The 57,671-nt window shown below is 46.8% G+C and carries 46 protein-coding genes (2 of these 46 cut by a window edge); 31 read left to right on the plus strand and 15 right to left on the minus strand.

Annotation, left to right across the window (positions count from 1 at the left end; genetic code table 11):
- From QT990_RS12375 to QT990_RS12395, 5 genes are all read left to right on the plus strand, one after another.
- Positions 1-1,044, plus strand: partial view of a WD40 repeat domain-containing protein gene (locus QT990_RS12375; protein WP_333465293.1) — the 3' portion only. The gene continues 147 nt to the left of window position 1, outside the view; the window shows 1,044 of its 1,191 coding nt (coding positions 148-1,191); its start codon lies off the left edge, out of view; it ends in the stop codon at positions 1,042-1,044.
- Positions 1,045-1,393: 349 nt separating this feature from the next.
- Entirely contained in the window at positions 1,394-2,995 is a 1,602-nt protein-coding gene (locus QT990_RS12380; RefSeq protein WP_333140331.1) for a penicillin-insensitive murein endopeptidase, read from the plus strand.
- Between the two features lie 440 nt (positions 2,996-3,435).
- Positions 3,436-5,022 carry an aminotransferase class I/II-fold pyridoxal phosphate-dependent enzyme gene (locus tag QT990_RS12385; protein ID WP_333140333.1) on the plus strand — a complete coding sequence of 529 codons (1,587 nt, stop codon included), beginning with the start codon at positions 3,436-3,438 and terminating at the stop codon, positions 5,020-5,022.
- 99 nt (positions 5,023-5,121) lie between these two features.
- Complete coding sequence (cbiT, locus tag QT990_RS12390; RefSeq protein ID WP_333140335.1) at positions 5,122-5,715, plus strand: precorrin-6Y C5,15-methyltransferase subunit CbiT; 594 nt, start codon at positions 5,122-5,124, stop codon at positions 5,713-5,715.
- A 400-nt stretch (positions 5,716-6,115) separates the two neighbouring features.
- Entirely contained in the window at positions 6,116-7,033 is a 918-nt protein-coding gene (locus tag QT990_RS12395; protein WP_333140337.1) for a phosphatidate cytidylyltransferase, read from the plus strand.
- 114 nt (positions 7,034-7,147) lie between these two features.
- Here QT990_RS12395 and QT990_RS12400 read toward each other — a convergent pair whose 3' ends face one another.
- On the minus strand, positions 7,148-7,939 hold the full coding sequence (locus QT990_RS12400) for a DUF2993 domain-containing protein (RefSeq protein WP_333140339.1): 792 nt from the start codon (positions 7,937-7,939) through the stop codon (positions 7,148-7,150).
- Between the two features lie 617 nt (positions 7,940-8,556).
- Between QT990_RS12400 and QT990_RS12405 the strand changes: the two genes are divergently transcribed.
- Positions 8,557-9,351 carry a pseudouridine synthase gene (locus QT990_RS12405; RefSeq protein WP_333140430.1) on the plus strand — a complete coding sequence of 265 codons (795 nt, stop codon included), beginning with the start codon at positions 8,557-8,559 and terminating at the stop codon, positions 9,349-9,351.
- Positions 9,348-10,229: a RodZ domain-containing protein gene (locus QT990_RS12410; RefSeq protein WP_333140341.1), complete on the plus strand. Its 882-nt coding sequence runs from the start codon at positions 9,348-9,350 to the stop codon at positions 10,227-10,229. The genes QT990_RS12405 and QT990_RS12410 overlap by 4 nt, the downstream gene beginning before the upstream one ends.
- Positions 10,230-10,756: 527 nt before the next feature.
- Here the strand turns inward: QT990_RS12410 and malQ are convergent.
- The 4 genes from malQ to QT990_RS12430 form a co-directional block, all read right to left on the minus strand.
- Complete coding sequence (gene malQ / locus QT990_RS12415) at positions 10,757-12,265, minus strand: 4-alpha-glucanotransferase (protein WP_333140343.1); 1,509 nt, start codon at positions 12,263-12,265, stop codon at positions 10,757-10,759.
- Positions 12,266-12,728: 463 nt separating this feature from the next.
- Positions 12,729-12,854 carry a photosystem II protein Y gene (locus QT990_RS12420; protein WP_333140345.1) on the minus strand — a complete coding sequence of 42 codons (126 nt, stop codon included), beginning with the start codon at positions 12,852-12,854 and terminating at the stop codon, positions 12,729-12,731.
- Between the two features lie 175 nt (positions 12,855-13,029).
- Positions 13,030-13,788: a MinD/ParA family protein gene (locus QT990_RS12425; protein WP_333140347.1), complete on the minus strand. Its 759-nt coding sequence runs from the start codon at positions 13,786-13,788 to the stop codon at positions 13,030-13,032.
- 74 nt (positions 13,789-13,862) lie between these two features.
- Complete coding sequence (locus QT990_RS12430) at positions 13,863-15,653, minus strand: CHASE2 domain-containing protein (RefSeq protein ID WP_333140349.1); 1,791 nt, start codon at positions 15,651-15,653, stop codon at positions 13,863-13,865.
- Positions 15,654-15,988: 335 nt separating this feature from the next.
- Between QT990_RS12430 and QT990_RS12435 the strand changes: the two genes are divergently transcribed.
- From QT990_RS12435 to QT990_RS12475, 9 genes are all read left to right on the plus strand, one after another.
- Entirely contained in the window at positions 15,989-16,729 is a 741-nt protein-coding gene (locus tag QT990_RS12435) for a DUF928 domain-containing protein (protein WP_333140351.1), read from the plus strand.
- A 285-nt stretch (positions 16,730-17,014) separates the two neighbouring features.
- Positions 17,015-17,752, plus strand: a complete 738-nt coding sequence (locus tag QT990_RS12440) for a DUF928 domain-containing protein (protein WP_333140353.1) — start codon at positions 17,015-17,017, stop codon at positions 17,750-17,752.
- Positions 17,753-18,193: 441 nt separating this feature from the next.
- Positions 18,194-18,988, plus strand: coding sequence for an HAD family hydrolase (locus tag QT990_RS12445; protein WP_333140432.1), 795 nt, complete (start codon positions 18,194-18,196; stop codon positions 18,986-18,988).
- Positions 18,989-19,399: 411 nt separating this feature from the next.
- The gene (locus QT990_RS12450) at positions 19,400-20,617 is read left to right on the plus strand and encodes a DNA double-strand break repair nuclease NurA (RefSeq protein ID WP_333140355.1); all 1,218 of its coding nucleotides are present in this window, start codon (positions 19,400-19,402) and stop codon (positions 20,615-20,617) included.
- 144 nt (positions 20,618-20,761) lie between these two features.
- Positions 20,762-20,980 (plus strand): hypothetical protein, encoded by a 219-nt coding sequence (locus QT990_RS12455; protein ID WP_333105450.1) that lies wholly within the window; start codon positions 20,762-20,764, stop codon positions 20,978-20,980.
- A 369-nt stretch (positions 20,981-21,349) separates the two neighbouring features.
- On the plus strand, positions 21,350-21,493 hold the full coding sequence (locus tag QT990_RS12460) for a hypothetical protein (RefSeq protein ID WP_333300549.1): 144 nt from the start codon (positions 21,350-21,352) through the stop codon (positions 21,491-21,493).
- A gap of 362 nt (positions 21,494-21,855) precedes the next feature.
- Positions 21,856-22,593 carry a PEP-CTERM sorting domain-containing protein gene (locus QT990_RS12465; RefSeq protein ID WP_333140359.1) on the plus strand — a complete coding sequence of 246 codons (738 nt, stop codon included), beginning with the start codon at positions 21,856-21,858 and terminating at the stop codon, positions 22,591-22,593.
- 123 nt (positions 22,594-22,716) lie between these two features.
- A complete protein-coding gene (locus QT990_RS12470) occupies positions 22,717-23,208 on the plus strand; it encodes a hypothetical protein (protein ID WP_333305195.1) in 492 nt (163 codons plus the stop codon).
- Between the two features lie 109 nt (positions 23,209-23,317).
- A complete protein-coding gene (locus tag QT990_RS12475; RefSeq protein ID WP_333465294.1) occupies positions 23,318-29,635 on the plus strand; it encodes an SdrD B-like domain-containing protein in 6,318 nt (2,105 codons plus the stop codon).
- 434 nt (positions 29,636-30,069) lie between these two features.
- Here QT990_RS12475 and QT990_RS12480 read toward each other — a convergent pair whose 3' ends face one another.
- Positions 30,070-32,121, minus strand: a complete 2,052-nt coding sequence (locus QT990_RS12480) for an ABC transporter ATP-binding protein (protein ID WP_333140365.1) — start codon at positions 32,119-32,121, stop codon at positions 30,070-30,072.
- A 210-nt stretch (positions 32,122-32,331) separates the two neighbouring features.
- Between QT990_RS12480 and QT990_RS12485 the strand changes: the two genes are divergently transcribed.
- Complete coding sequence (locus QT990_RS12485) at positions 32,332-32,853, plus strand: GNAT family N-acetyltransferase (protein ID WP_333140366.1); 522 nt, start codon at positions 32,332-32,334, stop codon at positions 32,851-32,853.
- 70 nt (positions 32,854-32,923) lie between these two features.
- Here QT990_RS12485 and QT990_RS12490 read toward each other — a convergent pair whose 3' ends face one another.
- Positions 32,924-34,246, minus strand: coding sequence for a tetratricopeptide repeat protein (locus tag QT990_RS12490; RefSeq protein WP_333300497.1), 1,323 nt, complete (start codon positions 34,244-34,246; stop codon positions 32,924-32,926).
- A 33-nt stretch (positions 34,247-34,279) separates the two neighbouring features.
- Between QT990_RS12490 and QT990_RS12495 the strand changes: the two genes are divergently transcribed.
- From QT990_RS12495 to hisC, 4 genes are all read left to right on the plus strand, one after another.
- Positions 34,280-35,539 carry an esterase-like activity of phytase family protein gene (locus tag QT990_RS12495; protein WP_333140370.1) on the plus strand — a complete coding sequence of 420 codons (1,260 nt, stop codon included), beginning with the start codon at positions 34,280-34,282 and terminating at the stop codon, positions 35,537-35,539.
- Positions 35,540-35,844: 305 nt separating this feature from the next.
- Positions 35,845-36,699: an alpha/beta hydrolase gene (locus tag QT990_RS12500; RefSeq protein WP_333140374.1), complete on the plus strand. Its 855-nt coding sequence runs from the start codon at positions 35,845-35,847 to the stop codon at positions 36,697-36,699.
- Positions 36,696-37,409 carry a glycerophosphodiester phosphodiesterase family protein gene (locus QT990_RS12505; protein ID WP_333140376.1) on the plus strand — a complete coding sequence of 238 codons (714 nt, stop codon included), beginning with the start codon at positions 36,696-36,698 and terminating at the stop codon, positions 37,407-37,409. The genes QT990_RS12500 and QT990_RS12505 overlap by 4 nt, the downstream gene beginning before the upstream one ends.
- 127 nt (positions 37,410-37,536) lie before the next feature.
- Positions 37,537-38,583 carry a histidinol-phosphate transaminase gene (gene hisC, locus QT990_RS12510; protein WP_333140377.1) on the plus strand — a complete coding sequence of 349 codons (1,047 nt, stop codon included), beginning with the start codon at positions 37,537-37,539 and terminating at the stop codon, positions 38,581-38,583.
- Between the two features lie 90 nt (positions 38,584-38,673).
- Here hisC and QT990_RS12515 read toward each other — a convergent pair whose 3' ends face one another.
- The 7 genes from QT990_RS12515 to QT990_RS12545 form a co-directional block, all read right to left on the minus strand.
- Positions 38,674-39,141 carry a type II toxin-antitoxin system VapC family toxin gene (locus QT990_RS12515; protein WP_333140379.1) on the minus strand — a complete coding sequence of 156 codons (468 nt, stop codon included), beginning with the start codon at positions 39,139-39,141 and terminating at the stop codon, positions 38,674-38,676.
- Positions 39,135-39,452, minus strand: a complete 318-nt coding sequence (locus QT990_RS12520; RefSeq protein ID WP_333140381.1) for an antitoxin family protein — start codon at positions 39,450-39,452, stop codon at positions 39,135-39,137. The genes QT990_RS12515 and QT990_RS12520 overlap by 7 nt, the downstream gene beginning before the upstream one ends.
- A gap of 46 nt (positions 39,453-39,498) precedes the next feature.
- A complete protein-coding gene (locus QT990_RS12525) occupies positions 39,499-40,299 on the minus strand; it encodes a class I SAM-dependent methyltransferase (RefSeq protein WP_333140383.1) in 801 nt (266 codons plus the stop codon).
- Between the two features lie 143 nt (positions 40,300-40,442).
- On the minus strand, positions 40,443-42,083 hold the full coding sequence (locus QT990_RS12530) for a 2-isopropylmalate synthase (protein WP_333140385.1): 1,641 nt from the start codon (positions 42,081-42,083) through the stop codon (positions 40,443-40,445).
- Positions 42,084-42,285: 202 nt separating this feature from the next.
- A complete protein-coding gene (locus tag QT990_RS12535) occupies positions 42,286-42,807 on the minus strand; it encodes a LabA-like NYN domain-containing protein (RefSeq protein ID WP_006633075.1) in 522 nt (173 codons plus the stop codon).
- Positions 42,808-43,145: 338 nt separating this feature from the next.
- On the minus strand, positions 43,146-43,796 hold the full coding sequence (locus tag QT990_RS12540; RefSeq protein ID WP_333105463.1) for a response regulator transcription factor: 651 nt from the start codon (positions 43,794-43,796) through the stop codon (positions 43,146-43,148).
- A gap of 649 nt (positions 43,797-44,445) precedes the next feature.
- Entirely contained in the window at positions 44,446-44,871 is a 426-nt protein-coding gene (locus QT990_RS12545) for a ferredoxin (protein WP_333140387.1), read from the minus strand.
- 423 nt (positions 44,872-45,294) lie between these two features.
- Between QT990_RS12545 and groES the strand changes: the two genes are divergently transcribed.
- The 9 genes from groES to QT990_RS12590 all read left to right on the plus strand — a co-directional run bounded on the left by groES (position 45,295) and on the right by QT990_RS12590 (position 53,229).
- Positions 45,295-45,606, plus strand: a complete 312-nt coding sequence (groES, locus tag QT990_RS12550) for a co-chaperone GroES (protein WP_006633072.1) — start codon at positions 45,295-45,297, stop codon at positions 45,604-45,606.
- A 138-nt stretch (positions 45,607-45,744) separates the two neighbouring features.
- Positions 45,745-47,385 (plus strand): chaperonin GroEL, encoded by a 1,641-nt coding sequence (groL, locus tag QT990_RS12555; RefSeq protein WP_333046934.1) that lies wholly within the window; start codon positions 45,745-45,747, stop codon positions 47,383-47,385.
- A gap of 212 nt (positions 47,386-47,597) precedes the next feature.
- Positions 47,598-47,963 (plus strand): Tse2 family ADP-ribosyltransferase toxin, encoded by a 366-nt coding sequence (locus QT990_RS12560; protein WP_333140390.1) that lies wholly within the window; start codon positions 47,598-47,600, stop codon positions 47,961-47,963.
- Positions 47,964-48,130: 167 nt separating this feature from the next.
- Positions 48,131-48,505, plus strand: a complete 375-nt coding sequence (locus QT990_RS12565) for a hypothetical protein (protein WP_333140392.1) — start codon at positions 48,131-48,133, stop codon at positions 48,503-48,505.
- 332 nt (positions 48,506-48,837) lie between these two features.
- The gene (locus QT990_RS12570; RefSeq protein WP_333140394.1) at positions 48,838-49,500 is read left to right on the plus strand and encodes a glutathione S-transferase family protein; all 663 of its coding nucleotides are present in this window, start codon (positions 48,838-48,840) and stop codon (positions 49,498-49,500) included.
- A 74-nt stretch (positions 49,501-49,574) separates the two neighbouring features.
- The gene (locus QT990_RS12575) at positions 49,575-49,928 is read left to right on the plus strand and encodes a hypothetical protein (protein WP_333140397.1); all 354 of its coding nucleotides are present in this window, start codon (positions 49,575-49,577) and stop codon (positions 49,926-49,928) included.
- A 504-nt stretch (positions 49,929-50,432) separates the two neighbouring features.
- Positions 50,433-50,696: a hypothetical protein gene (locus tag QT990_RS12580; protein WP_333300502.1), complete on the plus strand. Its 264-nt coding sequence runs from the start codon at positions 50,433-50,435 to the stop codon at positions 50,694-50,696.
- Between the two features lie 341 nt (positions 50,697-51,037).
- Positions 51,038-51,229, plus strand: coding sequence for a hypothetical protein (locus QT990_RS12585; RefSeq protein ID WP_333140401.1), 192 nt, complete (start codon positions 51,038-51,040; stop codon positions 51,227-51,229).
- Between the two features lie 1,118 nt (positions 51,230-52,347).
- Positions 52,348-53,229, plus strand: a complete 882-nt coding sequence (locus QT990_RS12590) for a lysophospholipid acyltransferase family protein (RefSeq protein ID WP_333140403.1) — start codon at positions 52,348-52,350, stop codon at positions 53,227-53,229.
- Between the two features lie 388 nt (positions 53,230-53,617).
- Here the strand turns inward: QT990_RS12590 and QT990_RS12595 are convergent, their stop codons facing one another.
- Positions 53,618-55,003 carry a 2-polyprenyl-6-methoxyphenol hydroxylase-like oxidoreductase gene (locus QT990_RS12595; RefSeq protein ID WP_333140405.1) on the minus strand — a complete coding sequence of 462 codons (1,386 nt, stop codon included), beginning with the start codon at positions 55,001-55,003 and terminating at the stop codon, positions 53,618-53,620.
- A 317-nt stretch (positions 55,004-55,320) separates the two neighbouring features.
- On the opposite strand from QT990_RS12595, the gene QT990_RS12600 reads away from it, so the two are divergent.
- On the plus strand, positions 55,321-57,671 hold the 5' portion of the coding sequence (locus QT990_RS12600; RefSeq protein ID WP_333465295.1) for an MFS transporter. Its footprint extends 748 nt past the window's final position; the window shows 2,351 of its 3,099 coding nt (coding positions 1-2,351); the start codon lies at positions 55,321-55,323; its stop codon lies beyond the right edge, outside the window.

Raw genomic sequence — 57,671 nt, forward strand, 5'->3', positions numbered from 1 at the left:
AGTATTGATGCAAATTTACTTTTTAATCAAAAAACCAGATTGGGGTATTACAGAATTATTCAAGTTCAGGATGTGGCACAGATCCAGCAGATAGATCCCTCGGCAGAGCAACAGCGTTCTGTTTGGAGTGTCGCTTTTAGTCCCGATGGTAAAACCCTCGCTGCTGGGACTTTCGACCAAAGTATCAAATTTTGGGATGTGGCTAAGGGCACAGTTATTAAAACTTTCAGAGGCGCTCAAAAAGGAGCTTTGAGTATTGCTTTTAGTTCGGATGGCAAAACCCTCGCTTCTGCAAGTTTCGACAACACGATCGAACTCTGGGATGTGGCTACTGGTAAATCTATTGACAGGTTAACGGGTCATAAAAATTGGGTTTTGAAGATTGCTTTTAGTCCTGATGGTAAAACCCTTGCTTCTGCCAGTAGCGACAAAACTATCAAACTCTGGGATGTGGCTACTGGTAAACTCATTCACACCTTGATCGGTCATCAGAGTTGGGTTGAGAGTTTTACCTTTAGTCCCGATGGTAAAACTCTGGCTTCTGGAAGTAGCGACAAAACTATTAAACTTTGGGATGTGGTTACGGGTAAACTGATTCGCGCTTTGACAGATGGCAAGAATTGTGTTTTGAGTATTGCTTTTAGTCCTAATGGTAAAACTCTGGCTGTTGGCAGTTTTGACAACAAAATCATACTGTGGGATTTGGCTGCGGGTCAAATTTTTGCAAGCTTGAGGGGTCATCACCAAGGGGTTTTGAGTATCGCCTTCACTCCTGATGGCAAAACTCTGGCTTCTGGGAGTTTTGACAACACGATCGGACTCTGGGATGTGGCGACGGGTAAACGGATTCAAACTTTGATCGGCCATCAGGACTGGGTTGAGAGTGTCGCCTTTAGCCCTGACGGTAAAATGCTGGCTTCTGGAAGCTGGGATCGGACGATCGCACTCTGGGATGTTGCGGAGGGTAAGCCTGTTCGCACTTTGGCCGATCGCAATTATCAGCCTGTGGGGAAAATCGCTGGTTTTTGGGCGATCGAACTATAGCAATTCTCAAGGATGCGTGAAATGGGTCAATCGATTTTAGATTTTAGATTTTAGATTTTAGAGGCGACCCCACGGATAAATGCGGGGGCTTGAGGATTCTCGATTTTCGATTTTGGATTGATTCCACGGATAAATCACGTGGCGGGTACCATCAAGAAATTCCTGGTCAGGTATTTGGACGATCGACAAAGCTGAATTTAGTTTTCGGGGATATAGTGGTTGCGATCGGCTGTTACTCAGGAGTCATTATGTTAACCATTCCGTTACCTTGCCATTGGCATTGGCGAATATCGCCTTCCTAAAAAGCGATCTTGCAACAGAAAAACACACTCTAAAAAGGAAATTAACAATGGTATTAGAAATCAATCGCAACTTACGCTCTAAAACTTTGCAACATAACCATACCCACTGCACGGCACATATTGGTTTTACAGCAGAAGAAATCGAGCAATTCAGTTGGGGAACACGAGGTTTTTTTGAACAAATGCCTGCCAATGGAGATGGCTATGAATGTTACGGAGACAATTGCTATGGTCGTCCCGAAGTGATTCAGGCTCTCAAATATGTGTGTAATGAGTGGGTAAAAAAATATCCTAGACCCCGCATTGGCATCGGAGACATCAGTACAGCAGAAGGGCCAACTCCAGGCCATAGCTCTCATGACAAGGGACTCGATGTTGATATTGCTCTTGTTGCTAACACTGATGAAGAAATTCCTCTCACCTATTACGATAGTAAATACTCTCGCCAACGCACTCAAGAATTGGTAGATTTATTCTACAATAATCCAATTTTGCGTATTAAAACAATTTTGTTCAACGATCCACAAATTACAGGGGTAGAATTTTGGGATGGACATGACGATCACCTTCATGTGAGTTTCCTTTCCCCTGGAATTGATTCAGCCCCCTATAGCAGCGACGAAGACGGGGATTTGCGTCTGGTGATACCTCCGATGCAGGGAGAACGAGTCAGCAAACTTCAAGAAGATTTAGCCAACGTTGGCATTTCAGTTACAACAGATGGTATCTTTGGCACCGAAACTGATGCCGCCCTCCGAAAATTTCAGGCTGAACAAGGCTTGCAGGTTGATGGAATTGCGGGATTTGTAACGCAAACTAAACTGACACAATTAATTTCTGCACAGTCTCGTGCTGTTTCCAGCCAACCATCCGGCCTGAAACTCCAAGACGTGATTGACCAAAAGCAATCGATTCCTTTTGATGATATTGACTCTGGAGTGTTAGTGGAAGATCAACTATTCTGTGCAGAAATTCAAACCATCTTACGCGCTAATCATCTTTTAGAGGTTGTTGATGGGATTTACGGCACTCAAACGCAAGAAGCCTTAAGAAGTTTTAAAGCCAGCCGTAAACTTGATGGCGGGGATGTGTTAGGGGCAACAACCGCTAAAGCTTTACTCGATGCCAAGCAGGGTGCTGGAAAGTTACCTGATTGGAAAGGCGGTGATAAAGAAGCAGCGGTGCAGGCAATTATCAAAGAAGCTCATCGCCAAGGAATTACTTCTAAAGCTCAAATTGCTTACATTCTCGCAACTGTTGAACATGAAACTGCAGATAGTTTCCAACCCGTAAAGGAATCGTATTATTTGGGCGAACCTGAAGGGGAGAACCACCGCAAAACTCTGCGCTATTATCCGTTTTACGGACGGGGGTACGTGCAACTGACCTGGGATTACAATTATCGGAAATATTCGGATTTGCTATCGCTAGACTTAGTTAACAATCCCGATCTAGTGATTCACCCTGATATTGCACTCTTTATCTTGGTGCACGGTATGAAGTGGGGTGTGTTTGCGGGTATCAAGCTGGATGACTGTATTTCTGGCAACGACGTGGACTTTATTAAAGCACGTCAAATCGTTAATTGGACTGACCAGGCAGAGCTGATTGCACAATATGCAATGAATTGGCAAGCTCAATTAGGATAGAATTTTGGGCGATCGCGACTCAATAATCTACCTTGAATTAAAGCTTAACTTTGATAGCTTTTGGGTCAATCGGTTAAAGCGTCTTGGTAGTTTGTGACAGTAGTGCGCGATCGTCCAAAACTTCCTCACAACAGTAAGCTGAAAAATAGCCGTAGACTGTGGTATAATTTTGTCCTTTAACTGAAACTACAGCCCTAGACAAACCATAAGTAAAGCAGTAGCCAGGATTTTCAACTGTTTGGGTTTCATACTTAAGCAGTCGATGTTAAGTCATTTTAGAGAAGTTTGAAATTGAGACGGTGTTGCTTGTGGGCGATTGCAAGGAAAAAGGAAGAAGTCGATACAATCGCGGAATTGCCCGCAAGGGTTTCAGCAATTAATAACCTCCAGTGAAACCTCGGCGGTTGCTATAATTCCAAATAATCAAATCAGGATTAAGCGTGTCACCAGCAAACTCTCAACAACAAACGCCTCTATTAGATGCCTTGCGCGATCGCACAAATCACCCCCACGCCCCATTCTACGCCCCCGGACACAAAGGCGGACAAGGAATCTCTCAACCCCTAATTGACTTATTCGGTGCGGCAGTATTTCGATCGGATTTGCCGGAATTGCCGGAGTTAGACAATCTCTTTAACCCAGAAGGTGCAATTGCCGAAGCTCAATACTTAGCCGCCGCAGCATTTGGAGCCCAATCAACTCGGTTTTTGGCTAACGGTTCGACTTGCGGAATTATCGCCGCCATCTTAGCGACTTGCGGCCCCGGCGATAAAATTATCCTACCTCGAAATATCCACTCATCGGCAATTTCTGGTTTAATTTTATCCGGTGCAATTCCCATTTTTGTCAATCCAGAGTACAACCCGGATTGGGATATTGCCAACAGCATCACCCCAGAAGCCACAGCCTCCGCATTAGAACAACATCCCGACGCCAAAGCAGTAATGATAGTTTACCCAACCTATCACGGCGTCTGCGGAGATTTGCGGGCGATCGCCCAAATTACCCATCAATACAACATACCGTTATTAGTAGACGAAGCCCACGGCGCGCACTTTAACTTTCATCCAAACTTGCCCGAACCAGCAGTATCAGCAGGTGCCGATTTAACAGTACAATCCATCCACAAAACCCTCGGTGCAATGACACAAGCATCGATGCTGCACATCAAGGGCGATCGCATAGATATCCAAAAATTAAATAGAGCATTGCAGTTAGTACAATCTACCAGTCCGAGTTACTTATTATTAGCATCCCTAGACGCAGCCCGCCAACAAATGGCACTCCACGGCGAACAGTTAATGACCCAAACTTTACTGCTAGCCGAAAAAGCGCGATCGCGCATCAATCTAATTCCTGGCTTATCAGTTTTAGAACCTTTAAATACACCGGGTTTTGCAGCATTAGACCGCACCAGGCTAACAGTAAAAGTATCAGATTTAGGAATCACAGGATTTGCTGCAGATGAAATTCTGCACTCTCAACTCGGCGTCACCGCAGAACTTCCCATGCCCCAACATCTAACATTTATTATCAGCTTGGGAAATACAGAATCAGATATTGACAATTTAGTTAAAGCTTTAACTCTTTTAGAAGTCACATCTAACACGATAGTCAATAAGCCTTTTAGGGGCGGGCAAGATGCCCAACCCCTACTCCCCACAAGAAACTTGATGTGTTGTGGAACGGGCATCTTGCCCGTTCTTGAGCATCCTGCAATATCTCAGTTAGAAAGAAGAAGTCAGAAAGAAGACGAGATTCTCTCCCCCCCCCGATTTTCCCCTCCCCCACTGTCCCCGCGCGAGGCATTCTTTTCCTCAACCGAAACACTACCTGCAGACAAAGCAGTCGATCGCCTGTGCGCCGAACTCATCTGTCCCTATCCCCCAGGAATACCAGTCCTGATGCCCGGTGAAATCATTACCCCAGCAGCCGTTGACTACCTGCAACAAATCCTTGCCGCCGGCGGCAAAATCACAGGTTGTAGCGATAGAAACCTCCAAACTCTCAAGGTTGTGCGACAGTAAATATTAAGGCTTGGGGGAAATTGGGAGAATTTCTACTTCTTCGGCGAGTTCCAACTGCCGTCTTGCTTCAATCAAAAATCAAAAATCAAAAATATAACTATGCTTTGGCCCTACGTCACTCCAGGCATCCCGGATGACTTATTTGAACGTTTACCGGGAATTCCCATGAGTAAGCGAGAAGTCCGACTGCTGTTAATCTCCCACCTGCGGCTGCAAGCAGATTCAGTCGTGTGGGACATCGGTGCAGGTACTGGTACGATCGCCGTAGAAACAGGTTTGCTGTGTCCCAAAGGTCGCATTATCGCCGTCGAAAGGGACGAAGAAGTAGCAAGCTTGATTCGCAGAAATTGCGATCGATTCGAGCTCGACAACGTAGAAGTCATAGAAGGCAGTGCCCCGGAATGCCTGGAAAACCTGCCCCAACCCCCCCACCGAGTCTGCATCGAAGGAGGTCGCCCCATTAAAGCCATTCTCCAAGAAGTCTGGCGGTACTTGCAACCCCACGGTAGAGTTGTCGCCACCGCTGGCAATTTAGAGAATCTTTACGCCCTTTCCGAAGGGTTCGCCGAGTTGCAAGTCCGCAACATTGAAGTAGTCCAGTCCGCCGTCAACCGCTTGGAGACTCGCGGCCTCAGTCAAACCTTTGCCGCCGTCAATCCCATATTTATTCTCAGCGGCGAAAAGCTGGATTAGAAGTTAGTTGACAGTTGACAGTTGACAGTTGACAGTTGACAGTTGACAGTTGACAGTTGACAGTTGACAGTTGACAGTTGACAGTTAACTTTAACCTGGTTCCTCGGCAGATCCTGGGAATACATACCCAATGCCCTGTTTGGCCAATGCCCTATGCCCATTCCTAAATGTAATTCTTAACCTTTTTTACGTTCAATTAACCTTCATACTTAAGAATAGGGGCCACCATAGCTGGATTGACCGCCTGACTTGAGATATTGGATGACCGATGGGGGATGGGGGTTAGTTGTGCAAGGGATCAACTCGTGCTCTAGAAAAATCCAAAATCTCAAATCCAAAATCCAAAATCCAAAATCCAAAATCGAATGATCCACCGCCGTCTGCAAGAGAAATTCATTTTATGCCTTGGTCTCGTATCCTGAGTGGAATAGTTGCGATCGCCCTTGCTTTGGGAATGATTATTATGGGCGGATGGTACTTCACCGTCGGCTTTGGAGTCATCGTCTACCTAGGGCAATTGGAATATTTTCAATTAGCCAGGGCTAAAGGTATTGCACCCGCTGCCAAAACTACCTTAGCCGTCAGTCAAGGGCTATTAATTACTGCCGCCCTAGCACCGGAACTCGTAGATGCCATGTTCCCCTTAGCGGGAACATTAATTTGTTTCTACCTGTTATTCCAACCTAAATTATCGACGATCGCCGATATTGCCTCCTCAGTTTTAGGATTGTTCTACGGCGGTTATTTGCCCAGCTATTGGGTACGGCTGCGAGTCGGCCTCGACCCAGGCAATCTTGCTACAACCCAACTTTCGCAAGCAGTAGCAAGCAATTTGCCCGTTAACATTTCCTCGCCGCCGTCTTGGACAACTTCCAGCCACATATCTTTAGGATTGACTTCGCTGCTGCTGGCTTTCCTCTGCATCTGGGCCGCTGACATTGGGGCTTATTTTGTCGGCAAATTCTTCGGGCGCACTAGCCTATCCCACATCAGCCCCAAAAAAACCGTTGAAGGTGCCGTATTTGGAGTTTGCGGCAGCATCGCCGTGGCCGTCGCTGGGTCTGGGTATTTACACTGGCCGGGGTGGCCGTATACTGGGGCTGCTTTTGGTCTGTTGATTGGGGTTGCTAGCCTGTTGGGAGATTTAACTGAGTCGATGATGAAGCGAGACGCCGGCGTTAAGGATTCGGGACAGTTGATCCCCGGTCACGGCGGCATTCTCGATCGCACCGACAGTTATGTTTTTACCGCGCCGTTAGTCTACTATTTTGTCACTTTACTGTTGCCCGCGATCGACTCTTTTTTAATTAATCGGTAATTGGGAATTGGGAATTGGGAATTGGGAATTGGGAATTGGGAATTGGGAATTGGGCATTGGGTATGTATTCCCAGGCTCTACCGAAGAACCAGGTTAAAGCCAACTGTCAACTAACTAAGGCAAAACTCTAATTCCTCCCCGACAAACAATCTCCCCCGGACTCAAAATCAATTCTTCTATCTCAACTTCCGGCCCAAAATCAATTTTAAAACCATTGAAATCACTGCTTTTTAATTCTCCATTGAGTTCGATTTCTGGTGATTCAAACATCAATTCGCGACCGCTGGCTATCCGCAAACCAGTCCGCAATACCAAAGGAATTTGCCTACCGCCAGCGCGCAAAATTGCCGCCGAAAGCGTCAACAAACCCGCCTCAATTACAATCTGCGAATTTTGCAACTTCAGCGACTTTTCCCTATCTGTTAGTGGCAGCATAGGCAGCAAAAATTCGCTCAAAGCATCAGCCAGCAAAGGCGCTTTCAGCGACGCATTCAAATCCGCTTGGCTGACCCTCAAAACGCCTGCCACGGGAACGGATTCCATCAGACGCAGGGGTTTGCCTTTGAGAGCTTGACCGAGGTTGATGCGAATGCCACAGCCCTCTATGGCAACTTCAGTTAGGTGTAGTCCTTTATACACAGCACCCCGAGCGGCAGCCGTGACTTTGGGGATCGCACCGCTGAAGATTTGTCGATCGCTCCCCTCAATTTTCACCTTCAACTCGTCCACCTGCTGAACTTGCGATCGCAGCCACAACTGTACCGCCGGAGACAGCACCGCGCTCGCGATCCGGCTGCCTTGACTCGGCGAAGGTCTCCCCGGCTCAAGGTCGAGATTAACAGTCCCACCAGAGCCAGCAGCCCCATCTCTATTGTCAAATTGAAGAGAGTTTCGATCGACAGTCATAAACGATTTCAGAATATAAACCTTAATATTCAAGCACAGAAATTTAACTAGAGCTTGTGCATCCGGCCTCAAAAACCCGGTTTATTCATATATCTATCGCCGTCAACCTCTGATTTTCCTTAGAAACCGGGTTGATGAACACAAGTCCCATTAACTCCAAAATCAAGCAGAAATCTGGCATCAGCCACGCCAGAAGCAGAAAAATTCTCACCTTTCTCCCCTTGGGATCTTTGGGGAGTTCACGAGTTGTGCGATCCCGATGAAAAATTCGCGATCGAGCGTATAAATTTAACCAGGAGTACGGGATTTATGGTAGTGTTGGTTTATGGTCGGGTCAGACCCACACCTTTCAAACCAGCCGCAAACCAACGGTGCAAACCTGTGCCTGCCGCGAGTCTTTTCGTCGTAGTTTTTGCACAGCATTCAGGGTAATGCCATCAGGACAATCTGCACCGGGCACAAGGACAATCTGTGCCAGGCTGGGCGTCCTCTAATAATTGGTCAGCATTATAATTTATTCCCAACCAGGAATTGAGCATTGCTAGTACGGTTAATCAATTAACCGTGTCGTGTTTCCTCCCCACCGCTGGTTCGTTGGGGATTTCCACACTCCCGTCATGTCTGATGAAAGGCTGCAAAAAATCCTCGCCCAGTGGGGCATTGCCTCTCGTCGTCTTGCAGAACAGATGATTGTAGCTGGACGAGTCCGAGTTAATGGCAATATTGTTCGCTTAGGAGAAAAAGCGAATCCCGATCGCGATCTTATCCAAGTCGATGGAGTCCCAGTGAAACCAACGGATCGACCCGCACAGGTATATCTGTTGCTCAACAAACCGGCCGGCGTAGTTTCTACTTGCAGCGATCCAAGGGCCCGATCGAAAGTTCTCGACTTGCTGCCACCACAACTGCGATCCGGTCAAGGCATCCACCCCGTAGGACGCTTAGATGCAGATTCCACCGGCGCCCTCTTGCTCACCAATGATGGTAAGCTGACATTTTGTTTGACCCATCCGCGTCACTCGATCGCCAAAACTTATCAGGTTTGGGTGAGCGGCGATCCCCCGGAACCCATACTACAAACGTGGCGTCAGGGCATCATCTTGTCCGGCAGAAAAACTTTGCCCGCGAAAGTTAAAGTTCTCGATCGCGCGCAAGACCAAACTCTGTTAGAAGTCATTCTATCAGAAGGCAGAAACCGACAGATTCGGCGAACAGCCGAGATCTTGGGATATCCCGTGGTGCGCCTGCACCGCACAGCCATTGGCCCGATTCAATTGCAGCGGCCTGGTTCGCCAATATTGCCACCAGGCTGCTGCCGACCCCTAGAAGATGCGGAAATTATTTATTTATGGAATCTAGTCAACCTAACATCAATAAGCGTGCCAGTAAATTCCCAGGAGCACAGCATATGACAAAGAATTTATTGTTTTTATTCTTCAAAACAACTAAGCAGAAACTGCACTCCCAAGAGCCAGAAACAGCTCAGAAGAAGCTAGCGGAAATTGGAACTCAACTCCGTCAGTACCGCGAACAGCAGTCGATTTGTTTGGACAAAGTAGCCGTGGTAACAATGATTCGGCGGAATCTGCTACAAGCAATCGAGGACGGTCAACTCGACCAACTTCCCGAGCCCGTCTACACTCAGGGTTTGATCAAGCGCTACGCTGAAGCAATGGGTTTGGACGGAACTCAGTTTGCCGACTTTTTCCCGATCGAACCGCCACCCCGATCGAGAACCAAGCTATCCTGGCAAGATGGGCCTCAGTTGCGGCCGATGCACCTCTACCTCTTTTACACATTTCTAATTATCTGTTCGGTCAATGTCTTATCTCAGTTGATGAGCGGTTCTATTACCGCAAAAAACGGTGCGGGAGCCGAAGAACTAGCGCTTGGTCAGCAAGAACAAGCTCGCGCCGCTGCTGAGGCATCAAGAGCCTCACAAAATCAGAAACCGGATAGTTACGAGGCTGTCGAAGCAGTAAGAACCGGTCAAAATTCAAATAAATCTGCCAATAAACCAGTGATGGTTAACGTCACTTTTAAAGCAGAATCGTGGATGCAAGTTGAAGTCGATGGTAAAACAGAGTTTGAGGGAACTTTGCCGACCGGGACTGTTCGCACCTGGGGGGCTCAAAAGCAATTGGTCGTCGTAGCAGGTAACGCCGGCGGGGTAATGGTTGCTGTTAATAACGGACAAGCCGAACCACTCGGAGATCCTGGAGTCGCCAAAGAAGTTGTTTTTAAAGCAAGCGAACTCAAGCCTTCAGCACCGCCCAAGAATGAAGGTTGAGTGTTAATTGGTAATTGTTAATGGGTAATAGGTAATAGGTAATAGCGGGCAGTCCACAGAGTTTAATTATAATGTCCGTCTTGATGCACTCCTTACCAATTACCAATTACCCATTCTATCAAACCCGGTAGCATCGGAATAGTCAAATCCAGTCAACAGTCAATCGATTTTAGATTTTAGATTTTAGATTTTAGAATTGAAGCATTGACTTGCGCGAGATAAATACGTTCGGCAAGTTTCATGGGATACAGGTTTTTTATTTCTGGACGGATGAATCCGGGGGCTTGTAGCCTGGATGCTTTCGGTTAACAATCACGGATGGTGCAAGCGTAATTGATATCATTCATCTGCGTTAATCTGTGTTTATCTGCCTGTATCTGCGGTCAAAAAAAGAGAATTTCTGAACCGCAGATGACAAGGGATTGACGCTGATTCACGCAGATCAAGAGTATAGAGATAGGAATAATTCCGATGCTAACAGATTGGATATTACCCATTAACAATTACCAATTACCCCTTCGCGATAATCAATGTTTATTAGGAGCGCGGCCGGAGATGTAAGTCATGGTTTTGAGCCGATCGCGCACTTCCCAATTCAAAGCTTCGGGTCGATACCGCCATCCCCAATTTCCCTCTGGTTTCCCCGGAAAATTCATCCGCGCGTCAGTATCTAAACCCAACAAATCTTGAAACGGCACAATTGCCATATTAGCAATAGAAATCCAGCCCATGCGGATTAAAGACCAGTGAATTCCTTGGGGATCGATGCAGCCCAAATAACGCAAAACCTCATCTCTTTCGTAGTTTTGCAGTTGATTGAACCAGCCGACAGTCGTGTCGTTGTCGTGGGTGCCGGTGTAAACTACGCAGTTGCGATCGTAGTTAAAAGGCAAAAAAGGATCGCCCGGACCACCGGCAAAAGCAAACTGCAAAATCTTCATTCCTGGAAACTCGTATCGATCGCGCAAAGCTTCCACTTCTGGAGTAATTACCCCTAAATCCTCAGCGATAATCGGCAAGTTGCCAAACTTCTCGTTAATTAGATCCAACAAAGCTGTTCCCGGCGCTTTAATCCACTCTCCCTCGATCGCAGTTTCTTGTCCGCGCTTCACCGCCCAGTAAGCGTCAAATCCTCGAAAGTGGTCGATCCGAGTTACGTCTACATAAGCGAAAATCGCTTCAAAACGCTGCACCCACCACTCAAAATTATTTGCTTGCAAATTCTCCCAATTGTATACCGGGTTGCCCCACAATTGACCTGTATTGCTGAAGTAATCAGGCGGGACTCCCGCCATTAAAGCTGGTTCTCCGGTGGCTTCATCCAAGCAAAATATTTCTGGATGAGACCATACATCCGCGCTGTCGTGAGCTACATAAATCGGTATATCGCCAATAATTTTAATGTCCCGCAGGTTAGCATAGCGTTTCAACTCCGTCCACTGGCGAAAAAACTCAAACTGGACGTATTTGTAGTAATAAATCTCAGCATTTAGCTGCTGGCGCCATTTCTCTAGCGACTCTGGCTCTCTACGGGCAATTTCTGGTTCCCAATTGTTCCAGCTAACACCGCCAAAGTGATCTTTTAGTGCCATAAATAAGGCGTAATCTTCCAGCCAATTCTCTTTGCTTTCGCAAAAACCTGAGAATTCTTTTTGCTGGATCGGGGATGCTTTGGCTTTGAAGTTTTCGCAAGCTTTTTTTAGCAAAGGCACTTTCAGGGCGATCGCCCGCTCGAAGTCTACATAATCGAGCGGAAATTCTGGTAAATTAGCGAAGTCTTCATCGGCGAGCCATTGAGCGTCACGCAGCATTTCTGGGTTGATCAGCAGCGGATTTCCCGCCATTGCTGAATAGCAGGAATAAGGAGAATTGCCGTATCCTGTCGGCCCCAGCGGCAATACCTGCCAGTATTGCTGGTCGCTCTCTACTAAAAAGTCAATAAAGCGATATGCTTCTATTCCCATGTCTCCAATGCCAAATCGACTGGGAAAGGACGTGGGGTGGACTAGCATGCCGCTCGATCGGGGAAAAAGCATAATCTATCTCAAGATATAGGAATTTAACATTGACAATTTGACCGATATTCCCTACAAGTTAAACTTCGTAGTTTTTAGGGCGATTCTTAGGGCAAATACTTTTGTGATTGTCTCATATTTTCTGCGATAACGTGCTTACCAAATATTTTTAGGGCACTCTACTCATAAATCCTGAGTAAAGTTCAAAACATCAAAATCAGAAATTACACGATCGCCCTGCTTTTGCAACTAGGTTTTTTTACCCAGGCTCGTTTGCTGCAACCAAGTATTTTGCTTGAGCGTACCCGGTTTCTGCCTAATCTTTAAACGTAACTTTTCTTTGGTTTTTGCCCCCTCTCTCTGCAGTCGTAAATTGCCCACCAAGAATCAGCCATCACTTAAGCAGATCCCATGCACAAATCAGCCGGCTGTTTTGTATCTCAAAAAACAGCCGGCTGCGAAATTACTGGTGATAATGCTTAGTTCATGCTTGCTTGTTCAACATTTTCTGTACTTGTTTGAGAGCTATAGCACCGACGTTGTAAGCAGCCCAGCCGCCCGCCAACAATACGGGCATCAATACTATTAGTATGCGGAAGTCAAATTCCATGAGTTCTCCTCCTAAAGTTTTTTAACAAATTCTCATAATCTATTTGTATCTCATTTTGTCGCCATTCTCCTGACTCTTTAACCAAATATTCGGGATACGCAGGAGGACATGGCTCCGCAGGAATGGAGAGCGAAAGCGAAACTCCTGGGCGGGCGATCGGCATTCGCTGCAGCAATTATCCCACAATCTGTTTGGCAATCCCTTCCACAACCTTAGTTAGAGGGTCGTTAGGGAAGTGCAGCGCAAACACTCCCTTGCTGGCGAGCAGCATCATCTGGTCGCTGTGGGGCAGTACCCCTGCCACTGGAATGTTGTAAATACTCTCTACTTGTTGCTTCAAATCCTCGAAATCTAGGGATTCAGGGGCTTTATTGATCGTCATCAAAATCTTGGGAACTTCTAATTTGCGGGCCACATCTACCGTGACAGCCGTTCCCTGAAAATCTTGCTGATCCGGACGCAGAATCAGCAGCAGGATGTCGGAAATGGTGATGCTGAGGAGGGTTTCTTCGTTGAGCCCCGGGTGCGTGTCTATAAATAGGTAGTCTAAGTTCAAAACCTCGATCAGTTCTTGAAAGCCGTCGGTAAGCAGTCCCACGTCGTAGCCTTCCCGCAAAACTCGCGCTATCTCCCCTGCTTTAATGCTCGAAGGAATCAGGTAGAGGTTGCCGTTACTGGCTAATTTTGGCAGCAGCGAACTCACATTGTAGGCCGTATCCGCGATCGGACAGCGGCCCCACAGGTAATCGTTCAGGCAGCGATCCATGTTGCTCTCGCTGAAACCGAACAGCACGTGAATCCCCGGTGATTGAATGTCTGTGTCCACAATGGCGACCCGATTTCCGCTGCGAGCGATAATAGATGCCAGGTTTGCTGTCGTGTTCGATTTGCCAGTTCCGCCCCGGTAAGAGTGGACAGAGATGATTTTGGACATGATCTGCGTATTAGGGTAAGAAACTGCGAGAACCCATTATGATGCAATTCTCGATGATGCAGTAGAGTTGTCGGTCATTCTTCCTTCCCCCCCAAATCCTCCTTATCTGTGAAAGTATCAATTTTTTCCTCTTTTATCATCTTTTGGGCGCCCCTGCGCTGCCGCATCTGTTTGGCTTTGGTTTGCAAATCGCTGAACTCGTCATCAGGTTTAGTTTCGGCGGAACTAGCACCACCACCGCTACCTATCGGGACACCCGTTGGAGAGGCGCTTTCCGATTCAGTCACGGCGGCGCGCTGCTTCTGGTGTTGGGATTTTTCCTGCAACTGAGCTAGATATTCGTCTGTCTGACTTTCGACATTGGGAAGCTCTGGGGTAATGGCAATTATTTCTTGGGGTTCGGAAGGTGTTTTTTCAGAGGTTTCTTGTTTGCTAATCCTCAGTTTATCTTTCTTTTGCTGCAATTCTTTAAAGAAATCAGATTCTGTGATTTCTGCGACTTGCTGTTCTTTTTTGGCTTGGTCTATTTCGATTTTGAAGACTTGTTTTACTCGATCGCTAATTGCTTTCCCGTATCCGGCTTTATTAAATCTGTCTGCTGATACTATGCTACCGCCAGTTACGATTAATGCTAAGGCTGGCGCTGCCACAGGCACCCACCCTCCCAACAGAAAAATCCCAAAGCCGATCGCGCAGCACCCGCACAGCAGTGCTCCGAATGTCACTGTCAACTTCGCTGGGTGAGCCATCCGCGATGCCAAGGTTCCTCCCACAATTGACCATCCCGAAATCCACAGGATTTCTGCCCATTCCGGCCAAAACCAAAACATCGGTCTGTTGTCTAAAACTGTACTCAAAATTTGGCTGACCACTTGTGCGTGTGCCACGATACCAGGCATGAATTGGTTGCTTTGCTGTCGCCCACTGTAAGGAGTATAAAACAAATCTTTAACGGTTTCTGTGGTGTAACCGATGAGAACTATTTTATCTTTAACTAAATTTGGGTCAACTTTCCCTTCTAAAACATCCGTAATTCTGACTTGGTTTGCGACTTGCCGCCTGGAACGATAGTTAATTAATATTTGATATCCCCTGACATCGGCATTTTTGTATCCTCCGTCATTGCTTGCTAGTTGTTTTAATTGGGTTTTTCCCAGCCATAAAGATTGATCGGGTGCCAGTTTGGGAGAGATTTTTTGCCCTTGCAGGTAGCGGAGGGCTAGCTGGAGGTTGAAGGAAGCTAAAACTTGAGAATTGTCATTGCAAAGATGTTTTTGGGCCGAGGAGTTGCCCTCAATTGTCGGCGGTTTCATAAATAATAAAGCCCTGCGGAGTATGCCACCCGGATCGACTCCGAAATCTGCAAATCCCACGCGGTTTTGTGGCAGCCCCGGCGCAGGCGGAGAACCGGGATTGTCCGGGCTTCCGTCGGTGACTAAACATACCCCGATAATTCGATCGCTTTTTTGTAAAAGTTTAGTTAATTCCTCGCGCCCGTCTCCTAAAGGTACGTCTCGCAGTACATCTAAACCGATGACTGCAGGCTGCATTTTGTCGAGTTTTTGTAAGATTTCAGCTATTGTGCGATCGGATATTGGCCACTGATTCAGTTTCTGAATGTCTGCTTCGGTAATCCCCACAACTAGCAAACGCGAGTCTGGCTGTTCATCGGGACGCCACCTCACCATTTGGTCGTAAGCGCTTAATTCTACTGGTTCGACTATTCCTAGCTGTCTGGCCCCCATCAAGGATAATGTTACTGCCGCGCTGGCAATTAATACAGACTTAGCCAATGCTAGTGATAGTTTATACCTTTGACTCAATTGAGTCGCTGCCGATCGAATTTTGTTAGATATTTTACTCATTATCCCAGCATAAAAGTTTGACTCGTTTCTGGAACAGCAGTTGTTTCACATTTCCCCCTGCTGGAGACTTCCTCCATCTTAGAACACTCGGAAACTCCGACCGCTTTGTTACAAAAATTTACAGTACGTGGCGAGCAACTGTATCCAATGATACTTGCGACCTAGGCAACCTGATTTTTCGGACGGACAATCCACTTGCCGATAGAATTAATAAATGTTATTGATGATATGTAAAGGTTTAAATTGTGTATCTGCGCCCTCGACTAGCATCTCAAAAATATTTGTCGCCATCAGCGAATGCCTGTGTTTGCAATTATACTGAAAGGTACAACAAAATGAAACGTTTTCTACATCGGGCTACACTTGCGGTCGCCGTATCTGCGATCGCAGCTACCGTACCCACTTCACTTGCACCGATGCGCGCACAATCCCAGCCGCTTCTGCTGAGTCAAAATGTTAATTTCCAGCCTCCAGACGTAACAGCCCCCGCCAACCGACAAGGAGGGGCACATCGCGGCAACAAGCTTTGTCCAGCGGGTTTATCTATTACTCCTTTAGTGCCTCCAACTAATATCGGTTTAACCCTAACAGATTCTCCCACAATTTTTGTCTATATTCCTAACACAGCGCCCGAAATAGAGTTTACTTTGCTCAACGAAAAGGAAGACAAAGTAGTCTACGAAAAAACCTTTAAACTTGACAAATCCGGGATTGTAGGAGTTAGTATTCCTGCTACAGTGGACAACAACAAATCCCTTGAAGTGGGCAAGCGATACGTATGGTCATTTTCGATGGTTTGCGACCCCCAAGATCGATCGGCAGATTTAGTTGTTAAAGGCTTCGTGCAGCGAATTGAACCGCAGGCAACACTCAAGAGCGATTTGGCAAATCCCGACCCCATGACTAGGCTTAACGTTTATGCTCAAAATGGGATTTGGTACGAAACTCTCGCTACTTTAGCCCAAATGCGGCGCCAGACACCGGGGGATGTGAAGCTGACAGCCAAGTGGACGCAATTGTTGGAGTCCCAAGGACTGGAATCTGTTGCAACTCAACCGCTGGTTGGGCCTCTTTAAATCTCGCTATTTCTTGAAGTTTGGTCGGTCTGCCGATGGCGATGTGAAAATTGACCACGAATTTCTTCATGTGGTACCCGCCACGTGATTTATCCGTGGAATGAATCCAAAATCGAAAATCTAAAATCACTTATTGCCCCCGCATTTATCCGGGGGGTCGCCTCTAAAATCTAAAATCGAAAATCGAAAATCGATTGACCCATTTACTCGATCGCGCCCGGAGCTAAAACTCCGGGTTAACATTAGAAATGCGCTCTATAAATATTTTTACAAGTGGGTGGAAAAATGAAACGTTTTATACATTTTACTTCACTGGTGATGACTGTATTGGCGATCGCCGTTACTCTCCCCAGTTTGCTTACACCGATGCAGGCTGTGCCTGCACCCATTCTGCTGAGTCAGAATGTTAATTTCAAACCCCCAGATGTCACAGCCCCCGACAATCGGCAAGGGGGGACGCATCGAGGCGATGCTTGTCCCAAGGATTTATCTATTATTCCTTTAATACCTAAAAGCAATGATGGTTTAACGCTAGCAGAGTCGCCAACATTCTTTGCCTACGTTTCTCACTCTTCGACTCAAGTCGAGTTTACTTTGCAAGCTGACGATGGAAAAGGAACCGAGGTTTACAAAACTACTTTCAAAGTTGACAAACCCGGGATAGTTGAGGTCGGTATTCCTGCTATCGGCGATCGCCAAAAATCTCTTGAGATTGGCCAGCGATATCAGTGGTCGTTTTCGGTGGCTTGCAATGACGATCCGTCGGGGAATTATTTTGTTAAAGGAATCGTGCAGCGAATTGAACCGCAGGAAACTCTCAAGAAGGATTTGGCAAATCCCGACCCTATGGCTAAGGTGATTGCTTATGCTAAAAATGGGATTTGGTACGACACTCTTGCTACTCTAGCCGAAATGCGGCGCCTCGCACCCGATGATTCGGAACCCAGGGCCGAGTGGACGCATTTGTTGCAGTCCCAAGGACTAGAATCGATTGCTACTCAACCGCTAGTTCAGTCTTTTTAATAACGACTGTTCACCAATCATTGCTGAGTGTTTGCATAGTCAATTCTTCAATTCTTCAATCGAGTGACAGAAAGCAGCCAGGGTACAAGCCCCCGTCTTTATCCTGGCACAACCAAAAAATAGTATCCGATAACCAGTCCCAGGAGTCATCAGTGATATCAAATCCGTTAGCATCGGAATAGTAAATTCGAGTTCACTGTTGACTGTTCACTGTTGACTGTTGACTGTTCACTGTTGACTGTTCACTGTTGACTGTTGACTGTTGACTGTTGACTGTTGACTGTTCACTGTTCACTGTTGACTGTTGACTGTTGACTGTTCACTGTTCACTGTCAACATCATTCCGCTGTAACCGGAAATGATATGATATCGTTTTGTTCAATTCTCAAATTCTCCAATTCTTCAATCCAAAATCTAAAATCTAAAATCTAAAATCGATTGATGGCTAATAACTTTCCGACAATTCTAGCTCTTGATTTTGACGGTGTGATTTGTGACGGACTAATCGAATATTTCCAAACCGCTTGGCGTACCTACTGTCAAATCTGGAAACCCGTCGAAACAGTGCCCGATCCAGATTTAGCTTTGAGTTTTTACCGAGTGCGGCCCGCCATCGAAACTGGTTGGGAAATGCCGCTGCTGATCCGCGCACTGCTGACAGGAATTTCCCCAGAGCAAATTTTGCTAGAGTGGCCCAATATAGTACCCTATTTGTTGACCGAAAATAATTTAAAAGCGCAGTCTGTCGGCGCTATGTTAGACGGATTGCGCGATAATTGGATTGCTGAGGATTTATCTGGGTGGCTGTCTTTGCACCGCTTTTATCCAGGGGTTGCCGATCGCTTGCACTCGTTGCAGGAGAGTTCGGTGAAAGTGGCGATCGTCACTACAAAGGAAGGCCGTTTTGTGCGGGAACTTTTGCAGCTAGCAGGCGTACAAATGCCGCAGGAGTTAATTTTTGGTAAGGAATACAACAAGCCGAAACACCAAATTTTGCGGGAATTTATGGCTGCGTCTGGCAAAGATTCGACTATTTGGTTTGTGGAAGACCGGTTAAAAACCTTGCTGTCGGTGAAGCAGCAGCCGGATTTATCTCAGGTGAGGTTATTTTTGGCTGATTGGGGTTACAATACTTTGCCAGAACGGGAATCTGTGGCTCAAAATCCACCCGTTCAATTGCTTTCTCTGTCCCAGTTTGCCGGAGATTTTGCCGATTGGCTGCCGAGCGACTGTTGATGTTAGATTTGTGGACAGGTGGATTTTTTTTTCGCTTTTCAGAGTCAAAAAAAACAACAAAAATTTACATCTTTTTTGTTGACTTTTGCGGCGTAGACATGGTATTTTAATATAATGGGATGGTGGCAAAAATATTATTTTTGCCACCATCCCATTATAAGATAAATATAACAGAAATTCCTCAAAAAAGCAAGGATCTCGACAAAAAAAAATGTGTTTTTTTTTAGACTATTGCAGGTACTCTTGACCTCAAAAACCGGGTTTTTTTACTATTTCTGCGGGCTGCTACGAAGTATTTTAGTTGATCAAACCGCGTGTATGACAAAAAACCAAGCTTCGGCACCAAAAAATTGAAAAGTGTTTTGATAATTTCTCAGCTTGAAAGCTTTCTGATATTGAGACTTAAAACCCATGCTCGATTTAACTAAAGCAGCCAAGGCAATGCAGGGAATGAGCCAACATTTGAATGTGGAAGCGGCTGCCGCTCGCCAACGTTTGGAAGTGGCTCAGAATTTGCTGGTAAAGGCTGCTGCGGAACAGGAAAAATTGGTGGAATTGCAAGAGAGTTGGCGCGATCGCACTTTATTCAATGCTGCCACGCCGATCGAGCCCTTAGACGATCGCACCTACATCACCGCACCCCCCGCCGCCCACACAGTCTTTGCCACAGACGGATCGCAAATTTCCCCCAACCATCACGAAATAGCCTACTGCTACCTGCTAAACGTCGGCACAGTCATGCTGCACTACGGGCAAAGCCGCCACCCAGTTTTAGACAGCGTACCCGAAGTTTTCTACAAACCCGAAGACTTGTACGGTTCGCGACAGTGGGGAATTAGAACCGAAGAATGGATGGGATACCGGCGGGCAGTTTCCGAAGCAATTGCCTTAGCAGAAATGGGCTGCAATTGGGCCCAAGTTAACGACAATAAATTGCCCGCGCCAGCTTTAGCAATGGTAGACGGTTCCCTGATTTATTGGTTTTTGGAACAGTTACCCAGCGAAGCGCGCGATCAAATTTTGCTGCCAATTTTAGAATCTTGGGACAAGTTGCGTTTAGCAGGAATTCCGCTGTTAGGATACTTAAGTGCTTCTCGCAGCACCGAAAGCTTATCTTTTTTACGGTTTGAAGCTTGCACCCACGAAGTCCCAGACTGCATGACAAATTGCCCGAACGTCGGATTTGCCGCCACAATTTCTTTCGCCGAAAAAGCACCTTGTCAAGAATTTGAACCCTTGCGGGATGCCATATTGTGGGCAACAATCCTGTCACCGGGACAAAGAAGCCCTTTGTGGAAATCCCAAGCTCGAATTTTAGATTTGTATGGTCTTAATTCCGTCTATTTCTGTTACGTTCACGTTGGCACAGAAATTGCTAGAATAGAAGTACCGGAATGGGTAGCACAAGATAAAGCACAGCTAGATTTAGCATTAGGAATGATGCTGGCTCAAGTACACAAAGGCGGTGGGTATCCGGTGACGCTAGCAGAAGCTCACAATCAAGCGGTAGTCACGGGGGGCGATCGAACTCGCTTTTTCGCTTTGTTAGAGCAGCAAATGATTAAAGCCGGCTTAAAAAATGTCGGAATTTCTTATAAGGAAACACGGAAGCGCGGCAGTATTGCTTAAAGTAATAAGTAGAGTAATCTGGGACGCAGAAACCGGGTTTTTACAGAAATACTGCATTTAAGCCTTTAACACAGATAAAAAACCCGGTTTCTTTGGTATTGATGCGTAAGTTATGTAGAGTTAAAATCAAGTTAAAAATGTTATATGCCAATAGAAATAATTATCTTAATTGCTTCGTTACTTGTATCTTGGCTAGTCTTTAATTGGGCTTTTAAAGTATTGAAAGCCAGCATCGGGACAGCGATTGGTTTAGCAGCAATTGTGCTGACGATGCAGTTATTGTTTGGCATCGGCCCAAATCAGCTTTTCCAACATATAATTCACTTGCCGGAAACCCTGGGAAAAATGATTTCGGGCAAGTGAGGCGATTTTAGATTTTAGATTTTAGATTTTAGATGCGAGGACAAATTTAAAATCTAAAATCGATAGTGTTCGGTTTCATTCCTCAACCCAACTTAGAGGGTATTCACTATCAGACTTGATATAATAAGCTGCTACCCATAGGCGAGAGTGGGAGAGGGTCCGATGGGGATCGGGGAAAAATCATTGAGGGGGTGACAACGCCTCTGGAATCTTGATGGTAAAAGCATTGAAGCCCCTGAACCTCAAAAAAGATAGCGGATTATTGACAGGCTTATCTTACTCATAAGATCCTCCGAGAGATCCTTGAACCTGATTCAAATGATCTCGCCATTCTCTTTTATTCACTCACGCCCGCGAAGATATTTTCGCTTGGTCACTCAACTCAAAACCTTGACGCAGCTTTGCTTTCAACCTGCTTGTCACCCCGTCAACCCCAACGCCCCGCCGGAGGAACTATGGGAACCCGAAGGTGCAAGCTACTACAACGGCGAACTCATCCTGCAACCGAGATAGGGGTGGACTTTGGAACAACAGTTAGAACTTTTGGATACCCACCCACTGTTTACTGGTCAATGTCCCCGCTGCGAAATGACTTATCCCAAATAGGAAACGCCACCTGTTCATCGGGATTGTTCGGAGTGTGGATGGATGGATGGATGATTCGGTTTGAGGCGATGGTCGCAGCGGTTCTGTTTTGATAATGGCGATCGTTACTTGCTCTTTAGAGCATTGATTCAGCTAACTTTCTAGTTAAGATTGAATAAGTTAAATAAAGAATTATGGTTTTTTCAGTAAGCTAGCTAGTATTTAGGTAATTTGATTACTAAATGGGCTTTTTAGTCAAGTTGTTTAGTACAAAAGGAAATGTAGTTTGTATGAAGAATCTATACCGCAAAGTTGCCGTTGCCTCTGTTTGCACCGCTCTAGGTTTTGTTCTGGGAACAAGCGAAGAAGTTAAAGCAGCTACATTTACCTTGACACCTACTATCCAATTTGGAGCGACCGCAAGTATGTATCAGATGGGTGTGTATGAGGACGTTAGGCTTATCCCTGGGGATGAGTACGTGTCATACGGGCCGGGTAGTATAACAACCAGGTTAGCTGAATTTAATATTAGCAACTTTTTTCTTGCTCCTAACACAATTATTCGTAGTGCTATCTTTCAGGATAAGATATCCAGTTTCCAAGGAGGCCGTCCTGGTACTCTGGGCATCTTTGGCTATTTAGGAAACGGAACAGCCGAAGCATCAGATCTTTTGGGGGATGAAGTATTGTTAACTTCTGTAGATATATCATCCTCATCTCCGGGTGATACTCTTAACTTTGACGTAACTCCGTTTGTAAATCAGCGAGTTAGCAATGGCGATACTTTTGCTGGGTTTGCCATCAGTCTCTTGAACGTTGGTGGGGTCGCTCTGGGAGGTACTGATGCTCTTGGTCGTTCCAGTCTAGTAATTGAAACCGCCGACGTTGCCGAGCCTGTGCCTGAACCGACCACAATCTTTGGTTCAGCTATAGCCCTGGGCTTGGGAGGATGGCTGAAACGAAAGAAATCAAATCCGCAGCATAAAACAACGCCGATGCGGTTAATCTACCGTTTGACAAGAGTTTAAATCTCAACTTATCAGTTGCGGGCAACAGCTTGCTCGAAAACCCACTTGGAAGTGCAGCCGACTAATCCCCCAACAAACACCCAAAACGCGCCTTGAGGCCACACACTTAACACCGCTTGCCTCATGCGGCCAGGATTGCCAGAGGGAGCATCTCACCTTTGCAGCCCTCCGCTAGAAATTGGAGTTTTGAGGCAGGAGGCAGGAGGCAGGAGGCAGGAGGCAGGAGGCAGGAGGCAGAAGGAAAGAAGAAGAAGGAAGGAGCCAGAAGAAGGAAGGAGCCAGAAGAAGTATTTTTACAAATATGAGATGCTCCCTTGCCAGAAGCGAAACAGGATTGCAGCGATCGCGGCTAGTAAGACTATTTTGCCAACAGTTGCTTCACCGATCGTCCAACCCCGGTACATTCCCCAACAACAAGCGATCGTCAATTCAATAAACAGCACCAAGTTCAAAAGGCTGATGATGGTGCTGTTGATGTTCTACAAAAAAGTTAGTGAATCCATCCAGGGGTCACAAACTCAAAAACTCTGGGGCGCGGTGGTTAAGTGCGACAATTGGGGTTTTAGGAGGGCAAGCGTTGGGCGATCGCCAGCAATGCCAGTTGCGCCATGCTGATCCGATCTATAAGTGCCTGTTAATTGACGTTATATATATCTGCTAGATAATATGAGTTTTGAGTGGATGTAAAATCGATCGTGCAGATTTTTGATAGGTGGAACCTAAAATGCCTACTTTTGAGGGAACGCAAGAACAGGATTTTCTGACAGGTGGGCGATTGGGCGACATCATCCAAGCCGATAGCCGTAACGACACACTCCTTGGTGACGAAGGAAGCGACTTGCTGTGGGCTAATGAAGGCAATGACTACATTAACGGGAAACAAAATAATGATACTATCTACGCCGGCAAAGATAATGACTCCGTACACGGAGGAAAAGGAGATGACCGGGTATTCGGAGATAGGGGCAACGATATCATTTACGGCGACTTGGGCAACGATATCTTGTTCGGAGGTATTGGCAGCAAGCAACCTGCAGGCGATCGATCTGACTCTGGCAACCTAATCGGTAGCCACACAGAAGAACTCAATGGCAATGAACGTAGTGGCAGTTTGGTGGAAAAAAAAGGCAGCGACATCGTTCTCGCTGGCAAAGATGACGATAAACTCTTAGGCGAAACACCTAATGATATTCTTTACGGTCAATTAGGCAGCGATACCGCTAAGGGAAAAACCGATGGCGACATCATATTTCCTGGTTTCGGCAGCGACTTCATTTACGAGGGCGAAGACAATGATACTCTCAATGGCCGTGAAGGTTTAGATACAGTTTACGGCGGGACACAAAATGACATAATTCGCGGCGGAAAAGAAAGCGATCTCTTATTTGGAGAGGAAGGAAATGATGTCCTTTTTGGCGATCGCGGGGGCGATACTTTAACAGGCGGCAGCGGTGGCGATTTGTTTGTTATCGGCAGAATCGATAGAATCGATGGCGTTCCCGGCTTTTTTACTACTGGCGGCACAAATCTATCCGATGCTGACATTATTAGCGACTTCGGTCAAGGATTTGACTTAATTGCATTGGACGGCGGCTTAGCATTTCAAGACTTGAGCATTTATCAAGGCAGCAGCGATTTGGCAAACGATACAGTAATTCAAGATCGAGTGACTGGCGAGTATCTCGCTATTTTAAAAGGAATTAACAGCAACGAAATTACAGCCTCTAAATTTACCAGCGAAATTACTCCGATTAGCTCAATATTAGAATTGAGCGAGACGAAGTTTGAAAGAAAAGAAGACGGCACGCCGATCGCTGCAATAACAGTGAAACGCCAAGGTGGTGATTTAGATGCAACTGTAGGGGCAACTATATTTATTGTTAATAACTCAGCGACATCCCCCTCGTATGGCAGCACGACTCCCATTGAGGTCAATTTTGCCCCCGGAGAAACCACTCAGACAGTAACAGTTCCCTTGGTAAATGATGTCGCATTGGAAGGAGAGTTATTTAATTTACGCTTGAGCAACCCTAGAGGAAAGGTAAGAATTGGGTATAGCGATACTGCTGTTTTAGCGATTACAGATAATGACACTCCGCCACCATCCTTGTTGATACCGACACAGCCAGACACGGGGGTACTGCCCCTCAGTTCGCCGACGCCGACACCATCCCTCACCCCAATGCCGACGCCAAGCGATACGCCGGCACCAACACTAAGCGATACCCCGACGCCGACACCAAGCGATACGCCAACGCCAACGCCGACGCCAACACCAAGCGATACGCCAACGCCAACGCCGACGCCGACGCCAAGCGATACGCCTACGCCAGCGCCAACGCCGACGCCGACACCAAGCGATACGCCAGCGCCAACGCCGACGCCAACGCCGACACCAAGCGATACGCCAACGCCGACGCCAACGCCGACGCCGACGCCAAGCGATACGCCAACGCCAACGCCGACGCCGACGCCAAGCGATACGCCGACGCCAGCGCCAACGCCGACGCCGACACCAAGCGATACGCCAGCGCCAACGCCGACGCCGACACCAAGCGATACGCCAGCGCCAACGCCAACGCCGACACCAAGCGATACGCCAGCGCCAACACCGACGCCGACACCAAGCGATACGCCAACGCCAACGCCGACGCCGACACCAAGCGATACGCCAACGCCAACGCCGACGCCGACACCAAGCGATACGCCAACGCCGACACCAAGCGATACGCCAGCGCCAACGCCGACGCCGACACCAAGCGATACGCCAACGCCAACGCCGACGCCGACGCCAAGCGATACGCCAACGCCAACGCCGACGCCGACGCCAAGCGATACGCCAGCGCCAACGCCGACGCCGACGCCAACGCCGACGCCGACACCAAGCGATACACCAACACCAACACCGACACCGACACCATCTGTTACGCCGACGCCGACGCCAAGCGATACACCAACACCAACACCAACGCCAACACCGACACCAAGCGATTCGCCGACGCCAACGCCGACACCGATTGCAGACAACGTTCCAGAAATCGACTTGTTCGACGGCACCGCTAACATCGCAGACAATATGGGAACAGTTAATTTCGGTACCGCCGTTTTAGGAACAGAGGTTGTCAAAACCTTTACCGTGAAAAATACAGGCAGTGGCAACCTGACTCTCAACAATGCGATCGCCCTGCCAACAGGTTTCAGCTTAGTTAGCAGTTTTGGCAGTACAAACCTAACTCCCGGCAGCGAGACTACTTTCTCTGTCAAATTCGATGCAACTGCGATCGGCACTTATGGCGGTCAAATTTCCTTTGCCAACAGCGACAGCGATGAAGATCCCTTTGATTTTCAGATTTCAGGAACACGTCAACCTTTTGACACTACCCCGCCCACAGCAACGCTCAACCCAATTGCGAACATTTCGGCAGGAAGCAATAGCTTGACATTTACCGTCGAATATGCTGACAACACGGCTGTAGAGGTCAGCAGCCTGGATAGCAGCGACATTCGAGTGACAGGCCCAAACAACTTCAGTCAGTTGGTGGCATTCTTAAGCGCGACTCCTGGCGGAAACGGCACGCCTCGGACTGCAACTTATCAAATTAACGCCCCCGGCGACAGTTGGGACGCAGCGGACAACGGGACTTACACTCTGGAATTAGCAGAATCTCAAGTTTTAGATACCAGCGGCAATGCAGCCACTGCTGTTAATTTGGGCAATTTCAACGTCAGTGCACCTGCATTAGATGCCGAGGTGACGCTAGCAGTTTCGCCCGAGGGCGGGATCGAAGACAGCGACAGCACGATCGCCTACACCTTTACCCGCACCGACAGCATCAATTCGCCACTGTCTCAACCGCTGACAGTCAGTTTCTCGGTTGGCGGAACAGCTAGTTTTGCCAATGATTACACTCAGTCGGGTGCTACCGCTTTTAGTGCCACAACCGGCACGGTTGCGTTTGCAGCGAATTCCGCAACCGCAGCAGTTACCCTAACTTTAGTTGCCGATACTGCTAATGAACCTAACGAGACAGTCGAACTAACTTTGGCAGCAGGAAGCGGCTACACTTTAGGCACAGCAGGCGCGGTGACGGCTGCCATTAGCAACGACGATACTCCCCCTACCTATAATTTCAGTGCAGCTACCTTTAATGTGCCTGAAGGGAATGCTGCTAACACTGCCAATGTCGTGACTGTAACGCGATCGGGAGATACATCTACAGCTTCAAGTGTAGATGTAGTCCTGGCAGCAGGTGCAGTCAATCCCGCAGCAATTGGCAGCGACGTGCAAGCAGAACCAATTACCGTTAATTTTGCAGCAGGGGAGACAAGCAAAACGGTACCGATTCAGGTATTAGGCGATGTCAATTACGAACCCGACGAGACAGTAGCGCTGTCCTTTGCCAACTTCACCAACGAGGGAGTCGCCGGAACAGCCAACCCCACTGCTGTGCTAACAATTCAAAACGACGATGCCGAGATTCGCGGCAGCAAGTGGAATGATTTAAACGGCAACGGTGTGCGAGACGGTAGCGAACTCCCAATAGCAGGTTGGACTGTCTTTCTCGACACTAACCAAAACGGCGTACTCGACGGCGGCGAAACTTCTACTGTTACAGACGCTAGCGGCAATTACGCTTTTCCAGGTTTGCCTGCTGGCAACTATACCGTTGCCGAACAGTTGCAAGCCGATTGGCAGCAAACATTCCCCGGCATCACCGCACCGGTGGGGACAAACTTTCTGATTCCCCTGCCAACTCGCCGAGACCACGTTTTCGATCGCACCCGCAATCGACTGTACATTACCACTAACAAGGGAACAGTAGAGCGATACGACTTTAGTGCTAACGCTTGGCTAGCACCCCTTGAGGTCGGCAATTCCTTAAACGGCGTCGATATTACCCCCGATGGCAGCACTTTGTACGTTGCGGAAAACCAGCGCAGCGGCGTGCAGGGATTCCTCCGCAAGGTAAACCTCAATACCGGTGCGGTTACTAACCTCCCGTACAATCTTAGTCGGGGGGAAAGCGGTTCCTGGGATGTGGCGATCGGGGCTAACGGCAAAGGCATGATGAGTACGCGCTGGGAGGGTTCCGGTACGGTGCCTTTTCGCGAAATAAACTTAGCTACTGATACTTTAACGCAGCGATCGGATGCGGGGTCAGTATTTGGCGAAGTCAACCAGAACACGCACATCCACCGCAGCAGCGATCGCAGTCTGTTTTTCATGACTGAATCCAACAGTTCCGCAGGCCCAATCTTTACCTACAACGGTACAACAGATACTTTTCCCAACCGATCGCAAACAAACACATTTCACGACGGTACTCTATCTGCTGTCAGCCGCAACGGCGCGTTAATTGCTTTAGAAGATTTCGGAGTTGGTATTTCGATCCGTAACCCAAACCTCGGGCAAATTACCACCCTCAATAATAATTTTGATGGTGGCTTAGCTTTCGACTCAACCAAAGATATCCTCTATGCTGTGAATTCCACAACTAATCAAATCGTTGCCTTTAATACAAATACTTGGACTTCGTTGTTTAGCCTCAATATAGGTGAAGATGTCCCTGCATCTACACCGTTTGGCAACGGGGTGATGTCTGTCAGCAATGATGGAAAATTGCTGTTTCTGTCAACTCCCAGCGGCGTGCGGGTTTTAAGTTTGCCGGGGTCGAACGTTCCGCAAGCGCAAACAGTTAATCTTGCTGCGAATCAATTGGCTGAAAATGTCAATTTTGGCAACAGACAAACTGCACAGCTAAACGAAATTCGAGGTACAAAATGGAATGACTTAAATCGCGATCGCGCACTAACTGCTGGCGAACCTGGCATTGCAGGCTGGACTGTCTTTCTCGATACCAACCAAAATGGTGTATTGGACGCGGGGGAAACTTCTACGACAACGGATGCTAGTGGCAATTATTCCTTTGCGAGTTTGGCCGGGCCGAGAAATTATACAGTTGCGGAAGTGCTGCAACCCGGTTCGCAGCAAACGTTCCCCGGTATCAGCGGCGCGCCGGCAAGTATTCTCATTCCGGTTGCTAACGGTCGCGATCGCGTTTTCGATCCGACGCGGAATTTGCTTTACATCACGACCGGTGCGGGAACTGTGCAGCGGTACGATGTCGCCACGCAGACTTTGTTACCGCCACTTGCTGTTGGCACTTTGTTAAACGGTGCTGACATTACTCCAGATGGCAGCGCTTTGTACGTTGCTGACAATCAAACTAGCGGGACGCAAGGTTTGATTCGCAAGGTCAATCTCGCTAGCGATGCTGTTACCAATATTCCTTACACTCTCGATTTTGGAGAAGCCGGGGCTTGGGACGTGGCAATCGGTTCCAACGGCCGGGGAATGGTGAGTACGCGCTTCAACGGTTCAGGTACGGTGCCGTTCCGGGAACTGAATTTAGCTACCGATACTCTATCAGTACGGACGGACGCAGCCGGGTCGGGTTTTGGAGGCGAAGTCACACAGGACACGCCCATCCACCGCAGCAGCGATCGCAGTCTGTTTTTCATGACTGAATCCAACAGTTCCCTAGGCCGGATCTTTACTTACGATGCCGTGACTAACACATTTCCCACCCGGAATGAAACAGACTCTTATCACGACGGTACTGTATCTGCGGTTAGCCGCAACGGTTCGCTAATTGCAATGGAATTAAACGGCGGCATTTCTGTGATGGATCGCAATTTTAATGCTGTGGAAAATCTGGCTGGCCTTGACGGGGGGTTGACGTTCGATCCGACGAGGGATATCCTTTACGCTGCTAATTCTGTTGCCGATGAGTTGATTGCTTACGATACCAATACTTGGGATGTATTATACCGCAGGAGTATCGGTGAAAATATTAATGCTTCCTCGCCATTTGTTAATGGGGGGATGTCGGTTAGCGATAACGGACAATATCTGTTTTTGTCTACTCCTGCTGGGGTGCGGATGTTTAATTTGACTGGTACTGGGCTGCAGGAAAGCCACAAAGTAAATGTGGGTTTCGGTCAAATCGAGCAGGGAATTAACTTCGGCAATGCGATTTAGATTTTGTTGTGTTTCGATCGCACTTTTAAATTATCTCGTCAATTAAGGTCGATAGCTCTTTCATATATCGCTACATTACCACAGAAGTATCAGTGGATGTGGCTATATGGGTTTGGGCATCGAGAATCATGGGAAACATATTGGTTGGCAGGGTGACAAGCAGGTTGAAAGCAAAGCGGCGTCAAGGTTTTGAGTTGAGTGACCAAGCGAAAAGATACGCTTGCTGTGCGTAAGTCAATAAAAGAGAGTGGCGAGATCCCTTGAATCAGGTTCAAGGGGATATCGGACAATCTTATGAGTCAATAAGCCTGTCCATAATGCACTATCTTTTTTGAGCTTCAGCGGCTTCAATGCTTTTACAATCAAGGTTCCAGAGCCGTTGTCACCCCTTAAGAAAAATCCTCTTCCTGCCTTATTCCTTATTCCTTTTGCGGTTAACTACCCAGCATTTGCAACTTGTACAAACTGGCATATAAACCTTCTTGCTGCAACAACTCTTCGTGGCTGCCCGACTCTACTAACTGCCCGCGTTTGATCACTAAAATACGATCGACATTTCGGATAGTCGAGAGCCTGTGGGCAATAATTATCGCCGTTCTGTCCGCCATCAAACGCTCTAGAGCTTCTTGAATTAAAGCTTCCGTCCCCACATCCAAACTAGCAGTTGCCTCGTCTAGAACTAAGATACTGGGATTGCGAATAGCGGCGCGAGCAAAGGCTAATAATTGCTTTTGTCCCCCCGAAAGATTGGTTCCCCGTTCCCGCAATTGCGTATCATAACCTTGAGGCAACTGTTCGATTAAACGGGCAACATTTGTCTTTTCTGCTGCTGCTTGAATTTCCTCAATCGAGTAACTTTCTCCCAAGCTGATATTGCTCTTCACGTCACCAGCAAATAGAAAGCCATCTTGGATAATCACGCCTATGTGCCTCCGCAACTCTGCTTGAGGCAAATCGCGAATATCCACATGATTAACCAGAATCCGTCCTCGCGTCGGCTCGTAAAGGCGGCACAGGAGACGGATAATCGAACTTTTGCCCGCACCGGTAGGGCCGACTAATGCTACTTTTTCGCCGGATTTGATGGTGAAATTGAGGTTTTGCAGGACATATTCGTCTTGTTTGTAAGCAAACCACACGTTGTCAAATTGGATTTCTCCCGATTCTGAATTCTGCGATTTGGCATTTTCTCCCCCCCTTAGCAAGGTGAGATTGGCGGGAGGTGATTGGGGATTGTTAGGCACTAAACGATATTCTGAACTTGCTGGATTTTGATGATTATCTGCCAATTCTCGATCGAACGGAGACAAGTTGTAAGCCGTTGCCTCTGGATGTCCAGTTATCAGCAACGGTGAATAACCTGCCCTTCTTCCTTCTTCCCTCTTCCCTCTTTCTTCTTCCTTCTTCCCTCTTCCTTCTTCCCTCTTCCCGCTGGTTGGATCTTTAATTTCAATCGGTTCGTTGAGAATATCGCTAATCCGTTCCACAGCGGTAAACCCTGCTTGAATTGCTGTGAATTTCTCGGCAAATTGCCGCAGCGGATCGAAGAGACGCTGAGCAAATAAAATGAATGCAGAGAGAGTACCGAAGTTAAGATTACCCGCTAAAACCCTTTGACCCCCCATCCACAAAACGGCTGCAATCGCTACTAAAGCAATCCATTCTAATGTCGCAGATACGGCTGAGTCGTAAAATATAGTTTTGTCAACTGCTTTAATGTACCGTTTATTGGTGACACGAAACAATTCTGAGTTGAATCTTTCGCGGCGGAATAGCTGCACTACGCCAATACCAGTCAGGTTTTCTTGCAGTTGGGCGTTGAGATCGGAAAGTTCTTCTCTGGTAGTGTAATTGGCTAGGCGATATTGATACTGGAAATAAACTATGACTGCGGTAATTGGGATCATCATCAGCACTAACATTAAAGCTAGTTGCCACTGCATGGTAAACATGAAAATGGCAATTACTAAAATTGAAAATAAATCGCTGACAATGCCGATCGCCCCTGAAGAAAAAACCTCTCCCAAAGCTTCTACATCGCTGGTGAGGCGAGTCATCAGTTTACCGACAGGAGTGCGATCGAAAAATCTCACTGCTAGCGATGTGACGTGGGCGAACAAATCATTTCTAATATCTGTAGTAATTATTTGCCCTACTTTCGTGACTAAATAGCCTTGAACTGATTGCAGTGCTAATCTAAGTGTTATAGTTAGCATGAGCAAAATAGCCAAAATATTCAATGCAGCAGATAGAGGCACTCCCCGCAAGAATTCGTAAGTAGGTTCCGAGCGAATTACCGAAATTGCCTGTCCGATGAGAATGGGTTGAATTGCTCCTGAGACTGCTAGCGGTACTAATAGTGCGATCGCAATAATCAGCAAGCGTTTGCTGCGGGTTGCGTAAGATGCCAACCTCATGAATAACCGCCAGTCTGTTTCCTGGCCGGATTTGTTTTTGGTGTCTGCTACTGGTGAGGAAATAGTCATTGATGGCAAAAACTGTACAATATATCTAGTTAATAATTGTAACAAATAGAATCAATATTTGACACTAATATCAGTAACCGGCAAGATGCCTGTTTCACAAAGAGTGTTTTCTTGTAACAGTAGGTTGGGTTGAGGAACGAAACCCAACTAAAATGTTTGTAGCCCGCCAAAGTGGTACTATAATCTAATGTTAAAGGTTATACTGTCATCATGCAAGAAATAGAGACAGCCCGATTGTATCTGAGACAATTTACGCCAGACGACTTAGATGAGCTGTACCGCATCTACAGTGATGCAGAAATAATGAAATACTTGAGAGGAGTTAAAACTAGAGAAGAAACAGAAATCGCCCTTCATACCATGCTCAAAAGTTGGGAAGAAAACAACTTCGGAATGTGGGCTTTAGTACATAAAATAGACCGTAAAATGATTGGTCGCTGCGGACTGAATTTTCTGGAGAAGACACCGGAAGTTCAGCTAGGCTATGCCCTCGACAAAGTTTATTGGAATCAAGGATTGGCGACAGAAGCATCTTTGGCTAGTCTAAACTATGGATTTCAAATATTAAATTTGGAGAGAATAGTTGCGATCGCCCTCCCAGAAAATATAACCTCCCAGCGGCTGATGCAGAAAGTTGGCATGAAATATGAAAAAAATGCTCATTATTACGAAACTGATGTAGTATATTATTCTCTCTCGCGAGAAAGTTACCAGTCAAAAGTAGTTTTGTAGGGTGCGCTAGGCGCACCTTACTGCATTTAAATTACTCGCATCGCAAATTGGCATTCTTGTCGGCTGACAACTACGAAGTTCTTTGCAATTGCTTGTTAACTTTTTGAATTTTCTTAGCAAAATACTCTTGTCTGTGTCCCAATCTTTTAGCCACGTCCAACCCTTTTTGATAGGATTCCAAAGCTTTATCGTAAGCCTTCATCTCTTGATAAACTTGACCGATATTGTCATAAGTGTTCATCAATCCGTAGAAATTGTAAGCCCGCTCTTCTAACAGCAACTGCATTTGATAAATCCGCAAAGTAGGCTCCCACTGCTTTTGCGATCGATAAAGTAAAGCTAATTTATCCAAAGCTTCGCTAGCTTGGGCATACTGTTGAATTGGGACGGCTAAATTGTAGGCTTCCTGATAGTATTGAGCTGCTAAATTGATTTGACCTATTGTTTGGTAATCGCTGGCGATCGCAATTTTGAGCGGTGGTATAGCGCTGGGATTTTGTAAGTTAAGATACACTGAGGCTAGTTTTTCCCTAGCTGCGATCGCCTTTAGGGGTTGTTTCGACTGTTGGTAAACATAGGCCAACTGTCTCAGAGTATCTACCTCAGTTGGAGGAGTTACAGGCTGCGGCGGCGCGCCGTTTCCCGCCACAACAGCAGAATTTTGCACAGCAGAATTAGCAGCAAATAAAGCGCGGTTTTCCTGAATTAAAGTAGCCAATTCCTCATACACGGGAGCAGCTTTATCGTAACTCAACCAATTGATGTGAATAAGCCCGATAGCCTTCAAAATCTGACCTTGGGCCAATATATCTTGGTTTTGGCGCGCATTTTCGAGAATTTCTTGGTAAACTTCTACAGTCGGGCCTTTAGCGCGCACCTGCTGAAAAGCCGCAGCGAAGGCGGGTAGCAACTCAGTATTAAGTGGTACTTGCGATTTGACTTCTTTTTGAATTGCTTGCAACCGTTTGGTAATAAGCTGTAGTTCGAGGTTTTTACCGTTACTCCAAGCAACACTTCCCACCCGACTCAAAGCAGCAATTTCCGCCGCCGGGCCCAGATACCTCCGCAGCCGCAATTCTCGGAACCAAATTTCAAAAGCACCCGCGCCGTCTCCAGCTTGCAGTTTAGTCGCTGCTTCTAAGTTTAACTCTTCCAAAGCCGCTGTCAGTTCATCCCGCTGAGTGCTGCTCAAAGATTCAGTGGCGGGAGTGAGGGGATCGGGTGTGGTAATTTCTAGAGGATTAGGAGAAAATTGATCGAGGGCTGGTGGATTAGTTTGGGCGCTAGCAATAGAACCAGCACACAGCCACAGGAAAAGCAAGCACCCAATTGGTACAGAACTTCTCATTCTAAAAATTTGGTTGCCGCGATTCGGCATTTCTTCTGGAAACATCAAGTTTTGCATATCTACAAAACGGTATAAATTATGTCACAAAGATGGCACAAAAGTAAACAGTTCAACAAGAGCAACAAAATAAATGTCACCGTGCTGAGCAATTATTGGCATTTAAAGACGCTGGGCGAGCGTATTTTACGCTTATTTAGTCTAGCCCTTATTCTCTTAACTGTTTGCACAGCTTGCGCCCCGCCTCCCGCAGTTGCAAAAGACCGCTCTTTTCCAGAATTGTCCCTCGAATTTTTGGGCGAGTACGAATTGCCAAAAACCAATTTTGAAGGAGTACCAGTCGGCGGTTTGTCAGGAATTACCTACGATCCCAAAGGTATTAGTGCAGTCACTTCCAAAGCTTATCGCTTTTACGCTCTCTCCGACGACCCCAGCGAAAACGGAGAAGCGAGATTTTACAGTCTCCGACTCGACCTCACATCAAGTGACCCAGCAAATATTCGCCTGAAAAAAGTTACCGTTGACGGCGTTACATCCCTCAAAAAAGCAGACGGTGAAACCTTCTCTTGGGGTTCCATAAATCCCGAAGGCATCGCCCTTTCTCCCCGCAATTCAATATTTGTCGCCAGCGAAGGCGTTACTCATGTGGGCATCCCTCCTTTTCTCGGAGAATTTGACCTCAAAACCGGGCAAATGCGGGGAAATTTGCCGATACCAAAGCGCTATATTCCCGATGCCGGCGATGAAAAACAGCAGCAAGGAGTGGTGGACAATTTAGGTTTTGAATCTTTAACCATCGACCCAGAAACCTTTAGTCCAGGCGGTCTAGATCCGTTTCGTTTGTTCGCAGCTACGGAAGCGCCGTTAATGCAAGATTTAGACCCGGAACAGGCAAGCAAACTCCGTATTTTACATTATGTCATCGTCGATAAAACGCCGCAATTAGTATCGGAAAATCTTTACATCCTCGACCAAGTTCCCATGACTATTTTGAACGGTTTAACAGAATTAGTAACTGTCGGTGGCGGTCAGATTCTGAGTTTAGAACGTTCTTTTGGGCTGTCGGGATACAGCGCTAGGATTTATCAACTAGCGGTTGGGGCGGCTACAGATACTTCGAGAATCCAGAGTTTTAAAGGGCGAGTGGCGGTCGAACCTGTTAAGAAAAAGTTGCTGCTAGACTTAAGCGAACTCGGAATTCCGCTGTACAATTTAGAAGGGATGACCCTCGGCCCGCGCTTGCCAGATGGCAGCCAGAGTATAGTTTTGGTCAGCGATGACAATTTTGATGAAGCGCAGAAAACTCAGTTTATCTTGTTGAGTTTGAAGGGCAAAGGTTAAGTCAGAAGGGCGGGCTAGAAGCCCACCCCACCCCACAAGAAGATTTATTGTTTGTGAAACAGGCATCTTGCCTGTTTCTCAAAACAGTACAATAAAATTCACTCCTTGTGGAACAGGCATCTTGCGCGGGCTAGAAGCCCACCCCACCCCACAAGAAGATTTATTGTTTGTGAAACAGGCAAGATGCCTGTTTCTCAAAACAGTACAATAAAATTCACTCTTTGTGGAACAGGCATCTTGCCTGTTCCTAAAAATAGTATAAATGAGGTGAAACCCAATTTGTCCAATCATAAAAAAACCTAATTATGCCCACTCGTAATACTTTGCAATTACCAGAAATCGAACTTTCCTATCTAGAATGGCAGCCAGAAACAGGTATCGAAAAAGTTCCCCGTTTGCTGCTGCTGCACGGTTTAGCAGATAGTGCGTGTGTCTGGACTAACTTGGGCAATTACTTGTCCAACCGCTATCATATTGTAGCGCCAGATATGCGCGGTCACGGAGAGAGTAGCAAACCCAAAATAGGCTATACTTTTGAAAGTGCGATCGCAGATTTAGAAGCTTTGATGGTACATCTCCACTGGCCAGACGCCCACATTTTAGGACATTCTTGGACGGGCAAACTAGCACCGATTTGGGCGAGGCAAAATCCCCATCGCTTTTGCAGTATGATTTTAGTAGACCCCATCTTCATCACAAAAATGCCCGCCGCGATGAAACTCACCCTGCCAATTGTTTACCGAAAATTAGACTGTCTCAAATGTGTGGGCCCGTTTGCGACTTTATCCCAAGCAGAAGCAGCAGCCAAACAATCGGGAGAATACGCAGATTGGAGTGACTTGCAGCAAATGGTATTCCAACAGCAAATCGAAGAAAAATCCGACGGAAGTTGGGGCAGTAAATTTGCAATTGCAGCCAGAAATCAGATATTTACAGAAGTGATGAAAGTTGCCGGTTTAACTGAAAATATTGATATCCCGACTTTGTTTGTACAGCCGGAAAAAGGCGTAAATCGCATGGATTGGCAAATGCAGCCATACAAGAGATACTTGAAAAATCTTACCGTTGCAAAAGTACCGGGGAATCACTGGTCTTTTTTGACTCAACCGGAAACTTTTAATCAAACTGTGGCAGATTTTTTAGAGGGCACAAGACAGTGAATTTAGAAATTATCGCACATCGGGGATTTTCGGCGATCGCCCCGGAGAATACTTTAGCAGCTTTTGAACTGGCGATCGCCCGTGGAGCTCATTCGATCGAATTTGACATCCAGCTATCCGCCGACAACGTACCAGTGATTTTTCACGACGCCACATTAGATAGAATCACTGGAGTTTCTGGCAAAGTTAGGGAAACAACTCTGTCCCAATTGCAGACACTTAATGCGGGAAAATGGTTTAGCGATGAATTTTCACAACAAAAAATTCCTACCTTAAAAGAATCATTAGCTATCCTCAAAAATGTTGACAAATTTCTTTACTTTGATGTCAAACCTCACTGCGAGTGGTCTAATGCAGATGTCGCGGATTTTGTCAATACTTTGAAGGGCGAAGAAATCCAACATAAATGCGTTATTACTTCCTTTAACGATGGATTTCTGGAACAAGTGCGGCGGCTATCTGGCGATTTGGCGATCGGACATATTGTTGCTAATCTAGAAGCATACAAAACTCAATTTGCTCAAGCTGTAGCCCATCAGGATAATTTGATTAGCAGTCTGTATCGCGTGTTGCTGGAAAACCCCGCACTGATTCAAGAAACCCGGAGTCAGGGAGTTGACATTGTGGCCTGGACGGTGGACGATCGAGCGGATATGCAAAAGTTACTTGATTTGGGTATAACGCGGATAGTCACTAATTGTTTGATATAATTTGTTTAACTTGATATCTTGCACCATTATTAAGAACGGGCAAGATGCCCGTTCCACAAAACTCAATATATCTTGCACCCTTATCAAGAACGGGCAAGATGCCCGTTCCACAAAACTCAATTAATAGATGAATTATTTTCGCAAAAGCATCCACGAAATGTCTGGCTATGTGCCGGGGGAACAGCCACCGCTAGGCACAAAAATTATTAAACTAAATTCTAATGAAAATCCCTATCCGCCTTCTCCCAAAGCCTTAAAAGTGCTTCAGGAAATAGACGGAGAAATGCTGCGGCGCTATCCAGATCCAACTGGCAAAGTTTTCCGCATTGCTGCTAGTAAAATTTTTGGAGTTGCTGACGATTGGATTATTGTAGGTAACGGCAGCGACGATTTATTAAACTTGATAGTTCGCGCTGTGGGCGAATCCGGGAAACAGATTGTTTGTCCGGCGCCTACTTATGTATTGTACCGCACTTTGGCAGAAATTCAAGATGCAGAATTTGTCGAAGTTCCTTATCCCGACGACTACAAGTTACCAGTTGATTTGTTAATCGCAGCCCAGGGTGCAGTGACATTTGTAGCTTCGCCAAACAGTCCATCGGGAACAGCCATATCTGTTGCAGATTTGGAGACACTCGCTAAAGAGTTATCGGGCATTCTTGTGATAGACGAAGCTTATGTAGATTTCGCAGAAGAAAATGCTTTGAACTTGACAAAAAAGTACAGTAATGTTATAGTTTTGAGGACGCTTTCCAAAGGTTATTCCCTAGCAGGATTGAGGCTGGGTTTTGGCATAGCAAATCCGGCGCTGCTGGCAGAATTAAATAAAATCAAAGACAGCTATAATGTGGATGCTTTAGCTTATGCAGTGGGGGCGGCTGCGATCGCAGATCAATACCACAAAATAGCCAACGCCGAAAAGATTAAGGCTTCGCGAGCAAAACTAGCCCTTAGCTTCAAGGAATTAGGCTTTGACGTTTGGCCCTCGCAAACCAACTTTTTGTTAGTTAGGCCACCAAACGGCGATGCAGAAAGGATTTATCAAACACTGAAAGTACGGGGAATATTGATTCGATACTTCAATCAGCCACGATTAGAAGACAAATTGCGGATTAGTGTAGGTACTGAGGAACAAAATCAGATATTGGTTAAAACTTTGAAAGAAATTCTCTAAATAACGATCGCACTCAAATTAGTTTCTAGTGAGGAATGCAAGTCCTCTGATTTTTATGAGGACTTGCATTCCTCACTAGACATAGCTTGATTACGGATAATTATTAGGATTATCAATAGCTAACCCTTCTGAATGAGCAATATTCAGCAATCGATTGTCCGCCGAAACAAAAATTAGTTGAGTTTCTGGCACCGACATGAGCAGAGTTTTAACGTACATACCAGACGCCAACTGCACAGCATCATAAGCGCGCAAAGGGTATTGCACAACCAATTGACCTGCACTTTCAATCAACGCTTGGTCAACTTCAATGATTCGATACTTGGTCTCGAATTCATTGCGAAACTTTTGCAAAATTATGTCAAGTTCACCAGCAGACATACTCCCCTCCCGCTGACGACGCGACAAGGCGCTGTGTAACTCCACCCATGTAATCTGGCTAATAGTTAAATCGTTATTTGCAGCCACATCAGTAATCGATTGAATCCAATTACTCCCTGTTTCAGGCACGTAACGTTTGACCAAAGCACTGGTATCTAGAAAATAAGTATTTACCACGGGCCACGATCCTCTATAACTATTTCAGAGACAGGTGTCCCCGGCCTTCCCTTCAGTTCTTCAAACAGTTCGCGCCATTTCTCTTCACGTCGTGCTAATTCAACAGGATCGAGCTTACCCTGCTTATTTGGCAAACGCATCAATCCTCGTACATCCATCAACTTAATCGCTTTTTCGCGATCGCCCTTGAGTTCTTCCGGCGACACTTCCGCTACAATTGTGATTTGCACAGTTTCCCCATCATTCAATGACAAAGGACTCAAGGGACGAAAAACCCCGTTTTCGTACACAGCAGCAATAGTTTCTGGCATAATTAGCCTCTTAATTAAATGCTTTCACTTATTGTACTTCTTTTAATTACTTCGTTGCCACCACAGCCAAATTCCAAGCCAAGCGCTTCATCAAAGGCAACTTCTTCAAAAAGCCATCCAACCCTTCCAATCGAGAGTATTCCGGTTTCAATCTCTCTTGTTCAATGATAATCTTTTTCCAATAACGCTCCTCATTAGGATGCACTTTTTCTATCAAATAAAAGCGTAAAAAAATCCACAGCGATGTCAGCCAAAACGTATCATAAGCCGTCTCCGAAAACAAAGACTTGACAAAATTTACAATATTAATATCCAAAGGAGTTTCATCCTCCGTCCGCACCTCAGTCGCCATTCTGCGGTAAACATTAATCACCGGATTGTGCTTCATCGGGTCCCAAAAACAAGCTTTGCCACCCGGTTTTAGCACCCGGTGCATTTCGCGAATTGCCTTTTCAGGTTCCGGCAAATGGTGCAGCAAATTAGAAGCGTAAACAATATCAAAACTGTTGTCCGGGAAATCCAGCGCCATTGCATTCACCGTGCAGCCCTCTATTTTGACGCCGTTTTTCTCAGCCAATTTCAGAGCAACTTCTACCATGCCCTGAGAATAGTCAGCCGCCACACAATCTGCGCCTTTTTTAGCAAAATAAACGCTATTTTCTCCCGCGCCGCAGCCTAAATCTAACAGGCGTTTACCCGTAATATCGCCCATTTGCTGGACGATAAATCTATTTTCTGGGGCGGTGCAAGCTTCAAAGTAATCATTAACTCGAATGCCGTCAATATCGATCGTAGATGCCCAAGCATCGTGGAATTGCCGCTCTTTTTTTAAAGTTTCGTCTTGCATTTTTCAAGAGTTGGTTATTGGTAAAAAAAATTAATTTTAAACCGCAGATGAACGCGGATTAACGCAGATTTATTTAGATATATCTGCTGTTATGTGCGTTCGTCTGCGGTTTGTTTCAAGAAAAATTGCTGACAAGAAATTTATCAGCGCTGTGCTTTTGCAACAACTTGATTTCCGATCGAAGTTGGCTGTTCTGAGGATTTTTCCGTAGTATGCTGCAATGCCTGATACAGGCGATTTAAAGCGCTGATGTATGCTTCTGCGGAGGCTACGATAATGTCGGTATTTGCCGAGTGACCGGAAAATACTTTGCCTTCGTGGCGCAAGCGAATTGTTACTTCGCCGATCGCATCTATTCCCGCTGTCACCGACTGTACAGAAAACTCGATCAACTCGTTCGGTACGTTTACCACCCGGTTAATTGCCCTGTAAATCGCATCCACCGGCCCCGTGCCGATCGCAGCATCTGTCAATTCTTCGCCCGCCGGATTCCGCACAGTGACAGTTGCTGTCGGGCGAGATTTGTCGCCGCAGGAAACTTGCACCAATTCTAACCGGAAAAGTTCCGGTGCTTGGTGCACTTCGTTATTGGCGATCGCCTCTAAATCCCAATCAGTAATCTCTTTTTTCTTGTCCGCTAAATCTTTAAACTTGACAAAAGCCTTATTTAGCTCATCGTCGGCCATTTCAAAACCCAACTCTTTCAAGCGAGTGTGGAAAGCGTGGCGCCCCGACAATTTACCCAGCACGATTTGATTTTCAGTTAAGCCGATCGACTCAGCGTCCATAATCTCGTATGTCCGCTTATTTTTGAGCACTCCGTCTTGGTGAATTCCCGACTCGTGAGCGAAAGCATTTGCCCCGACAATCGCCTTATTTGGCTGCACCAACATCCCCGTCAAAGTGGAAACCAAGCGGGAAGTTTTGTAAATTTGGCGCGAGTCAATATTTGTCAGCGGTTCCTCAGAATCCGCAGGCCTGCCCAAGAACGGATTATAATATTGGCGTCGCACGTAAAGCGCCATTACCAACTCTTCCAGAGCTGCATTTCCCGCCCGTTCGCCAATCCCGTTAATCGTGCATTCTAACTGTCTGGCGCCATTTTTCACAGCTTCCAAAAAGTTAGCAACAGCCAATCCTAAGTCATTGTGACCGTGAACCGAAATAATTGCCCGATCGATATTCGGCACATTTTCCTTAATTCCGCGAATCAAAGCCCCAAACTCGCTCGGAGTCGTGTAGCCGACAGTATCGGGAATATTAACAGTAGTCGCACCCGCTGCGATCGCCCGTTCTAGAACCTGATACAAAAACTCCGGTTCCGATCGACAAGCATCTTCCGGCGAAAACTCCACATCATCCACAAAAGACTTAGCGTAAGCCACCATTTCCGGCACAATTTCCAGAACCTCAGCCCGCGTCTTTTTCAGCTTATGCTCCAAGTGGATATCAGACGTAGCCAGAAACGTATGAATTCGCGAATTTACGGCGGGTTTCAGAGCCTCGGCTGCTGTTTTTATATCCTCCTTTCTCGCCCGTGCTAAACCGCAAATTGTCGGCCCATCTTCCGTGCCCACCGAGCGGGCTATTTTTTGGACTGCCTCGAAATCTCCCGTGCTGGTGAAAGGGAAACCCGCTTCAATCACATCTACGCCCAATCTCGCTAACTGGCGGGCAATAGTCAGCTTTTCATCCACATTCAGAGATGCACCCGGAGATTGTTCTCCGTCCCGCAAAGTCGTATCGAAAATAATAATCCGGTCTTGACTTGGTTGAGTTTTCATAGCTCTAAAAAAGTGTTTTCCTGATTTTTACTTGTCCCCTGTTCTGGGCAATTAGTCCCCAGTCACCAGTCCCGTGTTTCGCGCCAATAACGAATAATTAATAACCCATAACCCATAACTACTGACTAATGACTGCTGACTAATGACTAATGACTAATGACTAATGACTAATGACTAATAACTAATGACTAATGACTAATGACTAATAATCCATTTTCTCGATATGTTCCCTAATTTCATTTAGGTCTATATACCTATCTGTAGCATTTCGTAACTCTCTCGCAATCATTCCTTCGGTTGATACCACAGTAATATGAGTATTTTTCGATCGCAGCAGCTCGATCGCCCGCTCAAAATCCCCATCCCCGCTAAAAAGTACAACTTGGTCGTACTGATCCACCGTATTAAACATATCAACCACAATCTCAATGTCTAAATTAGCCTTTTGAGAATATCTGCCCGAAGCATCGTCGTAATATTCCTTAAGAATCTTAGTGCGAACCGTGTAACCCAGACTGATCAAGGCATCTCGAAATCCCCTTTGATCTTGGGGGTCTTTTAGACCCGTATACCAGAAAGCATTGATCAAGATGACATTCGGCTGCGAAGTTTTGAAATATTCGAGCACCCTGCGAGGATCAAAAAACCAACCGTTCTTTTGTTGAGCGTAGAACATATTGTTCCCGTCCACAAAAATAGAAAGGCGGTTCATTAAGTTTGTCATAGAAACTTAGACCTAATAATTGTAGAAAGAAGTTAATCTAAATATCACATTTTAGCAACATGGAGCTAACTGAGGCAATAGATTAGACTTCAGAAAACTCCATCTCCCCAGTATTTCATATTTTCGGCTCTACCGCCAGAGGGTTCTTTTAACCCTGCTTGCATTTGAGCGAGGGGCCCTCACAAACTATACGCCTAGTAACTCAATACCGGCTGCCGTGTCAAGGTTAATGGCGCATTCAAACTACCGCGCCCACCGCCCTACCGCCAAGCAGGCATACGCCCAGCGCATAGCAGTAGATTTTGCTCCCCTGATTTCATAGCGCAGACTACCTCCGCTTAAGCCTTTTTGCTTTCAAGAGCCCAGCGAGCTAACTCTGTCCGGTTGTGCAGACCTGTTTTGCCCAGCATATTGCTGACGTGGCTTTCGATAGTCCGCTGGCTGACATTCATCACGTCTGCGATCTGGCGGTTTGCCATACCCTGCGCTAGCAACTGTACCACCTTTAACTCAGTGGGAGTCAATTCGACATTGCGGCGCGCCTTAATTTTTGTGCCACTCTCTATACCGGGATTTGAGTGGCGAATCAAGCGGGAGGCAGCTTTCAGAGAAGATTCCACTTGGGCTACCAGTTCTTCTGGTTCAAAAGGCTTGACTATATAAACGTCAGCCCCAGTGCTCAAGCCTTTTACTCGGTCTGAACTTTGACCTTTTGCGGACAAGAAAAGAACCGGAATCCAGCTAGTGCGAGGGTCTTCTCTGATGTGTTTGACTAAAGTGTAGCCGTCCATTTCCGGCATCATCACATCGCAGATAATCAAGTCGGGAACTTCTTGTTCTAGTTTTTCCAGAGCGTCTCTGCCGTTTTCTGCTGTAATGACGTTGTAACCCCGAAACTCCAAGTAGTCCTTGACGAGCAAGATCAAGTTCGGGTCATCGTCAACCAGCATCAGCCGTTTTTGCTCTCCTGAATTATTGTCCTTTGTCATGTTTATTCCCGCTAAAGTATCCCGCACACTTCCTTGTTTTCACTTCTGTTTTTTCGGTCAGTCCCCCGCCACCCGGCTGGGAGTGGAGGACGACGATCGACTGAAGGGATGGCGGTGAGGGAAAGCGGGGCGGGTATTACCGCTTTCCAACCTATAATTGACTGCTGTTTGTGAGTGTCTTACGACCTGGAATGCAGCCCAAACCTGTAATGGACGATCGCCCTGTCAATATCTGCCTTGATTGATTGGAGATTCCGTAACAGAGCCCAAGTTAAATATTTAATCTCGATCGGTTCAATTTCAGGTTAATGCCCCGGTTTAAAATGATACTTCTGATATAGAGAAATTTAAGCAGACTCCCTACTTACGTATTTAACTGTTTCTAGTGTAGTTTGGCAACCTGCTTAGTGTCGGCCACTGAGAAATTTTTGCACAAAATTTCACAGTTCCTCCAAGGGATTTTTTTTACTGTACCTTTTGAGAAACACAAGGAACACGGGAAGCCGCACCAGGAAGACAAGAACCTAAATACAGTTTTATTGAGCTGTAGCAGGTGCGATCGCCCGGACGCCCAACCGTCTAAATTTCTCACCCTTAACCTTGAAACTTAACATTTAATTATAACCCTGTACTTTAAACAGCGCTATACTTAAATGTTTTGCTGTGCATCAGAAGGCACAGGCAAAGGATGAGTTAAGAAAGCGTATTCTTGAACGACCTTTGAGTTGAGGAGATGTTCCTGAATAATTCTCTCAATGACGGGGGGAGTAACGTCGCGATACCACACTCCGTCTGGATAGACTACCATAATCGGGCCAGACGCGCACACTCGCAGGCAATTGGCTTTGGTGCGAAAGACGCAGGCTGGTCGAGTGGCACTTGGCTTGTCGAGTCCCAATTCTTGCAAGCGTTTTTTTAAGTAATTCCACGCCTCCAGACTGGTTTGCCGATCGCAGCACTTGGGCACGGTTTGGTCGGCACAGATAAAAATATGTCGCTCGATTTGAGCGATTCCCAGGCTTTGGACGCAAGCGCTCAAGCCTTGGCTGCAAGATTCCTCGTTATGTTCGGTCATTGTATTCATCAATCAAAAGTAATTGGTTAGCGATCGAAAGTCATCATCACAGCCCCCACTCCCTCCCGTCTCAAGGGTAGGTTTTTTACTATTCAGAAATTGAGGGCAAGCAAGAGGCAAGTTTTAAAGGCATAACCAGTCGAAATCCGGGCTTTTTCGCTTCTGGCTCTCTCCCCCTCTCCCTCTCTCCCTCTCCCTCTCTCCCCCTCTCCCTCTCTCCCTCTCTCCCCCTCTCCTTGCCTCCTACTCATTTTCGGTTCGGGAACCCGTACTGACAACTAAGTTGCGATCGCCCCTGACTAAAGCTAAATTAGCACTCAGGAGTCGAGAGTGCTAATATGTCAGTTGTAAGTAGTCCGCTGTTGCTTTCATCGTGACCCCTGACGACTGACTCACGACAATCTGTAATCTGGAGATTTATTTATGGCAGCAGTATCACTGAGTGTTTCTACCGTTAAACCGTTAGGCGAGCGCGTGTTCGTGAAAGTAAGCGCTAGCGAAGAAAAAACCGCCGGCGGCATCCTTCTGCCCGACACAGCTAAGGAAAAGCCCCAAGTAGGCGAAGTCGCGGCCGTGGGCCCCGGCAAGCGCAATGACGACGGCAGCCGCACTGAAATGGAAGTCAAAGTCGGCGACAAAGTTCTCTACTCGAAGTACGCCGGCACCGACATCAAACTCGGCACAGACGAATACGTCTTGCTTGCAGAAAAAGACATTCTGGCGATCGTTAACTAATTAATCATTAGTCATCAGTCCTTAGTCATCAGTCATTAGTTTAAAGCGAACGCCGCCAAACAACTAATGACACGGGACAAATGACTAAAATCCATCATCCCCAATCCAAAATCTCAAACCCTCAAATCCCCAAAAACTATGGCTAAGCGTATCATCTACAACGAAAATGCACGTCGCGCCCTCGAACGCGGTATGGACATTTTGGCCGAAGCAGTGGCCGTAACCCTCGGCCCCAAAGGCCGCAACGTGGTTCTCGAAAAGAAATTCGGAGCTCCTCAGATCGTCAATGACGGTGTTACCATCGCCAAAGAAATCGAACTAGAAGACCACGTAGAAAATACAGGCGTTGCCCTGATCCGTCAAGCAGCTTCCAAAACCAACGACGCAGCAGGCGACGGTACAACAACTGCTACCGTTTTGGCTCACGCAATGGTCAAAGAAGGTCTGCGTAACGTAGCAGCCGGCGCAAATGCGATCGCCCTCAAGCGCGGTGTTGACAAAGCAACCACGTTTTTGGTAGAAAAAATTGCCGAACACGCCAAACAAGTAGAAGATTCCAAAGCCATCGCTCAAGTCGGATCCATCTCTGCTGGTAACGACGATGAAGTCGGTCAAATGATTGCCAACGCAATGGACAAGGTGGGCAAAGAAGGCGTGATTTCCCTGGAAGAAGGGAAGTCTATGACCACCGAATTGGAAATCACCGAAGGGATGCGCTTCGACAAAGGCTACATCTCTCCCTACTTCGTCACCGACACTGAACGGATGGAAGCGATTCTCGAAGAACCCTTCATCTTGCTGACAGACAAGAAAATTGCTCTGGTACAAGATTTAGTACCCGTGCTCGAACAAGTAGCTCGTTCCGGCCGCCCGCTGTTGATCATTGCAGAAGACATTGAGAAAGAAGCTTTAGCTACCCTCGTTGTCAACAAACTGCGCGGTGTGTTGAACGTGACTGCTGTTAAAGCACCCGGTTTTGGCGATCGACGCAAAGCCATGTTAGAAGATATCGCCGTATTGACCGGCGGTCAACTAATCACCGAAGACGCCGGTTTGAAACTGGAAAACACCAAGCTCGACATGATCGGCAAAGCCCGCCGCATCACCATCACCAAGGACAGCACCACAATTGTTGCCGAAGGTAACGAAGCCGCCGTCAAGTCCCGCTGCGAACAAATTCGCCGTCAAATGGACGAAACCGAGTCTTCCTACGACAAAGAAAAGCTGCAAGAACGTTTGGCCAAATTGGCTGGCGGCGTCGCAGTCATCAAAGTCGGCGCGGCTACCGAAACAGAAATGAAGGATCGCAAACTGCGTTTGGAAGATGCGATCAACGCAACCAAAGCTGCAGTAGAAGAAGGCATTGTTCCTGGTGGCGGTACAACTTTGGCTCACCTGACTCCTCAATTGGAAGAGTGGGCTAACAGCAGCCTGAAGGGCGAAGAATTGACCGGTGCTTTGATTGTGGCACGGGCTCTGGCTGCTCCTCTGAAGCGGATTGCTGAAAATGCTGGTTTGAATGGCGCTGTGATTGCTGAGCGCGTCAAAGAAAAGCCGTTCAACGTTGGTTTCAACGCAGCGACAAATGAGTTTGTCGATATGTTTGAAGCTGGTATCGTTGACCCTGCGAAGGTGACTCGTTCTGCTCTGCAAAATGCCGCATCTATTGCTGGTATGGTGCTGACAACCGAGTGTATCGTCGTTGACAAGCCTGAACCGAAGGATGGCGCTGCTGCAGGCGCTGGCGGCGGCATGGGCGGCGGCGACTTCGATTACTAATCGATAGTCGATCGTTTGATGGGGCGGGCTTTAGGGCCCGCCCTGTTATTTTGGTAACGGTTTTTAGCATAGGCATAACTTTAACTCTGAAGCGAAATTAACTAAACGCTCAATCTATAAGGCCCCCGTGCCTCTGTACTCACATGCGAGGTTATACCCAAAAACCTAACCCTGCGTGACAGTTAATTTTTTACAATTTCAGGAGATTAAAGATGCCTAAAACACCCGTTGCGCTGTATCGACAGGGGAATGCTAGTTCACCTAGAATGGATAATGTCAGACCCAATAAAGATATTACCGTTTATGAACAGCAAGATGAATTATGGGTTATGCCTACTTTAGAAGAAGGAAGGTTGTCAGGAGGAATGTCTCGGTCAGAAGGAATATCAACCTTTGAGAGTCCAGGCTCAGGAAAAAATTGGTATAAATTAGACCTCGGCACTGACATTCCACCAGAACTGGAATTAGTGAATGACCGGGACGGTCATTGGTTATTCCAGCCCAGTAGACCGATGACTCTAGAAAAATACAAAGAGGCACTTCACCTCATAGGCACATTTTTCTGTAAAATAGAATAAGTTAAGAGGAGGTTGGGTGTAAGTAGATAAACCCAACCTCCTAATATAATTAATAGTATATTTGATTAGTTTTTTATATCAAATTACCTGCATCGGAAAAAATAATCTTTTGGGTATTTTCAACTCAAGTCGGCCAATGAGTATTTATTCTTACCAAGGCAAGTATCATGAATTTATCATTTAAAGATTTAAGGTTTATTATAGAAGCCATTGAACATCAAATCAATGCCTATAAAGAACGTTTGCAAGTAATTGAAGATGTAGATGAGGATGAGGCTGCCGATCTAGGGAACGATATTAAATTTTTAGAGCTTCTCCACGCAGACATGACGACAACTTTAGCTCAGAATACTTCAGTCAAAACTTTAAGTTATGGTGAGGTTTCTTCGCCAGCTCAGAATGATAAATTTTCAGAAATATCCAAAAAAATATCGTTTCAAGAATTGGTAGAATTAACCAGGAATTTGTCACTTAGTGAGCGATTATTTCTAGTAGAGGCGATTACCTCGTCTGTGCGTCAGGAAGTCAATATGAGCCAATAATCCGCCAATAAAAGGAGCTTTAGAAGTTGGTGGGATGATATACTGATTAATCGTAAAGTGAGCAGAGATAAGGCAAATGTCAGCCACCATCACAATTAGCAGCAGCGAAATTCGGCAGATATTAAGGAATTAAGGGAATTTTAATTTAGTTTTTATACTCGTTACCAGGCTCTGCCTGGTAACGCATATCCGGAGGCTCTGCCTCCATAGTCTGGGCCGAGGCAGAGCCTCTGGACATCGGTTCCCAGGCTCTGCCTGGGAACCAGTTAACCAGTTATTGAAACTGATGCGAGGATTGCTATATTACCTTTCAATAATTACCCCCACCAGCTATGAAACTTTATCACACTCCCATTTCCACCAACTCCCGCCGCGTGTGGGTCGCCCTTTTAGAAAAAAACCTCGATTTTGAATTAATAGAAATCCACTTGGACGGCGATCACTTGCAGTCGGAATTTGTGGCAATCAATCCTTTTCACCGCATCCCTGTTTTGGTCGATGATGGCTTCACCGTCTTCGAGTCTCTGGCAATTCTTGACTATCTAGAAACGAAGTATCCCGAACCGGCAATGCTCCCGAAAGAACCGCAAGATTTGGCAGTTGTGAAAATGGTAGAATTGGTCACGATTAACGAACTTGGGCCGGCCCTTTCCCCCCTCATCAGCGAAAAAATGGGCTGGGGAAATCCTGAACCTCAAGCAATAAGAAAGGCGAAGGAAAAAGTCAATACTGTGCTGGCATTTTTTGAAGGTTTGTTGGACGATCGCCCTTTTTTCGGTAGCAACAATGTGACGTTTGCCGAGTGTACTGCCGGTACCGTCGTGCCTTTGCTGTCGTCGCAGGTTGGTGTATCCATAGACGGTTATCCAAAAATTCAAGCTTGGTGCGATCGACTAATGTCGCGTCCCTCATGGCAGCAAACTCAATTCACCGAGGCAGATTTGGCGGCTTTCGCATCTCGAAGACAAAAGTTTCTGGCACAATCTGAAGCCTAATGAACTAATCAACTCTCAAGCGATCGCTCTTTTTCCCAGCTATTTTCGCCTGCACCCAAATTCCCATCGCAGCAATGGGGCAGCCCGCCGCCCGATCGAACTACGAAGCACTTAACGCTAAACAGTTCCTTGCCGATCGCAAAATTACCGTCTCCAACCCCAAAGATATCGCCGCAAAACTCTTTATTCTCGACACAGAATCTGAAGGCCGAAAAAGCGACCAAATTTCGGTTGAATATCCCACGGGAGAAACAGCAGTAATTGTGCATACAGTTATCGGTTTAGCTGACGATTCTGTTGCTGCAATGCGACACCGCATCGAACTCAGACTCAGGCAAAATAAGTGGGAAATTATGTGGATTGGCCGACAATCGAAGTGTCAACCAAATCGCGGACACCAAAATTGGGCAAGCGGCCGCTGTCAGTAGAAAGGTCGATCGGCTTTTTGCTTAAATTCTTTCACCCCGGATACGTTGCGAGGAAGGAAGCTAGGACTTTACGCAACCGATGATGAAAAACAGAGGCCCAGAAAGATTCGCTACCGCTGGCTGCCTGCTGAAATAAGTTATTCCTGGGTAAGTCATCGAAGCAATCTGGGTTCCGCGTTGTTCCCTGGCTGCGCGACAATCTTAAAACTATTTTGGGTGTCGATCGCTCTTTTAGTCAAAAAGAGCGATCGAACTCAGAAGTTTACTTGCACATGATCAAATTTCCAGCGGAGATGAATCCGGCCACAGGGGCTGAAATCTCAACCCAATTGCGGTTTTCTCCATTCTTATCTTTCACTAACTGGAAATTCGGTACAAGCGTTACTTGACCGTTAGCAGGTACACCGCCTTTAACCGCAGCAGTCCTTGAAGGCTCAGTGCGGATAGCTAGACCCCTCGGCGCTACGCGAGGTTCTACTTGCCGGCACAGACTTACGGGGCCCGTTGCAGGTGCTGGTGCTGGCGCAGGCGCAGGTGCTGGCGCAGGTGCTGGCGCAGGTGCTGGTGCTGGTGCTGGTGCTGGTGCTGGTGCTGGTGCTGGTGCTGGTGCTGGTGCTGGTGCTGGTGCTGGTGCCGGTGCTGGTGCCGGTGCTGGTGCTGGTGCTGGTGCTGGTGCTGGTGCTGGTGCTGGTGCTGGTGCTGGTGCCGGTGCTGGTGCTGGTGCCGGTGCTGGTGTCGCTGCCGGCCTTGGGGAAGGAGTTTGACTAATTGTGGTGCTGGCTGTCGTGCACGAACCTAAATTAGCCTCGTTGTTGGGATATCCGCTAGCCACATACCCTGTGACGGGAGCGGTAATTTGAATCCAGAGGCGACCGTCGGCGGCTTTAACAGAAGTAGCGCCTTGGGAGAGCATTACCTGAGTATTAAGTGGTACCCCGCCAACTCTAGGGGATTTGGGGTCTGGGTTCTGGCGAACGGTCAAACCTTCTTTGGGGGTGACTTTGCGACAAAGGTTGCCAGCCTGGGCTATTTGAAAGGTGGCGCTATCTTCAAAGGAAATATTTTCCGCATCTTGACTGAGAGTGGATGTTGATGGGGCGGCAACACCGATGGCATTGGCCTGCAAACTTCCGGCTACGATCGCGATCGCGCCCAGCAATGCAGCGGGCTTATTCCAGCAATTCAAGTTTTTCATCCGTTCAACTCCTCACTTAACCACAATCATTATCTTAATTGCAGGTCAATATAGCAAAAAAATCGATTTGTCTTCCACAAAAAAGCTTGGTATAACTTTTTTATGACCGCAAGTCAAGTTTAATTTATATAATTTAATGTTTGGTGAGTTGAGCGAAGACACATAAAGCTGCTACGCCTATAAATGGCTCATTATGCCACAGTGGGGGAGGGAGAAGGCGAGAGTGTCCGAGTCGGGGAATGGCAGAGGGGAAAAGTAAACAGTTAAGTGTTTAAATGCCGGACTGTTTACTAGGACTGCAAGTCATTTGTTGTGTTCGTTAAACCATTTAGCTGTCAGTTGTTGCAGTTGAGTAATATGGGGCTACATTTCATGTGAATTCTTGGCAGATTCGAGAGCGAGATTGTGGTTGAGATGCTCCAATATTCAGATTGACAGGCGATGGGCGCGATCGACCCCATCGTCGTAGTGAGGTGTCACAAGCCGGATACAGTTCTTCGATCGCGCTGACATAACTCCACTGTCGATCGTACCTTACTTAAAATTGTGGCCAACAGCGCAAATCGCTAGCCTTGACCCGATGGCTGGCGTCAATTTGATAAAATCTTCCAAAACGGCAATTTATCGGCTTGAGGCACACTTGTGTTTTTGTGGCTAAAGCCGCCGCGGGATCAGCGACAGTTGCTGTAGCTGTTTCCAAACGGTTTTGTTCCTGTGGAGACAAGCAGCACAAAACCTCGGAACAAAACCAGCCCGCTCAAATCAGAAACCAAATATTTGCGCCAATTCTGATTTAATTATATTGCAATACAGTTCAGTTAACACTGTTAATTCCCCGGAGATCCCCCTAAATCCCCCTTAAGAAGGGGGACGCAAGAGCAACTTCTTGTCCCCCCCTTTGTAGGGGCGGTGCGACCCCTACTCCCCGTGCCCGCCCTCTTGGCTAGGGGGGATCAGTCTTATCTGAACCGTATTTAATTATATTGCTATAGCAACCGCGCTCGATGTTTAGGAGGTTTTCAATTGCTAAAACTAATGCGGTATATTCCCTCGTAATGGGAGCATATTAATGATAGGAAAAATCTTGTTTTGGGAGGGCGATCGGGATTAGCGCAGGCACAAGGAGAGGAAAAGCCCAACTAATCTCCTCCCTTCTTCCTTCTTTCCCAAATAACCAAAGCCTTCTCTATTCGAGAGTTAAAGCTTTCTTCCTTCTGCTATATAATGACCAAAGCGTTAAATATTTTTGCAGTGACAAAAACTACTAACAAAAAAGACGGAAAATCCTCTAACTATCCCTTTGACGGTCTATCATTAGACGATCGCAATCCCGACTTCATTCAGCTTTTGTTGCCCTTCTGGGAATGGCTGTACCGCTACTATTTTCGCGTACAAAGCGACGGCTGGCACCACGTACCCGCGAGCGGAAAAATGCTTGTTGTCGGTTCTCACAACGGGGGACTCGCCGCTCCCGATATGTTTATGTTCCTATACGAATGGTTCCGCAGGTACGGCACGGAACGCTTGGCCTACGGATTGATGCACCCCACGGTATGGAAGGTTTCCCCAGAGATTGCTAGTATGGGGGTTGAGTGTGGTGCCCTCCAGGCACATCCAAAAATGGCGATCGCAGCTTTGCGAAAAAATGCCGCAGTTCTCGTCTATCCGGGCGGCGCCCAAGATGTTTTTCGCCCCCACCATTTGCGCGATAAAATCTACTTTGCGGGACGTAAGGGATTTATCAAATTAGCATTGCGAGAAGAAGCACCAATTGTACCGATTGTATCGCACGGTGCACACGATACTTTGATAGTTTTGGCAGATTTGTACGAACAAGTTAAGCAATTGCATGAATTGGGGATGCCGTGGCTATTTGGCATCGATCCGGTGGTATTTCCGGTGTATTTGGGATTGCCTTGGGGATTGAGTATTGGGCCTTTGCCAAACTTGCCTTTACCCGTGCAAATTCGGACTCGCGTGTGCGAACCGATTGTATTTGAGAGGTACGGTTCGGAGGCGGCGCGCGATCGCGATTATGTTGATGCTTGTTTCGATCGAGTTACCGCCCAAATGCAACAACAATTAGATTGTTTGGCTGGTAAGTGAGAATTGCACAAGTCTATATTAGTTTAGGCGGCAGAAACCGATTTTTTTTACGACTATATAGCGTGAAGCGCGAGGGATAGGGGGAAAAAAACTGGTTTATTGAGTCCTGTGGGTAAGTGGTGACTACAAACATTTTTTGAAATCCATTCATTAGATTTATTTCAAAAACCGACAATTGCGGTACTAAATCTGATTTTACCCCTCTTAATTACGTGAAATACCAGAAAACCGCAGTCGCAAAAGTCATCCTTTTTATCATGCAGGTTCTAGCGGAAATCATATCAGGTTAAATCAACGCAGATGAATAGGATTTCATCTGCGTTGATCTCCTTTCATCGGCGCTCATAAAATATAATTGGCAAAACTAACCTGATTCTGTATAAACTATTTATATTAATTCTGCCTTCTGCCGAACGGTGAGTAATTGCCCGATCGCCTTAAGCGCAATACTGGGAGAAAAAAGTACAGCCGGCGACTCAATCATGTGCACAACTTCCACAAATGCTTGACAAACTTTAGCATCTCCGACTAGCACTTTTAACACCAAATCCATGTAATCAATTGTCAGCCGCGTAGCGAGGTTTAGTTTTGCACCTTCACTTCCCCGATAGCGAGAGTCCTGACTGATGGCAAATGTCCAAGGAATTGTATGTAATTTTGCTAATTTTTGTTGAAATTGTCGAGAGAAACCTTTTAAATTGCCTTGCAGATAGCGCTGCCGCTGCTTTTGGAGGCATTCATCTAACATCTGAGCATCCAGTGCAGCAACCGTTATTCCGTGTCCGTATATCGGGTTAAAAGCGCAAACTGCATGACCGATAATTATTAAGTTTTCAGGAGAACGACGGAGGCGCTCGTAGTGGCGCCAACGATTTTCTGTACCTCGATAACTATAAATAGGTGTTATTGCTTCTGCGTCTTTAATTGCATCATAAATTGTCGGGGTTGGCAAAGTGCGGGCAAATTCTAGAAAGCCTGCTTCGTCTGTGGGGGGATAATCGCGATCGCCCCCGTTGAGACTCACCAGCCAGCGATTGCCTTCGATCGGAAAAATTGCACCGCCACGGGTGCGAAATGGCGGCCCTAGTGACACAAATACTGGCGCTGTGTCTGACAATTTACCGCTGCATTTATAGATGCGGCTGGCATAGCCGACAAAAGCATTGATAACGGTTTCTTGCGGAGGTTCATAGCCCAAACTTTTCAACCATTTAGGTGTTTTGGAAACTTTGCCACTAGCATCGACTACCAAATCTGCCTTCAAATTCTCTGCATGGATGTTACCAGGGTTGTGGCGATCGCGAAAACGCACCGACACGCCAGCAACTTCCGCGCGTGAGGCATTCGCCAGCAACCCCGTTACTGTACCTCCTTGGAGGAAATGCACGTTCGTATTTTCAGCCAAGCGGCGGCGAATTTGCCAATCAAGTAAATCCCGACTGAACAAAATTAAATCATTTAGATCCGGGCTAAAGTGCGGGGCCCAACCTGCCGGACTAAACCACCCGATCGACCTCGGATCTAAACTAGGAGCACCAGCAGCTACCAGTTCGTTTTCTAAGCCGGGAAAAAACTCTTCTAGGATGATTCTCCCCCGATTTAAAAGGATGTGAAGGTGACGGGATTGAGGAATACCGGGGCGAGGTGCGGGTTTTTCTGGAAAAAAATCTCTTTCAACAATACTTACTCGGTCAAAGTGTTTGGCTAATACTCTAGAGGCCAACAGTCCTGCTAAACTGCCGCCAATAATAATTGCATGACTTTCTCGCTGCACTATCGAATCCCTTCAAAGCTAATTTGCTATGGCATTGGTTGATGAATTTTGAACAATTTGTCTGGGCTTGTGTACCAACTCTTAATATCGATCGACCACAGATTCTCCTCTGCGATTATTTTAATCAGACTTACATACCACAAATATTCCTAAAGTGATAGCCGGCCGCAGACATATTTCTACACTTCCGACTGTAGGGGGATGCTTTAGCTCGTCAATAAGGCGATGCTTGCCATTGGGGGCATGAGTCTAAAACTATACATTGGTTAACTTGCGCCAATGAGCGCGCGCACCCACTCCTTAACGAGGAATATACTATGTATCAAAATTTGCCAATAAATCCACAACTGTATAACATCGGGTTCTGGCTGGCCCAAGTGCCAGTAGAGCAGACTACTACAAACACAGCAGAAGACGCAGCACTCCTTTATTCCGGGCCGCAATTTTTCATCGCCTTGATAGCTGGAGTGGTACTCGCCTGCGCTTTCCAACTTTTGCTAACAAATTTATCAGTAGCCGCGGGTCTTTCGTACATGGGACAATCCCACGACGACGACCACCAGTCGGATAGCGGCAGTTCCCCAGTCCGCCACATCGGCAGAAAAGTAGGCACTTGGACGCTGATTACCGTCACCATCGCCCTATTCTTTGCTTGCTTGCTTGCAGTTAAGCTCAGCTTGATTAGCAGTCCCGGTTTAGGTGCGATCGTCGGTTTAGTCGTGTGGGCAACCTATTTCTCAATGCTTGTTTGGGTGAGTTCCACCACCGTCGGTTCCTTGATCGGTTCCGTCGTCAACAGCGCCACAGCAGGCTTTCAAGCCATTGTCGGCACCGCAGCCTCGGCTATCGGCGCAAAAGCAGCCAGCAACCAAGTAGTCGCCACAGCCAAAGCAGCAGCAGCAGCAGTGGGCCATGAACTCGGTAGCGCGATCGACCCCACAAGCTTGCGCGAAAACGTCGAAGACTACATCCAAAGCCTGAAACCGCCGGAATTAGACATCAAAGGGATGCGTAGCGAGTTTGAAAAATTGCTCAACGATCCGCAACTAAAAACCATTGCAGCCGAAAATTTGCCGAATCTCGATCGGCAAACTCTCGTAGATTTAGTAAGTTCGCGATCGGACTTATCAAAACGCGACGTAAACCGCATTGTAGACCAACTCCAAGATGCTTGGAAACAAGTAGGGAAACAAGGGCAGCAATCAGACGGTATCGCGCAATTAGTAGACTATCTCAAATCTGCAAAATCTGGAGATTTAGTCTCAGATAAATTGGCAAGTAGGGTAGAAAAAGCCCTCAGCAGTCTGGGCGGTCAAAATTCTGGACAAAGCCCGAACATGATGTCCCAAGCAACCACAATGGCAGTCAATGCTTTAATGGGAATAGTATTGGGTCGCACGGATATTTCTGACTTGGATCTTGAAAAAGTAGTCGGTCAGCTCAAAGAAGCTAAAGACAAAGTTACCCAGCAAACTGATAAAATTACCGCTCAAGTCAAAGGCGAACCCGTAACTTACAGCCCAATTCGTGCCGACGTAGAAAACTACCTACTCAACACTTATTCGTGGCAGATGAACCCCCAAGCCATCGAGCGCGAATTTCGGGACGTTCTCTACGATCCTACAGCAGATCCGGGAACTGTGCGCCGCGAATTAGAAAAACTCAAACAGGCAAATTTTGCGGAAATCTTGGCAAGTAGAGGTGTTTTTACCCAAGACAAAATTAAACAAATTTCCCAGGAATTAGAAGCAATTAGACAGCGCGTTTTACAAACCGTAATCTTTGCCGAGGAGCAAGAAAAAGCTCGCGATTTGCAGTGGCGGCTAGAAACTTATTTGAAGTTGACGCCGAAAGAGGAACTGACAGCAGCAGGTATCGGGAGGGATTTCAAAAAAATCTTAGAGGATTCCGACGCTAGTTACGAACAGTTGCGCGATCGCCTGTCTCCTTACACCCGCGACAGTTTCGTGCAAATTCTCCGAGGCCGCGAAAACTTCGGATTCCAGGAAGTAGAACAGATTGTTCAAGAGTTGGAAAGGACGCGAGATGTAGTTTTAGCAGATTCTAAAGGTCTGCAAGAAGCAGCGCAAGCCCGACTAGACAACCAGTGGCAAAGAGTGCAAGAATACTTGAAGTCTACGGGCAAAGAAGAACTCAATCCCGAAGGCATCAAGCGCGATTTCAAAACGCTGCTGGACAACCCGGAAGCGGGAATGTGGGCCCTGAGAGCTAGAGCTTCTAAGTTCGATCGCCAAACTTTGGTAAAATTGCTATCTCAGCGGAAAGACCTCAGCGAAGACCAAGTAAATCAGCTTCTCGACAGCGCCGAAGAAAATTGGCACAGCGCGGTACATACGCCGCAAAAGTTGGCAGAAAAAGCTAAGGATCAGTACGACCAAACCACCACCGCCCTTGCAGATTACCTTCGCAATACTGGCAAATCAGAACTCAATCCTGAAGGGATTAAGCGGGATTTGACAAAACTGCTGGAAAATCCCAAAGAAGGAGCTTTAGCGCTGCGCGGCCGCCTGTCTCAAGTCGATCGCGATACTTTGGTAAAACTGCTTTCTCAGAGACAAGATTTGAGCGAGGAACAAGTCAATCAAATTATCGACCAAGTGCAGGAAACCCTTGGCTCGATTGTGAAAGCGCCGCGCCGTTTGGCAAA

Source organism: Microcoleus sp. T3_B1, assembly GCF_036700445.1.
Classification (GTDB): domain Bacteria; phylum Cyanobacteriota; class Cyanobacteriia; order Cyanobacteriales; family Microcoleaceae; genus Microcoleus.

Bases quoted from the DNA above. Each gene is read 5' to 3' on its own strand.
- QT990_RS12380 (WP_333140331.1), top strand. From the start codon at position 1,394: ATGGTATTAGAAATCAATCGCAACTTACGCTCTAAAACTTTGCAACAT.
- cbiT (WP_333140335.1), top strand. From the start codon at position 5,122: ATGCTTTGGCCCTACGTCACTCCAGGCATCCCGGATGACTTATTTGAA.
- QT990_RS12395 (WP_333140337.1), top strand. From the start codon at position 6,116: ATGCCTTGGTCTCGTATCCTGAGTGGAATAGTTGCGATCGCCCTTGCT.
- QT990_RS12400 (WP_333140339.1), bottom strand. From the start codon at position 7,939: ATGACTGTCGATCGAAACTCTCTTCAATTTGACAATAGAGATGGGGCT.
- QT990_RS12405 (WP_333140430.1), top strand. From the start codon at position 8,557: ATGTCTGATGAAAGGCTGCAAAAAATCCTCGCCCAGTGGGGCATTGCC.
- QT990_RS12410 (WP_333140341.1), top strand. From the start codon at position 9,348: ATGACAAAGAATTTATTGTTTTTATTCTTCAAAACAACTAAGCAGAAA.
- malQ (WP_333140343.1), bottom strand. From the start codon at position 12,265: ATGCTTTTTCCCCGATCGAGCGGCATGCTAGTCCACCCCACGTCCTTT.
- QT990_RS12420 (WP_333140345.1), bottom strand. From the start codon at position 12,854: ATGGAATTTGACTTCCGCATACTAATAGTATTGATGCCCGTATTGTTG.
- QT990_RS12425 (WP_333140347.1), bottom strand. From the start codon at position 13,788: ATGTCCAAAATCATCTCTGTCCACTCTTACCGGGGCGGAACTGGCAAA.
- QT990_RS12430 (WP_333140349.1), bottom strand. From the start codon at position 15,653: ATGAGTAAAATATCTAACAAAATTCGATCGGCAGCGACTCAATTGAGT.
- QT990_RS12435 (WP_333140351.1), top strand. From the start codon at position 15,989: ATGAAACGTTTTCTACATCGGGCTACACTTGCGGTCGCCGTATCTGCG.
- QT990_RS12440 (WP_333140353.1), top strand. From the start codon at position 17,015: ATGAAACGTTTTATACATTTTACTTCACTGGTGATGACTGTATTGGCG.
- QT990_RS12445 (WP_333140432.1), top strand. From the start codon at position 18,194: ATGGCTAATAACTTTCCGACAATTCTAGCTCTTGATTTTGACGGTGTG.
- QT990_RS12450 (WP_333140355.1), top strand. From the start codon at position 19,400: ATGCTCGATTTAACTAAAGCAGCCAAGGCAATGCAGGGAATGAGCCAA.
- QT990_RS12455 (WP_333105450.1), top strand. From the start codon at position 20,762: ATGCCAATAGAAATAATTATCTTAATTGCTTCGTTACTTGTATCTTGG.
- QT990_RS12465 (WP_333140359.1), top strand. From the start codon at position 21,856: ATGAAGAATCTATACCGCAAAGTTGCCGTTGCCTCTGTTTGCACCGCT.
- QT990_RS12470 (WP_333305195.1), top strand. From the start codon at position 22,717: ATGCGGCCAGGATTGCCAGAGGGAGCATCTCACCTTTGCAGCCCTCCG.
- QT990_RS12475 (WP_333465294.1), top strand. From the start codon at position 23,318: ATGCCTACTTTTGAGGGAACGCAAGAACAGGATTTTCTGACAGGTGGG.
- QT990_RS12480 (WP_333140365.1), bottom strand. From the start codon at position 32,121: ATGACTATTTCCTCACCAGTAGCAGACACCAAAAACAAATCCGGCCAG.
- QT990_RS12485 (WP_333140366.1), top strand. From the start codon at position 32,332: ATGCAAGAAATAGAGACAGCCCGATTGTATCTGAGACAATTTACGCCA.
- QT990_RS12490 (WP_333300497.1), bottom strand. From the start codon at position 34,246: ATGTTTCCAGAAGAAATGCCGAATCGCGGCAACCAAATTTTTAGAATG.
- QT990_RS12495 (WP_333140370.1), top strand. From the start codon at position 34,280: ATGTCACAAAGATGGCACAAAAGTAAACAGTTCAACAAGAGCAACAAA.
- QT990_RS12500 (WP_333140374.1), top strand. From the start codon at position 35,845: ATGCCCACTCGTAATACTTTGCAATTACCAGAAATCGAACTTTCCTAT.
- hisC (WP_333140377.1), top strand. From the start codon at position 37,537: ATGAATTATTTTCGCAAAAGCATCCACGAAATGTCTGGCTATGTGCCG.
- QT990_RS12520 (WP_333140381.1), bottom strand. From the start codon at position 39,452: ATGCCAGAAACTATTGCTGCTGTGTACGAAAACGGGGTTTTTCGTCCC.
- QT990_RS12525 (WP_333140383.1), bottom strand. From the start codon at position 40,299: ATGCAAGACGAAACTTTAAAAAAAGAGCGGCAATTCCACGATGCTTGG.
- QT990_RS12530 (WP_333140385.1), bottom strand. From the start codon at position 42,083: ATGAAAACTCAACCAAGTCAAGACCGGATTATTATTTTCGATACGACT.
- QT990_RS12535 (WP_006633075.1), bottom strand. From the start codon at position 42,807: ATGACAAACTTAATGAACCGCCTTTCTATTTTTGTGGACGGGAACAAT.
- QT990_RS12540 (WP_333105463.1), bottom strand. From the start codon at position 43,796: ATGACAAAGGACAATAATTCAGGAGAGCAAAAACGGCTGATGCTGGTT.
- QT990_RS12545 (WP_333140387.1), bottom strand. From the start codon at position 44,871: ATGACCGAACATAACGAGGAATCTTGCAGCCAAGGCTTGAGCGCTTGC.
- groES (WP_006633072.1), top strand. From the start codon at position 45,295: ATGGCAGCAGTATCACTGAGTGTTTCTACCGTTAAACCGTTAGGCGAG.
- groL (WP_333046934.1), top strand. From the start codon at position 45,745: ATGGCTAAGCGTATCATCTACAACGAAAATGCACGTCGCGCCCTCGAA.
- QT990_RS12560 (WP_333140390.1), top strand. From the start codon at position 47,598: ATGCCTAAAACACCCGTTGCGCTGTATCGACAGGGGAATGCTAGTTCA.
- QT990_RS12565 (WP_333140392.1), top strand. From the start codon at position 48,131: ATGAATTTATCATTTAAAGATTTAAGGTTTATTATAGAAGCCATTGAA.
- QT990_RS12570 (WP_333140394.1), top strand. From the start codon at position 48,838: ATGAAACTTTATCACACTCCCATTTCCACCAACTCCCGCCGCGTGTGG.
- QT990_RS12575 (WP_333140397.1), top strand. From the start codon at position 49,575: ATGGGGCAGCCCGCCGCCCGATCGAACTACGAAGCACTTAACGCTAAA.
- QT990_RS12585 (WP_333140401.1), top strand. From the start codon at position 51,038: ATGGCATTGGCCTGCAAACTTCCGGCTACGATCGCGATCGCGCCCAGC.
- QT990_RS12590 (WP_333140403.1), top strand. From the start codon at position 52,348: ATGACCAAAGCGTTAAATATTTTTGCAGTGACAAAAACTACTAACAAA.